Annotated in this window: 49 protein-coding genes and 1 other RNA gene (2 of these 50 only partly in view); 18 read left to right on the plus strand and 32 right to left on the minus strand. The window is 66.2% G+C overall.

The window, feature by feature from the left end:
* Positions 1–180, minus strand: the 5' portion of a protein-coding gene (locus tag DGN21_RS15460) for an SDR family oxidoreductase (protein ID WP_126966776.1). Its footprint begins 582 nt before the window's first position; the window shows 180 of its 762 coding nt (coding positions 1–180); its start codon is at positions 178–180; the stop codon falls past the left edge of the window.
* A 101-nt stretch (positions 181–281) separates the two neighbouring features.
* On the opposite strand from DGN21_RS15460, the gene DGN21_RS15465 reads away from it, so the two are divergent.
* Entirely contained in the window at positions 282–1,253 is a 972-nt protein-coding gene (locus tag DGN21_RS15465) for a LysR family transcriptional regulator (RefSeq protein WP_184551178.1), read from the plus strand.
* Positions 1,254–1,545: 292 nt separating this feature from the next.
* Here the strand turns inward: DGN21_RS15465 and fhuE are convergent, their stop codons facing one another.
* The 14 genes from fhuE to DGN21_RS15535 all read right to left on the minus strand — a co-directional run bounded on the left by fhuE (position 1,546) and on the right by DGN21_RS15535 (position 21,033).
* The gene (gene fhuE, locus DGN21_RS15470) at positions 1,546–3,729 is read right to left on the minus strand and encodes a ferric-rhodotorulic acid/ferric-coprogen receptor FhuE (protein ID WP_126966775.1); all 2,184 of its coding nucleotides are present in this window, start codon (positions 3,727–3,729) and stop codon (positions 1,546–1,548) included.
* A 460-nt stretch (positions 3,730–4,189) separates the two neighbouring features.
* Positions 4,190–6,190, minus strand: coding sequence for a transketolase (gene tkt, locus DGN21_RS15475; protein ID WP_104593883.1), 2,001 nt, complete (start codon positions 6,188–6,190; stop codon positions 4,190–4,192).
* Between the two features lie 242 nt (positions 6,191–6,432).
* Positions 6,433–7,713: a dicarboxylate/amino acid:cation symporter gene (locus tag DGN21_RS15480; RefSeq protein ID WP_102253528.1), complete on the minus strand. Its 1,281-nt coding sequence runs from the start codon at positions 7,711–7,713 to the stop codon at positions 6,433–6,435.
* A gap of 964 nt (positions 7,714–8,677) precedes the next feature.
* Positions 8,678–10,417, minus strand: a complete 1,740-nt coding sequence (locus tag DGN21_RS15485; RefSeq protein WP_126966774.1) for a BatD family protein — start codon at positions 10,415–10,417, stop codon at positions 8,678–8,680.
* Positions 10,414–12,267: a VWA domain-containing protein gene (locus DGN21_RS15490; RefSeq protein ID WP_215824983.1), complete on the minus strand. Its 1,854-nt coding sequence runs from the start codon at positions 12,265–12,267 to the stop codon at positions 10,414–10,416. Before DGN21_RS15490 ends, DGN21_RS15485 begins: the two co-directional genes overlap by 4 nt.
* The gene (locus DGN21_RS15495) at positions 12,264–13,271 is read right to left on the minus strand and encodes a VWA domain-containing protein (RefSeq protein WP_126966772.1); all 1,008 of its coding nucleotides are present in this window, start codon (positions 13,269–13,271) and stop codon (positions 12,264–12,266) included. Before DGN21_RS15495 ends, DGN21_RS15490 begins: the two co-directional genes overlap by 4 nt.
* Positions 13,268–13,729, minus strand: a complete 462-nt coding sequence (locus DGN21_RS15500; protein ID WP_126966771.1) for a DUF4381 domain-containing protein — start codon at positions 13,727–13,729, stop codon at positions 13,268–13,270. The genes DGN21_RS15495 and DGN21_RS15500 overlap by 4 nt, the downstream gene beginning before the upstream one ends.
* Positions 13,730–13,731: 2 nt before the next feature.
* Positions 13,732–14,694, minus strand: a complete 963-nt coding sequence (locus DGN21_RS15505; protein ID WP_160955207.1) for a DUF58 domain-containing protein — start codon at positions 14,692–14,694, stop codon at positions 13,732–13,734.
* Positions 14,695–14,716: 22 nt separating this feature from the next.
* A complete protein-coding gene (locus tag DGN21_RS15510; protein ID WP_065032777.1) occupies positions 14,717–15,736 on the minus strand; it encodes a MoxR family ATPase in 1,020 nt (339 codons plus the stop codon).
* Between the two features lie 307 nt (positions 15,737–16,043).
* Positions 16,044–17,990 (minus strand): type IV pilus secretin PilQ family protein, encoded by a 1,947-nt coding sequence (locus tag DGN21_RS15515; protein ID WP_102251376.1) that lies wholly within the window; start codon positions 17,988–17,990, stop codon positions 16,044–16,046.
* A gap of 19 nt (positions 17,991–18,009) precedes the next feature.
* Complete coding sequence (locus DGN21_RS15520; RefSeq protein WP_024938133.1) at positions 18,010–18,543, minus strand: pilus assembly protein PilP; 534 nt, start codon at positions 18,541–18,543, stop codon at positions 18,010–18,012.
* The gene (locus tag DGN21_RS15525) at positions 18,540–19,205 is read right to left on the minus strand and encodes a type 4a pilus biogenesis protein PilO (protein ID WP_024938132.1); all 666 of its coding nucleotides are present in this window, start codon (positions 19,203–19,205) and stop codon (positions 18,540–18,542) included. The genes DGN21_RS15520 and DGN21_RS15525 overlap by 4 nt, the downstream gene beginning before the upstream one ends.
* On the minus strand, positions 19,202–19,975 hold the full coding sequence (locus DGN21_RS15530) for a PilN domain-containing protein (RefSeq protein WP_024938131.1): 774 nt from the start codon (positions 19,973–19,975) through the stop codon (positions 19,202–19,204). Before DGN21_RS15530 ends, DGN21_RS15525 begins: the two co-directional genes overlap by 4 nt.
* Positions 19,975–21,033, minus strand: a complete 1,059-nt coding sequence (locus DGN21_RS15535; protein WP_039423791.1) for a pilus assembly protein PilM — start codon at positions 21,031–21,033, stop codon at positions 19,975–19,977. The genes DGN21_RS15530 and DGN21_RS15535 overlap by 1 nt, the downstream gene beginning before the upstream one ends.
* A 118-nt stretch (positions 21,034–21,151) precedes the next feature.
* On the opposite strand from DGN21_RS15535, the gene DGN21_RS15540 reads away from it, so the two are divergent.
* A complete protein-coding gene (locus DGN21_RS15540) occupies positions 21,152–23,665 on the plus strand; it encodes a penicillin-binding protein 1A (protein ID WP_126966796.1) in 2,514 nt (837 codons plus the stop codon).
* A 222-nt stretch (positions 23,666–23,887) separates the two neighbouring features.
* The gene (locus tag DGN21_RS15545) at positions 23,888–24,538 is read left to right on the plus strand and encodes a hypothetical protein (RefSeq protein WP_065046260.1); all 651 of its coding nucleotides are present in this window, start codon (positions 23,888–23,890) and stop codon (positions 24,536–24,538) included.
* A gap of 102 nt (positions 24,539–24,640) precedes the next feature.
* Here the strand turns inward: DGN21_RS15545 and DGN21_RS15550 are convergent, their stop codons facing one another.
* The 11 genes from DGN21_RS15550 to kdgD all read right to left on the minus strand — a co-directional run bounded on the left by DGN21_RS15550 (position 24,641) and on the right by kdgD (position 39,012).
* Positions 24,641–25,930 carry a citrate synthase gene (locus DGN21_RS15550; protein WP_024938127.1) on the minus strand — a complete coding sequence of 430 codons (1,290 nt, stop codon included), beginning with the start codon at positions 25,928–25,930 and terminating at the stop codon, positions 24,641–24,643.
* A gap of 229 nt (positions 25,931–26,159) precedes the next feature.
* The gene (locus DGN21_RS15555; protein ID WP_024938126.1) at positions 26,160–26,402 is read right to left on the minus strand and encodes a type B 50S ribosomal protein L31; all 243 of its coding nucleotides are present in this window, start codon (positions 26,400–26,402) and stop codon (positions 26,160–26,162) included.
* 71 nt (positions 26,403–26,473) lie between these two features.
* Positions 26,474–27,412: a nucleoside hydrolase gene (locus tag DGN21_RS15560; RefSeq protein WP_126966769.1), complete on the minus strand. Its 939-nt coding sequence runs from the start codon at positions 27,410–27,412 to the stop codon at positions 26,474–26,476.
* A 138-nt stretch (positions 27,413–27,550) separates the two neighbouring features.
* Positions 27,551–29,698 carry an ATP-dependent DNA helicase RecG gene (recG, locus tag DGN21_RS15565; RefSeq protein WP_126966768.1) on the minus strand — a complete coding sequence of 716 codons (2,148 nt, stop codon included), beginning with the start codon at positions 29,696–29,698 and terminating at the stop codon, positions 27,551–27,553.
* A gap of 29 nt (positions 29,699–29,727) precedes the next feature.
* Entirely contained in the window at positions 29,728–30,108 is a 381-nt protein-coding gene (locus DGN21_RS15570) for a RidA family protein (protein WP_126966767.1), read from the minus strand.
* 610 nt (positions 30,109–30,718) lie between these two features.
* On the minus strand, positions 30,719–32,260 hold the full coding sequence (gene garD / locus DGN21_RS15575; RefSeq protein ID WP_215824984.1) for a galactarate dehydratase: 1,542 nt from the start codon (positions 32,258–32,260) through the stop codon (positions 30,719–30,721).
* 35 nt (positions 32,261–32,295) lie between these two features.
* The gene (locus tag DGN21_RS15580; protein WP_104568040.1) at positions 32,296–33,567 is read right to left on the minus strand and encodes an OprD family porin; all 1,272 of its coding nucleotides are present in this window, start codon (positions 33,565–33,567) and stop codon (positions 32,296–32,298) included.
* A gap of 76 nt (positions 33,568–33,643) precedes the next feature.
* A complete protein-coding gene (gene gudD / locus DGN21_RS15585; RefSeq protein ID WP_215824985.1) occupies positions 33,644–34,999 on the minus strand; it encodes a glucarate dehydratase in 1,356 nt (451 codons plus the stop codon).
* Between the two features lie 19 nt (positions 35,000–35,018).
* Positions 35,019–36,398, minus strand: a complete 1,380-nt coding sequence (locus DGN21_RS15590) for an MFS transporter (RefSeq protein WP_046344127.1) — start codon at positions 36,396–36,398, stop codon at positions 35,019–35,021.
* Positions 36,399–36,514: 116 nt separating this feature from the next.
* The gene (locus DGN21_RS15595; RefSeq protein ID WP_046344128.1) at positions 36,515–38,095 is read right to left on the minus strand and encodes an aldehyde dehydrogenase (NADP(+)); all 1,581 of its coding nucleotides are present in this window, start codon (positions 38,093–38,095) and stop codon (positions 36,515–36,517) included.
* Positions 38,095–39,012, minus strand: coding sequence for a 5-dehydro-4-deoxyglucarate dehydratase (kdgD, locus tag DGN21_RS15600; protein ID WP_104568037.1), 918 nt, complete (start codon positions 39,010–39,012; stop codon positions 38,095–38,097). The genes DGN21_RS15595 and kdgD overlap by 1 nt, the downstream gene beginning before the upstream one ends.
* 296 nt (positions 39,013–39,308) lie before the next feature.
* Here kdgD and DGN21_RS15605 point away from each other — a divergent pair, with 296 nt between their 5' ends.
* Positions 39,309–40,178: a LysR family transcriptional regulator gene (locus tag DGN21_RS15605; RefSeq protein ID WP_046344132.1), complete on the plus strand. Its 870-nt coding sequence runs from the start codon at positions 39,309–39,311 to the stop codon at positions 40,176–40,178.
* A 198-nt stretch (positions 40,179–40,376) separates the two neighbouring features.
* On the opposite strand, the gene DGN21_RS15610 is transcribed toward DGN21_RS15605, so the two are convergent.
* From DGN21_RS15610 to DGN21_RS15625, 4 genes are all read right to left on the minus strand, one after another.
* Positions 40,377–42,548, minus strand: a complete 2,172-nt coding sequence (locus tag DGN21_RS15610; RefSeq protein WP_024938122.1) for a bifunctional (p)ppGpp synthetase/guanosine-3',5'-bis(diphosphate) 3'-pyrophosphohydrolase — start codon at positions 42,546–42,548, stop codon at positions 40,377–40,379.
* A 127-nt stretch (positions 42,549–42,675) separates the two neighbouring features.
* Positions 42,676–42,975, minus strand: coding sequence for a DNA-directed RNA polymerase subunit omega (gene rpoZ, locus DGN21_RS15615; protein WP_002812428.1), 300 nt, complete (start codon positions 42,973–42,975; stop codon positions 42,676–42,678).
* Positions 42,976–43,102: 127 nt separating this feature from the next.
* Entirely contained in the window at positions 43,103–43,714 is a 612-nt protein-coding gene (gene gmk, locus DGN21_RS15620; protein WP_016903572.1) for a guanylate kinase, read from the minus strand.
* Positions 43,715–43,865: 151 nt separating this feature from the next.
* Entirely contained in the window at positions 43,866–44,726 is an 861-nt protein-coding gene (locus DGN21_RS15625) for a YicC/YloC family endoribonuclease (protein ID WP_046344146.1), read from the minus strand.
* Between the two features lie 109 nt (positions 44,727–44,835).
* Between DGN21_RS15625 and rph the strand changes: the two genes are divergently transcribed.
* From rph to DGN21_RS15665, 8 genes are all read left to right on the plus strand, one after another.
* Positions 44,836–45,561 (plus strand): ribonuclease PH, encoded by a 726-nt coding sequence (gene rph / locus DGN21_RS15630; RefSeq protein ID WP_024938119.1) that lies wholly within the window; start codon positions 44,836–44,838, stop codon positions 45,559–45,561.
* The gene (locus DGN21_RS15635) at positions 45,558–45,950 is read left to right on the plus strand and encodes a VOC family protein (protein WP_016903569.1); all 393 of its coding nucleotides are present in this window, start codon (positions 45,558–45,560) and stop codon (positions 45,948–45,950) included. Before rph ends, DGN21_RS15635 begins: the two co-directional genes overlap by 4 nt.
* Positions 45,947–46,546 carry an RdgB/HAM1 family non-canonical purine NTP pyrophosphatase gene (gene rdgB / locus DGN21_RS15640; protein WP_016903568.1) on the plus strand — a complete coding sequence of 200 codons (600 nt, stop codon included), beginning with the start codon at positions 45,947–45,949 and terminating at the stop codon, positions 46,544–46,546. The genes DGN21_RS15635 and rdgB overlap by 4 nt, the downstream gene beginning before the upstream one ends.
* Positions 46,547–46,562: 16 nt before the next feature.
* Positions 46,563–47,720 (plus strand): radical SAM family heme chaperone HemW, encoded by a 1,158-nt coding sequence (gene hemW / locus DGN21_RS15645; protein WP_126966765.1) that lies wholly within the window; start codon positions 46,563–46,565, stop codon positions 47,718–47,720.
* 222 nt (positions 47,721–47,942) lie between these two features.
* Positions 47,943–50,369 carry a DUF1631 domain-containing protein gene (locus tag DGN21_RS15650; protein WP_184577553.1) on the plus strand — a complete coding sequence of 809 codons (2,427 nt, stop codon included), beginning with the start codon at positions 47,943–47,945 and terminating at the stop codon, positions 50,367–50,369.
* Positions 50,366–50,713, plus strand: coding sequence for a PilZ domain-containing protein (locus DGN21_RS15655; protein ID WP_046344154.1), 348 nt, complete (start codon positions 50,366–50,368; stop codon positions 50,711–50,713). The genes DGN21_RS15650 and DGN21_RS15655 overlap by 4 nt, the downstream gene beginning before the upstream one ends.
* Before the next feature lie 65 nt (positions 50,714–50,778).
* Positions 50,779–52,104: a Xaa-Pro dipeptidase gene (gene pepQ, locus DGN21_RS15660; RefSeq protein WP_184577550.1), complete on the plus strand. Its 1,326-nt coding sequence runs from the start codon at positions 50,779–50,781 to the stop codon at positions 52,102–52,104.
* 28 nt (positions 52,105–52,132) lie between these two features.
* Positions 52,133–52,531: an XVIPCD domain-containing protein gene (locus tag DGN21_RS15665; RefSeq protein WP_184577547.1), complete on the plus strand. Its 399-nt coding sequence runs from the start codon at positions 52,133–52,135 to the stop codon at positions 52,529–52,531.
* A 177-nt stretch (positions 52,532–52,708) separates the two neighbouring features.
* Here DGN21_RS15665 and DGN21_RS15670 read toward each other — a convergent pair whose 3' ends face one another.
* Together DGN21_RS15670 and DGN21_RS15675 are read right to left on the minus strand one after the other, a co-directional pair.
* Positions 52,709–54,049, minus strand: coding sequence for an aminopeptidase P N-terminal domain-containing protein (locus tag DGN21_RS15670; RefSeq protein ID WP_215824986.1), 1,341 nt, complete (start codon positions 54,047–54,049; stop codon positions 52,709–52,711).
* Between the two features lie 13 nt (positions 54,050–54,062).
* Positions 54,063–54,605, minus strand: coding sequence for a YecA family protein (locus DGN21_RS15675; protein WP_024938111.1), 543 nt, complete (start codon positions 54,603–54,605; stop codon positions 54,063–54,065).
* Positions 54,606–54,841: 236 nt separating this feature from the next.
* Here DGN21_RS15675 and DGN21_RS15680 point away from each other — a divergent pair, with 236 nt between their 5' ends.
* From DGN21_RS15680 to rpiA, 6 genes are all read left to right on the plus strand, one after another.
* Entirely contained in the window at positions 54,842–55,063 is a 222-nt protein-coding gene (locus tag DGN21_RS15680; RefSeq protein ID WP_024938110.1) for a TIGR02449 family protein, read from the plus strand.
* Positions 55,060–55,359, plus strand: coding sequence for a cell division protein ZapA (locus DGN21_RS15685; protein ID WP_016903560.1), 300 nt, complete (start codon positions 55,060–55,062; stop codon positions 55,357–55,359). The genes DGN21_RS15680 and DGN21_RS15685 overlap by 4 nt, the downstream gene beginning before the upstream one ends.
* Positions 55,360–55,455: 96 nt before the next feature.
* A non-coding RNA gene (gene ssrS, locus DGN21_RS15690) (6S RNA) lies at positions 55,456–55,640 on the plus strand.
* 273 nt (positions 55,641–55,913) lie between these two features.
* Positions 55,914–56,504 carry a 5-formyltetrahydrofolate cyclo-ligase gene (locus DGN21_RS15695; RefSeq protein ID WP_184577544.1) on the plus strand — a complete coding sequence of 197 codons (591 nt, stop codon included), beginning with the start codon at positions 55,914–55,916 and terminating at the stop codon, positions 56,502–56,504.
* Positions 56,501–56,971, plus strand: coding sequence for an EVE domain-containing protein (locus DGN21_RS15700; protein ID WP_016903558.1), 471 nt, complete (start codon positions 56,501–56,503; stop codon positions 56,969–56,971). Before DGN21_RS15695 ends, DGN21_RS15700 begins: the two co-directional genes overlap by 4 nt.
* 105 nt (positions 56,972–57,076) lie before the next feature.
* Positions 57,077–57,671: the 5' portion of a ribose-5-phosphate isomerase RpiA gene (rpiA, locus tag DGN21_RS15705; RefSeq protein ID WP_184577541.1), read on the plus strand. Its footprint extends 53 nt past the window's final position; 595 of the gene's 648 nt are visible here — the first part of the coding sequence; the start codon lies at positions 57,077–57,079; its stop codon lies off the right edge, out of view.

Genomic DNA, 57,671 nt, shown 5'->3' on the forward strand with positions numbered 1-57,671 from the left:
CAGTGCCTGCGCACGGCGACCGAGCGTGTGGATTTCGGCCACCACCGCAGCGGCCTCATCCGCCTGGCTGCGGTACGTCAGCACGATATCGCTGCCATCCGCAGCGAGCGCAAGCGCGGCATTGCGGCCCAGGCCGCGGCTGCCGCCGGTGATCAGGGTGATCGGTGTGGTGGTCGACATGATGAACTCCGTTGCGTGTTGGGATGCGATTTGGGGGCGATCACCTCAGGCGGTGCATGACCGCGGGGCGGGCGTGACATTGCCTGGCCATGCCAAGACTATTGCGCTTGCCGCGCCGTATAAATCAGTCCAACCTGATTGCACCGTTCAAGAACGTCGACCAATCGATGGATACCCTGGAGTCGCTACGCGCCTTCCTGCGCGTCGCCGAGCTCGGAAGTTTCACACGCGCCGCCGAAACGCTGGGCCTGCCCAAAGCCAGCGTCTCCACCGCCGTGCAGCGGCTCGAAGCCTCGCTTGGGACGCAGCTTTTGCATCGCACGACCCGACGCGTGCAACTCACCGGCGATGGCACCGCGTTCTACCAGCGCAGCCGCGATCTGCTCGACGACATGGACGAATTGCAGAGCATGTTTCAGCGCGAGCGCAGCCAGCTGCGCGGGCGCCTGCGGGTGGACATGTCCTCCGGCATCGCACGCAATTTCGTGATTCCCGCATTGCCCACGTTCCTGGCGCAACACCCGCAGCTGGAAGTGGAAATCAGCGGCACCGACCGCCGCGTCGATGTGGTACGCGAAGGCTTCGATTGCGTGTTGCGCGTGGGCACGCTCGAAGACACCAACCTGGTCGCACGACCGCTCGGCGTGTTTCGCATCATCAACTGCGCCAGTGCCGACTACCTCGCGCGACGGGGCATGCCGCAGCGCCTGGACGATCTGGTTCACCACGACCTGGTGCATTACGTGCCGACGCTGGGCCAGCGATCATCCGGCTTCGAGTACCGCGATGGACCGGCCTACCAGCTACTGCCGATGCGCGGCCCGGTGACGGTCAACAACGGCGATGCCTATCTTGCTGCGGCATTGGCGGGCCTGGGCATCATCCAGGCGCCGGCCAGCCCGTTGCGCCCACACCTGGACAGCGGCGCCTTGATCGAGCTGCTGTCCGCCATCGCGCCGGAACCGATGCCGGTCACCCTGCTCTACGCGCAGCGTCGCCATCTGCCGCAACGCGTAGGTGCGTTCATGGACTGGGTTGCAGAGGTGATGGCACCGTATCTGGAACCGCTGTAGCCCCGGGCCACCGTCGATGCGATTGCCGGCACGTCTTCGCGTGTACGTTTGCGTAGGCAGGAAGTGTTTCTGTAGCGCGCCGACATTGTTGGAAAGCATCAGTTGCTTGCGCGCCACTTCGATACCACCGACGCAAACCGATACCAGCAGGCAGCGTAGGCAGTGCGGCATGCGCCGCAGATCCACGATCACTCCGCTGGCGCCAGACACAAAAACAGGCACCTTCTGCAAGGTGCCTGCATCGTTGCAACAACAGGCCAGGCGCTGACATCGCGCCCGGCCCGGTCTGCGATCAGAACGTGTAGTTGAAGGTCAGCATGCCGTTGCGCGAGGCGCCCCATGCGCCATAGCCACCGTTGAACTGAGAGTAGTAGCGCTTGTCGAGCAGGTTGTCGACATTGAGCTGCACCGAGAACTGCGGCGACAACCGGTAGCGCGCAAACGCGCTGACCAGTGCGTAGGCACTCTGCTGAAAGGCGCCGTAGACCGGGTCCACATAGTACGAGCGGTTCTGCCAGTTGACGCCACCACCTACGGTCAGATCGCTCCACGCACCTTGCGGGGTGTAGCTGTTGAACAGCTTGAGGGTGGTGCGCGGCAGATGCGTATTGATCGAGGTGCCGCTGTCATCGCGGGCGGTGTAGTGCGAGGCGCCGAAGGTGGTGTTCCAGCTCTCGGTCACCCGCCCGGACACCTCGAAATCGAAGCCTTCGCTGACCACGCCGTTGGCGGCTTCATACGCCGACTCGCTGCTACCGGGGACGAAGCCGCCGGTGGCCACGCCCAGGTTGTCCTGCTCGATGCGGAACACCGCAAGCGAGGCGTTGAGCCTGTCATCGAACCACGCTGCCTTGACGCCGGCTTCGTAGCCCTTGCCGGTCAACGGATCCAGGTAGCCGCCAGTGGCATCGCGCAGGGTCTGCGGGTTGAAGATTTCGGTGTAGCTGACGTACGTGGACCACACATCGCTGATGTCGTAGACCAGACCGGCGTACGGGGTGACTTCGGTCTGGCTGTCGGAGAACGGCGCCAGTCCCTGCGTGGCATCGAAGTTGCCGCCATCGATCTGCCAGTCGGTGTAGCGCGCGCCCACCAGCAACTTCAGCGAATCGGCCAGCGAGAAGCGCGCAGCCACGTAGGCCGCCTTCTGCTTGATGGTGCCGGTGCTCTGCACCGTGCGCGGGCTCCAGTTGGGTTCCGGGTAGGCACCGGTCCAGCCGAGGTAGCTGTCCAGCGGCGCCGGGAAATCGAAGGTGCCGTTATTGACGTACTCGCGGCGGTTGTAGCTGGCGCCGGCAACCAGCTGATGCTCGCGACCGAACAGCTGGAACGGGCCTTCCGCATAGACGTCGGCACCATCGGCCTTGCGCTCGGTCAGGTAGTTGCCCGAATACGGCACCACGCCGCCACCGGTGGCACGGTCGAAGCCGAAGATCGTATAGAACGGATAGAACAGGTGATTGGCCGCTTCGGTCTTCTCATGGCTCAGATTGGCCTTGAGGGTCCAGCCGTTGTCGAAGCTCTGCTGCAGGCTGGCGAAGGTGCGCTGCAGGCGCGTGTCCCAGAACGTCCAGTCGGCCGCTGGGTTGAACGAACGGTCATAGTTAGTGCGGGTGCCATCGCTGTAGAACAGCGGGAAGCCGCCCCAGGTGACATCGTTCGATTCCTTTTTCTGGTACTCGTAGCCCACGCTCAGCAAGGTGCTGTCGGTGAGGTCGGCATCGATAATCGCCGAGCCGATCTTCTTGCGCAGGCCGTAGCGGTCCATGTCGGACTCGCCGTCCTGGTACACGCCGATCACGCGCGCACGCACGGTACCTTCGGGGCTGAGCGGCACGGTGACATCGGCCACGCTGCGGGTCTTGTTGAAATCGCCACCGCCCACCGACACGGTGCCGGTGAAGTCGCGGCTGAGCGCATGCTTGCGCACCAGGTTGATCGAGGCCGACGGATTGCCCGAGCCGGTCAGCAGGCCGGTGGCGCCACGCACCACTTCGACGCGGTCGTACAGCGCCACGTCCAGCGCCGAATCGCCGTAGCTCCAGGCCTGCTCCATGTACGCCGGGATGCCGTCGAACTGGTAGTTGTCGATGTAGAAACCGCGCGCGTAGAACTCCAGCCGCTCGCTGTCGCTCTGCGCCACCGAGATGCCGGAGACGTTGTTGAGCACATCGGTGATGCTCTGCAGGTTCTGGTCGTCCATGCGGTCGCGGGTGATCACGGTGACCGACTGCGGGATCTCCCGCAGCGACAGGTTCATGCGCGTGCCGGCGGTGGTCTTCTCCACCGTATAGCCCTTGGCCTGCTCGCCCTGCACGATGAGCCGGTCCAGGGTGGTGACCTCGGCATCGCCGGCCGGCGTTTCAGCCAGCGCCTGGCCTGCCGACAACGTGCACAGCGCGGCGAACACCGCATGCGACAGCGCGCGCGGACGCTGCGCAATGGGAAGAAGACGCATTACGGTAGGACGATTCATCACAGCTCCAGCACAGACAGTCGAGGGCACCGGTCGCGGCAAGGCTGCCCGACGGCGAGACAAGGGGGAGGACGTGCCACGCGACCGTGGCAACGCGCCATTTTAATGGGAATGATTTACATTTTAAACAGGTAATTCAGGCCGCCCTGCATCGCAATGGCGGGGAGCGAACGCCACAGCGGCCTCCGGCCGCGACCCGGCGGGCAAACGCCTGCGCACCGGCCACCCGGGCGACGCGCGCTGATGAAGTCGCCTGCATGCCACCAGGCACGTCGGCTTGCCCGACCTTCCGGACAAGTCCGGCCAGGTGATCCTCACGCAACACGCCAGGCACCTTCCCACCCCCGCGAGAACCGCGATTCCCCCGACCGAGGCGATACGTACATGCAAGGTCGCCACGTGCAGCGCAAACAAAAACGCCGGCTTTCGCCGGCGTTTCATTGGAAGCGACTCGACGCTTTTACAGCGCCTTTGCCGCCTGCACCACATGCTCGGCGGTGATCTTGAAGTATGCGTACAACTGATCGGCCGGTGCCGAGGCGCCGAAGGTGTCGATACCGACCACATCGCCATCCAGGCCCACGTACTTGCGCCAGAAGCCGGTCACGCCCGCTTCCACCGCCACGCGCTTGCGCACCGCATTGGGCAGCACCGATTCGCGATAGGCCGCATCCTGGCGATCGAACACATCGGTCGACGGCATCGACACCACGCGCGTCTTCAGCCCGGCCGCGTCCAGGGTCTGCTTGGCTTCCACCGCCAGACCGACTTCCGAACCGGTGGCGATCAGGATCACGTCGGGCGTACCGCCCTCGGCATCGGCCAGCACATAACCGCCGCGCTCGATCAGCTTGAGCTGCGCGTCGCTGCGCGGCTGGTGCTGCAGGTTCTGGCGACTGAACACCAGGCAGCTCGGGCCGTCCTTGCGGGTGATGGCGGCCTTCCAGCTCACCGCCGATTCCACCGCATCGCCCGGGCGCCACACATCGTTGTTGGGGATGTAGCGCAGCGAGGCCAGGTGTTCCACCGGCTGATGGGTCGGGCCGTCCTCGCCCAGGCCGATCGAGTCGTGCGTGTACACGTGGATGGCATGGGCCGGATTCAACGCGCTCATGCGCACGCCGTTGCGCGCGTAATCGCTGAACACCAGGAAGGTGGCGTCGAACGGAATGAAGCCGCCATGCAGCGCCAGGCCGTTGGCGATGGCGGTCATGCCGAACTCGCGCACGCCGTAATAAACGTAGTTGGCATCCGGATCATCGGTGGCCACCGACTTGCTGGCCTTCCACAAGGTCAGGTTGGAATGCGCCAGGTCGGCCGAACCGCCGATCAGTTCCGGCAACAACGGCGCGAACGCTTCGATCGCCAGCTGCGAGGCCTTGCGCGAGGCGATGGTCTGGCCGTCCTGCTGCGCCTTGGCGATGTAGGCATCGGCCTGGGCGATGAAGTCGGCCGGCAGCTCGCCGTGCGAGCGGCGGGTCAGCTCGGCAGCTTCGGCCGCGTACTGCTTGCCGTACTTGTCGAACAGCTGCTCCCACTCGGCCTGACGCAGGGTGCCGGTGCCACCTGCGCGCCAGCCGGCGTAGATCTCTTCGGGAATCTCGAAGGGGCCGTACGGCCACTCCAGCGCCTTGCGGGCGCCCTCGAGTTCTTCCTTGCCCAGCGGTGCGCCGTGCGAGGATTCCTTGCCGGCCTTGCTCGGTGCGCCGAAGCCGATCTTGGTGCGGCAGCAGATCAGCGTGGGCTTGTCGGTGTTCTCCAGCGCGGTCTCGATGGCGGCCTTGATCTTCTCGGCGTCATGTCCGTCCACATCGCGGATCACGTGCCAGCCATAGGCCTCGAAACGCTCCGGGGTGTTGTCGCTGAACCAGCCGGCGGTGTTGCCGTCGATGGAAATCTGGTTGTTATCCCAGAACGCGACCAGCTTGCCCAGGCCCCAGGTACCGGCCAATGAAGCGGCTTCATGGGAAATGCCTTCCATCATGCAGCCATCGCCCATGAACACCCAGGTACGGTGGTCGACGATTTCCAGCTCCGGGCGGTTGTAGCGCTGCGCCAGCAACTTCTCGGCCAGCGCGAACCCGACCGCATTGGCAAAACCCTGCCCGAGCGGGCCGGTAGTGGTCTCCACGCCGGGGGTTTCGCTGCGCTCGGGGTGACCGGCGGTCTTGCTATGCAGCTGACGGAACTGCTTGAGCTGCTCGATCGGCAGGTCGTAGCCGGACAGGTGCAGCAGCGCGTACTGCAGCATCGAGCCGTGGCCGTTGGACAGCACGAAACGGTCGCGGTTGAACCACTGCGGGTTGTTCGGGTTGTGCCGGAAGAAATCGTTCCACAGCACTTCGGCGATATCGGCCATGCCCATCGGCATGCCGGGATGGCCGGATTTGGCGGCTTCGACCGCATCGGCGGCGAGAAAACGGATGGCGTTGGCCAGCTGGCGGCGGGTGGGCTGGGTCATGGGCGTCTATGGAAGCGGAGGGGAACACCGCTGGAAGCGGAGACGCTTATTCTCCCACAGAGCGCGTCAGGGAGCCGGGATTGGGGATTCGGGATTCGGGATTGGTGAAGCCGGAGCCGACCTTGGCAGACTCGTCCGCTGGAAGCGATGCAATCAGTGTCAGACACCGTCGCAACATCGCAAGAACCAACCTGGCGCCTGACGATCGCAGCCCGCTGTGACGAATCCCCAATCCCGACTCCCTACTCCTCGCCCTTGGCAACCAAGGTCGTCAGCGCCAGATCGCCGGTCACGTTCAGCGCCGTCCGGCACATGTCCAGGAAATGATTGACGCCCAGGATCATGCCAATGCCGACCGGGTTGACCCCGACCATCGCGCAGATCAGCGCCACCACCGGCAGCGAGCCGGACGGCACGCCGGCGGTGCCGATGCCACCCAGGATGCAGACCAGCATCACCATGAACTGCTGGCCGATGCTCAGGTCCACGTTGAAGAACTGCGCCAGGAAGATCACCGTCACCCCTTCGAACAAGGCGGTGCCGTTCTGGTTGGCGGTGGCGCCCACGGTCAGCACGAAACGCGACACCCGCGGCGGCAGGCCCATCTCGTCGGCCACGCGCAGGGCGGTCGGCAGGGTGGCGTTACTGGAGGCGGTGGAGAACGCCATCATTGTGGCCTCCTGGGTCTGCCTGAAGAAGCCGATCGGCGAACGCCCGGCAAACTTCACCGCCAGCCCGTAACTCACCACCATGTGCAGGCCCAGCGCCAGCACCACCACGCCTACATAAGCGCCCAGGCGGATCAGCAGATCGAAGCCGAACAGCGCGGCCAGATTGAACATGAAACAGGCCACCGCATACGGCGCCAGGCGGATCACCAAGCCGATCAGGGTCATCGAGATTTCGAAGATGCCCTCGATGCCGCGCTTGAGTGTGGCCACTTTTTCGTCGGCGGTCAGCACCATGCCCACGCCGAACATCACCGCAAAGAACATCAGCGACAGGATCGCGCCGTTGCTGGACGCTGCCGCGATCACGTTGCTGGGCACGATCGACAACAGCATGTCCATGCCCTGCGGCTGGGTGCCGGAGCTGGAGATGATCTCGCGGGTACGCTCGGCGTTCTGCTGGATCAACTGGTTGGCCAGCTGCGGGTCCACGCCGGCACCAGGCTTGAGCACATTCACCAGCACCAGCCCCAGCAACACCGCCACGCCGGACAGCACGACGGTGTAGCCCAGGGTGCGCCAGCCCACGCGCCCGAGCGCACGGATGTCGCCCATTTCGGAAATGCCCATCACCAATGCCGAGAACAGCAGCGGCACGATCAGCATGAAGATCAGATTGAGGAAGATCTGCGAGAACGGCGTGGTGACGTATTTGGTGACCACGCGCACCCAGTCGGCATCGCTGCCAGCCAGGTAGTAGACAGCCAGACCCAGCAGCAGACCGACGGCGAAGCCAATGCCCATCTTCCAATGCAGGGGCAGGCCCGGGCGGCGTGCGGCGGGGGATGCAGTCATCTGGTCGGGCCTTGATCTGGACACAAGCCCCGGAGCTTAACAAACGCCATCGACGCGGCCACCTACCCGGCCTGCCGCCGTGCGCCTGCCCGAGGGTAGGTGCACCTCCCCATGTCAGCCGATACGGGCGTTGGAGCGCTCAACACATCTGGCGCGCTCGCCGTGGGCAGGCAGAGCGGATGCGTGAGCCGCCTGTACCGGGGCGCGATGCCCAACCGCTTTGGGAACACGCCATGGAATCAGTCCCTGAGCTCTTGCTTGCAACCATGCACACCAACCATCCCGACTGGCCCTTGCCCGCTCACCGTCGCGGGACCTTACGCGGCATGGATGCCGCGTAAGAGCCTACAAGGACGTACTTGCGGCGTGTCCCGCGAGGGTGGGCGGGCAAGGGCCCTGCAGCCAAGCCGTAGGGCAGCCGCTCTACAACTGATCCCTCCACACTATCCAAGCGCATCATGCTCTGCTTGCAACCGACCACACCGACCATCTCGACTGGCCCTTGCCCGCTCACCGTCGCGGGACCTTACGCAGCATGGTCGCCGCGTAAGAGCCTACAGGGACATACTTGCGGCGTGTCCCGCGAGGGTGGGCGGGCAAGGGCCTTGCAGCGAAGTCGCAGATCCGTCGCTCTGCAACTGATCTCTCCACACTGTCCAAGCGCATCATGCTCTGCTTGCAACCGACCACACCGACCATCTCGACTGGCCCTTGCCCGCCCACCGTCGCGGGACCTTACGCGGCATGGATGCCGCGTAAGAGCCTACATGGACGTACTTGCGGCGTGTCCCGCGAGGGTGGGCGGGTAAGGGCCCTGCAGCGAAGTCACAGACCCAACGCCGCGCTTCAGGCTGCACAGGTGAAGAAGTCAGAATGCAACCGGAATCAACACGTCAACGCGAGGCGCAGCATGCTGTTCATGCAGGACCTGCCCCTGTCCCCGCTGCCAATGCAGCGAAACCGATCAAGGCGCCGGCGGATACAGCGGCGCCAAGACCTCCGGCTCCGCAGCCGTGGCATGCCGCCAACGCGGGCCCTTGGCAAAGGCCTCGCGCAATGCCGAACGTGCACTGGTCACGTCGCCATCGCCGCCCCAGCGGGCGCGCTGCATCTGCGCCACCGCCGCCTGCTGCGCCGGGTCGCTCAACGCTGCCAGCACGCTGTCGATATCGGTAACGCCGGCCATGCCGCACAGCACCGCGGCCACGTCGTCCATGCCGCCGGTGTCGAGCGCGCGTCGCAGCTCGGCCACACCGTGCGTCACACGCCGGCCGGGCGCAGCTGCATCGCTGGCATTGATCACCGGCGCGCCATGCGAACCGCCGCGACGCCGTAACAAGGCCCACACCAGGGTGGCAATCCACAGCAGCCCAAAGCCGATCGCCGCAGCGATCCAGCCCCAAGGCCGTTGCGTGGCCGCAGCCTGCTGCAGACTCAGCGTGCCAGCCGCAGCGGTTGGCGCAGCGTTATCCGGTGATGGATTGGCTGCAGGCGTTGGCGCGGGCGCGGGCGCCGCAAACGCGCCGCTGCCTGCCGCCACGTCCAGTGTGAGGTCCGGCAACGCCGCGGTCTTGGCTGCCGCTGCACCCACATCCCACCACGCCACCTGCAAGCCGGGCACCACCAGCGGGCCGGCGCGGTTGGGCACGATCGAATAGCGGCGGGTCAGCCGCAGCTGCGGCGAGCCATCCACGAAGCGTTCTTCGTATTGCGGCGGCTCGGCGAACACCTGCGCGTCGGGCACGCTCGGGGTCGGCAATTCGGGGAACTGCGCCTGGGTGGCGCCGCGTGCGCTGGCCTCCACCACGAGCTGGGCCGCTTCACCGGCGGTGGCGCGCTGCGGCGTGGTCGTGTAGCGCAACTGCAGGCTGCGCAGCGGCAACCACGGCTGCGGCGCGTTGGCCGGTTGTGCGCGTACCTGCAGCGGGATGCTGGCGCTGCGTGCGCTCAGCTCGCCATTGCCACGACCGAAATAGTCGTCGAAGAAGCCGCCGACCGAGCGACCATTGAAGCGCGCCGACGGCAACACCAGCCGGCCGCTGCGCTCGGGCACCAGCAGATAGCGCCGCTCGACCACGTTGTATTGGCGGTTATTGAGTACCTTGACCGAACTGACGTCGTCGCCGATGCGCTGCAGCGATGCACCATCGGGCGCTTCCAGATCCAGCTCGCCGGACGCCAGCTGCGTGGCGAAATACAGCCGCACCACCACGCCCACACTTTGCTGCACATAAGGCTGAGGATCGTCCACCTGCGTCTGGACGAAGGCATCCTCGTTGCCTTGCGCCGCCGCTGCTGCGCCGGACGCGCTGCTGCCGGCATCGCTTGCCGACGCGCCCACCTGCAACCGCAACGGTTCGGTGCGCTCGTTACCCACGCGGATCGCCGGCACGATCAGCTCGCCGCTCTTGCGCGGCGTCAACACCACACCGAACAGCGCGCGCACCGTCACCGACCCATTGGTCACCTGCATCTGCTGGTTAGCGCTCTTGGCCCCCAGCGCGAAATCGTTGCGCAACGGCGTGTAATCCGGATCGACACCGCGTTGATCGGTTTCGATATTCAGCATCACCACGTCGCCGGCATTAGCGCTGTCGCGATCCAGCCACGCGCGCGTGACGGCACCCACGGGTGCACAGGTGAGCAGCATCACGCTGGTCAACATGCCGATCGCCGCGCGGCGCAAATGGTGTGTGCCGATCATCGTCCGTCCCGTTGCCTGCGTTCGTGTTCCAGCCTGAATTTGGTACGCAGCAGACTGCCCGGGTCGTCCGGCACCCGCCGCAACCAGGCATCCACTGCCTGGCGTTGCTCGCGTTGCTCCGGCGTTTCGTTCGCCGTTGCTGCAGCGGCCTGCTTGCCGTTTGCATCGGCACCCTTGTCGCCAGCCTGCGCCATCGCCTGCTGCATCTTTTGCCGCTGCGCGGCATCGGCCTGCTGCTGCGCCTTGGCGTCGGCCGATTGCGGCGCTGCGTCCTGCTTGCTCTGCTCGCCCTGGCCGTTTTTGGACTGCTGGTCCTGCGAGGCTGCGTCCTGCGGCGTCTGTGCAGACGGCTGATCCTTGCCGTCCTGTCTACCCTGCGAGTCCTGTTTGCCTTGCCCGTCCTGGCCGGGCTTTGGATCGTTCTGCTTGTTCTGCCCGGACTGATTCTGGCCGGAGTCATTCTGACCGGATTGTTTCTGGTCGTCGGACTGGCCCTTGCCGTCCTTGCCCTTGCCGTCCTTGTTGTTCTGCTGCTGGCGCTTACGCGCCGCCTCCACCGCCGCACGATTGGCGATGGCGTCGGGCTGATCCGGATGTTGCTTGAGCGCCCGGTCGTAAGCCGCAATCGCTTGGTCGTACTGGCCCTGCCTGGCCAGCGCATTGCCGAGGTTGTACAAACCCTCATCGGTGGGCACATTTTCGAAGGCTTTTTGTGCCGCGGCGAAATCGCCCTTGCGATACGCCTGCACGCCGGCATCCAGGCGTTGCTGCTGCACCTGATCGGCGCGTTGCCACAAGGTGCCGTCGGCAGCATGCGCGGGTTGGGCCAGCGGCAACACGCACACCAGGGCCAGAATCGCCACAACCGTACGCCGCCGGAACGCCAGCAGTGCCAACAGCATCACCGGCAGCAGCAGCCAGTAGCCCTCGTCCAGCCAGGTCTTGCCGCCGGTGGACTCGGCAGCTTCATCGGCCAGCGGCTGTTGCGCCGGGTCGAGCACGCCCAGCGCACGCAGGTCCGCATCGTCGGCGGTGATGCGCGCATAGCGACCACCGCCCTGCCCGGCAAGATCGCGCAGGCTGCCTTCATCCAGTTTTGTCTGCGCAATCTCACCGGTCGTGGTGCGATAGGCCGCGCCGCGCGTGCTCCCCACGCCGAGCGCGGACACGCTGAATCCACGCGAGCGCGCCAACCGTGCAGAACTTCCGGCCGCGCGATCGGCGCTGTCGCTGACCAGCAGGATGTCGCCCTGCTTGAAACCCGCCTGCAGCAGCAACTGCGTGGCCGCGTCGATCGCCGCATCGGCGCGCTCGCCGTCCACCGGCATCACCGATGGCGACAGCGCATCCAGAAACAACGCCACGTTGGCGGTGTCTTCGGTCAACGGCGCAACGGTGAAACTCTCGCCCGCATAGACCAGCAATGCGACTTCGCCACCGGCCCGCTTGCGCAACAACGTGGCCAACTTGGCCCGCGCCTGCAGCAGACGCGATGGTGGCAGGTCGTTGGCGGTGATGCTGGAAGACAGGTCCAGCGCCACCACCAGCGGCATGCTGGAGTGATACACCGGCCGCTCGGTCTGCCGCCAGCTCGGCCCGGTCATCGCCAGCACCGCCAGCGCATAGGTCAGCGCAGCCAGTACGAATCCCAGCCATCCACGCCGACTGCCGGACACCAGCAAGGTCGGCAACAGATGCGCATCCACGCTTTGCCGCCACACGTCCGCATCCCGTCGACGCAACTGCCACAGCACTGCCGCCGGCACGATCGCCAGTAGCGCCCATAGCAACCCCGGGCGCAGCAGATGCAGCGACTGCAGCCAGCCTGCCAGTTCGGTCAGCGCGTTCATCGCCATCTCCGCGGCAACACATAGGCCAGCAGCGCAATCACGATGGCAGCGCCCAACGGCCAGTAATAGCGTTCCACGCGCGGCTGCACCGAGGGGCCGAGCGCCTTGACCGGCTCCAGCCGATCCAGCTCGGCATAGATGCCTGCCAGTTCTTCGGTATCGCGGGCACGGAAAAAGCGCCCACCTGTTTGCGCGGCGATCTTGCGCAAGCCGTCTTCGTCGATATCGTCGTTGCCCGTGGCCGGAATCGGCACGCCGAACAACGAATAGCCGCCATTGCCGCCGAAGGCGATCGTATGCACGCGCACGCCTTCGGCCTTGGCAAGCTCGGCGGCCTTGAGCGGATTGAGCACGCCTGCGGTGTTGACGCCGTCGGTGAGCAACACCACCACGCGCTGGCCCTGCTTCTGTTCGCGCAGCCGTTTGACCGACAACGCGATCGCATCGCCGATCGCCGTCTCGCGCCCGGCCAGTCCCACCACGCTGTCGGCCAACTGGTCGCGTACCGAGGTCAGGTCGGCGGTCAACGGCGTCAACGCGTAGGCGCGCTGACCGAACACCAGCAAGCCGACCCGATCGCCGTCGCGACGATCCAGAAAGTCCGACAACACCGCCTTGGCGGCGGTCAGGCGATCCACCACATTGCCGCCGAGCACCATGTCCGGCTCGCTCATGCTGCCGGACAGATCCACCGCCAGCATCATCTGCCGTGCCTCGCGCGGCGGCTGGATCACATCGCCCAATTGTTGCGGGCGCGCAAGCGCTGCGCACAGGAAAAACCAGCCCAGCCAGGCAAGCCAGCGCGGCACCCGCAGTACCGGTGTACTGTTTGCCTGCGCAACCGCATGCAGTTGATCGGCGTAAGGCACGCGCAGCGCCGCCGTATCGGTGCGGCGCTGCGGCCAGAACCACATCAGCAACGGCAGCGGCATCAACCACCATGCCCACGGCCATGCGCAGTGCGCCAGCGCATCCTGCCACTGCGACCACTGCAGCCAGTTCATCGCCGGCCTCGCATCAGACTCAGAAAACGCTGCCGCGCCAGCGCCTGCACCGCATCCAGATCGGTCACCGCCGGCGCACGTTGAAAGCCGCCGTCCAGCAGCGCGCGCCCCGGTCCCTGCGAAAAGGCCTGCGTCTTGCTCTTGCGCCCGTCCAGAAACTGCAGCCATGCCTCGCCCTGCAGCCGGTCGGCCTGCGCATCGACGCTGCGCGCTGCGCGTCGCAGCAACACCGACAACGCGGCCAGACGCTGTGCGGGAGTCGTTGCGCGCTGCAGCTCGGCATCGAAGGCCGCCCGCCAGCGCCGCTGCTGCTGACGACGGCGACGCCACCACCACCATGCGCTGCCAAGCACGACGACCACTGCGGCGATCACCAGCCACCAGCCCGGCGCCAGCGGCCACCACGGCGGCGATGGCGGCAGATGGACATCGCGTAGCGGCAGCGATTGCGGCGACATCGTCATCGACTCCGCACGGCGGCACTGCCGCCCAACCAGGCATCGCTGGCATCGTCGGTGGACAGGCGATGCAAGCGCACACCGCGTGCCTGCAGGACCGCGGTCAATTGTTCCAGCGGCGCCACGAATTCGGACTGCCAACGCGCACGTCCGGCATGCGTGGACAGATCGATCGCGATGCGCTCGCCGCGCACATCGAAGCTGAGTGCGCGGGCCGGTGGCGCCAGCTCCAGCGGGTCGACCAGCACGATCACCACTACCTCGTGATGCAGGGCCAGGCCCGACCAGCGCGTGGCAGAAATCCTGCTGGCGCTGCGCGCATCGGCCAGCACGGTCAGCCGCGCACCCGGGCGCAGCAACCGCGCGGCATGGTCCAGTGCCACCTCCAGGCCCGCATCGCCGGACGGCGGCTGCGTGTACCAGCGCGCCAATGCGTCCAGCACCGGCAACACGCCGCGTTGACCCGAGCGCGGTGCAATCGGCGCTTCGCTGGCAGTGCCACGCAGCGCGGCGATCCGGTCGCCCTGCCGCTGCGCCAGCCACGCCGCAACGGCGCCGGCACGGGCGGCCTGCACCGATTTGTAGCGCACCCGCGTGCCGAAGAAGAGCGCTGGCGAGGTATCGGCCACAATCAGGCTCAAGCGTTCGCGCTCGGCCTGGAACAATTTGGTGTGCGCGCGCCCGGTACGCGCGGTGACGCGCCAGTCGATATGCCGCGCATCGTCGCCGGCCACGTACTCGCGCGACTCGGCGTATTCCATCCCGCGCCCACGCGTTGCCGCCGGTACCGGCCCCACCAGCCCATGGCGGCCACGCCCTGGCTGCCCGCGATGGGTCGTGGTGCCACGCAGCGCGATCAGCTCCGTCAGCGTCGGCCGCAGTCCATCACCAGCGATCGACGCCGGAGCGGTGACAGGGGAAGAAGACGGCATCGAAGACATCGGATTCTGGTCAGAGGACGGCATACCTCGGCGACACGCTACCCGATCAGGGCAGCGGAATCTTTTCCAGCAAGGCGGCGACCAGGCGCTCGCCATCCCAGCCTTCGGCAGTGGCTTCGTAGCTGGGCAGCACGCGATGGCGCAGCACGTCCGGCGCGATTGCGCGGATATCGTCCGGGGTCACGTAGTCGCGCCCGGCCAGCCATGCACGCGCCCGTGCGCAGCGCTCCAGTGCGATCGACCCACGCGGGCTCGCGCCCCAGGCAATCCGCCGCGCCAGTGCCGGGTCGTAGCGCTGCGCATCGCGCGACGCGAGCACGATCTCGATCAGGTAACGCTCCAGCTGCGGCGCCAGATGCACGTCCAGCACCACCCGACGCGCGGCAAAGACATCTTCCAGCGGGATCTTGTCGGGTACCGTCTCGTGCTTTTCCAGGGTGTCGCGCGCGGCCTCACGTGCCAGACGCAGAATCTCCGCCTCGGCATCGGCCTGTGGATAGCCGATACGCACGTGCATCAGGAAGCGATCCAGCTGCGCCTCGGGCAACGGGAAGGTGCCTTCCTGCTCGATCGGGTTCTGCGTCGCCATCACCAGGAACAGCTGCGGCAGCGCATAGGTATGCCGCCCGACGGTGACCTGACGCTCGCCCATCGCCTCCAGCAGTGCCGACTGCACCTTGGCCGGTGCACGATTGATCTCGTCGGCCAGCAGGATCGGATGGAAGATCGGCCCGGGCATGAACTCGAACCGGCTGTCCTGCGGCCGCCAGATCTCGGTGCCGGTCAGATCGGAGGGCAGCAAGTCAGGGGTGAACTGCACCCGCGCAAAATCCGCCTCCAGCCGCGAGGCCAGCGCGCGGATCGCGGTGGTCTTGGCCAGCCCGGGCGCGCCCTCGACCAGCAGATGTCCGTCGGCCAGCAGGGCGATCAGCAACCGTTCGACCAGCGCGGACTGGCCCACGATGCGCTGCGCCAGCGACTCGCGCAGCAGGGTGAATTGACGATGCAACCGGTCCTGGGCGGGCGCGGCAGCGGCTTCTGGGGGCAACAGCGGCGGTGCGTTCATAGGACCAGTGTGACCGATTCGAGCGCAATTGGTTCACTCGATCATCCCTGAGCATTCAGTCAGTGACTCCGGGCATGAAACAGGTCACACAAGCAGGGACCGCAGGCATCGCGCCTTGGCAAAGCAATCAGGCCAGCACGATCACAGCACAAGGGGAACCGGCCCAGAAGCTTTGATGGTCTTGATGCAAGACAACATATCGCTTGCTTGTGACCACCTCGGCGGCCCAAACCGCCTACCGCCCTTAACGACATGCTTCACCATGGAAAAAGCCGCTTTCGCGGCCTTTTTTCGACATGGCTGCCTCTTAAGGGGTAGCACTCGCAACACGTAACACCTTCGGGGTAACGAAGACCAGCAACTCGGCTTTTTCTTTGCTGCGTCCACGTTTCTTGAACAAATTTCCGAGGAATGGAATGTCGCCCAGGAAGGGAACCTTGGAGACGCTCTCGCGATCTGTGAATTCGTAAACACCACCGATTACCACCGTCTCGCCATCACCGACCAAAACGGCGGTGTTGACCTCACGACGATTGATTTCCGGCACGGTGCCATACCCTTCCAGAATGATAAACCGCGCGACTTCGTCTTTCTTGACATTCATGTTCAAGAAAACGCGATTGTCATTGGTAATGGTCGGAGTGACTTTCAGCTCAAGCAACACTTCCTTGAACTGTACGTTGGCTTGCGCGGCCGAACCGGCAGCACCGCCGCCGCTGATTGTCACATAACCGATTTCCCGTCCCTGCTTGATGACACCCTCACGCTGATTGGCAGTGACGATTCTGGGATTTGAAACGACCTCGCCACGCCCCTCCTCTTGCATCGCCGAAAGCTCGATATCGAGATTGAAATTGGAGCCCAGCAGCGTATATGCCAAACCTGCTGCCCTGCTGTTGGTAAACCCGCTTGCACCAAGGTCCACATTCAACCCAGTCGGGAATAGATGCGACGCTAGCGTTGTGCTTGTGCCCGTGTTGGCAAGTTCATTGGCACGCTGAGCCGAAGTATTCTGGAAATTGACATTACTATCCAATGAGCCGCTCAAAATACCGCGGCCAGTTGAACCAGTGATACCAAACCGCGCACCGAGGTCACGCGCGAACGTGTCGGTCGCGATCACAATGCGGCTTTCGATCAACACCTGATCCACCGGCCGATCGATATGCGAAATCAGCTCGCGCATCTGCGCGACCTTCTTCGGAATATCGCTGATCATCAGGGTATTGGTGCGCTCGTCGGCAACCAGGCGACCGCGAGGCGACAAAAATCCATTGTCCTGCTGGCCACCTTGTCCACCTTGACCGCCGCCCTGACCACCACCACCGCCACCAATCCCCTTGGCCTCCGTCAGCGCTTTGAAGATCACGGCCGCATTGTGGTAGTTGATCTGCACGTAATCGGTGATCAGATCCTCGCGGTTCTCGATCGCGATGCGGGCGTCTTCCTTGTCCTGCTCGAACTTGGCCAGCTCCGGCTGCGGGGCGACCCACACCACGCCGCCGTCGCGGCGCTTGTCCAGCCCCTTGGCGCGCAGCACGATGTCCAGCGCCTGGTCCCACGGCACGTTCATCAGGCGCAGCGTGACATTGCCCTGCACGGTATCGGAGGCGACGATATTGAGGTTGGATTCCTCGGCGATCAGCTGCAGCACGGTGCGTACCGGCACGTCCTGAAAGTTGAATGTCACCGGGCGGCCGCTGTAACCGCGCGCAGCGATCTGCGCGGCGGCCTGGGTGACGGCTGCGGCGCTGACGCCACCGACCGCGGGCTGGCCCTTGCGCGGAGTGATTTCGACCACGTATTCGTTGCCGGTCTGGTAGGCCAGCGAATCGAACGCGCCCTTGGTCGACAGCACCAGCTGCGACCCCGAGCCGGATGGCTTGACCTCGACGCGCTGCACCGGCGTTGCAAAGTCGGTGACGTTGAGCGGGCGCTGCAGTTCGGCGGGCAGGCGTGCGTTGCTGATGTCGACCAGCACGTTGTCGCCCTGCGTGCGCAGATCCGGGCTGGCGCCCTGGCCGTCGAACTGCAGGATCAGACGGCCAGCGCCATCCTCACCACGTTTGAAATCGATCTTGGACACCGCCAGGCTCGCCGGAGCGGTCTTGGCCGGGTCCTGCACAGGCTGCTTCAGTGCCGCCGCCGAGAACGCGCTACCGCTCGCCAGCGCCAGCGCGAACCCCATCGCGCAGGCCTGGAATACCGCGTGGCGTCGAACCGGACGCAGCCGCCGGGCATTGGAAAACGTCATCGTGCTATCCCCTATCACTTTATTGATCATCCAATGCGAGCGCGGCCGGCCGTTCAAGCCATCCGCCCGCACCGTCCGGCACAAGTTCAATCAGCTCGATGCGGTCTTCGTAGACCCCGGTGACCCGGCCATCGCTCTGTCCCAGATACACGCCCGGCCGCACCCGGTAGGTCACCTTGTCGGGTGCCATGACCAGCGCAACCAGGCCCGAGCCACCGCCAATGGTCCCCACCATGTCGAGGGCGTCGAGCGGATAGGCTTCCAGCGGCTCCTTGCGCCGGTTCGGATCCGGACGCGTGCCGTTGCCGCCTTCGGCGCTGACCCAGGCATCGCTGAACGGGTCGCGCATCGACTGCGCCGCATATTCGAACGTCTCGAACTGCTGCATCACCGGCAATGGCTCCAACGGCGGCGCCGGCCGTGCGCGCACTTCGGCGACCCAGGCTTCCAGGTTCGGCGCATCGCCCGGTGTGCTGGTCACCCCGCGCGTACACGCCGGCAATACAGCAATTAGCGCCACGCAGGACAGGATCTTGAGCAGTTTCATGGTCATTGGCCGCCCTTCTTCGCAGCGTCGGCCGCGGCCTTCTCCTGCTCTGCCATTTCCTCATCGTCAAGATAACGATAGGTCTTGACCGTGCCGGACAGTTCCAGCGCCCCGCGCGGGGTGATGCCGGCCTTGGGGTCCCTCGGCTTGAGGTTGATGTCGTGCATGGTCAGGATCACCACGCGCGGCAACGACGCCACACCGCTGACGAAGGCACCGAACTGGTGATAACTGCCCACCATGCGCAAGGCGATCGGCTTTTCGGCGTAGAACTCCTTCGGCGATTCCGGGCCCGGCTGGAACAACTCGTTGGACAGGCCGCTGGACAGCGCGGTCTGCGAGATGTCGATGATCAGATCGGGCATTTCGGTCTTGCTGGGCAGCTGCCGCAGCATCTGCTGCAGCACCTGTTCCATCTGCGCGAGCTGCTGCTTGAGCGGCTCCAGATTCACCGCGCGACCCTGCTGGGTCTCGAACTCGGTGCGCAGCTGCGTTTCGGTGCCTTCCAGGCCTTCGAGTTCATCGCGCTTGCCGCTGATCAACAGGAACCAGGCCAGCACCATGATGAACAGGCCGACCACCACGCAGAACACGATGCGTGCCTGCTGCGGCCAGCCGCCGATGTTGTTGAAATCCAGATCGCTGAGCTTGAATGCTTTCTTACTCATGACGCCGCCCCCTCCTGCGGCCGATTGGCGGACGCCGGCGCTGGCTGCACGGGTGCAGGAGCAGCGGCCGGCGACGTGGCAGGCGCAGGTGCTGCAGGTGCCGCCGCTGGCGCGCCCGCAGGGGCCGTACCGGCTGGCGTTGCACCCGGCGCTTGCGCATCGACCGGTGCGGTGCCGTTCTTGTCGGCCTCGTTCGGATTGGCCAGCTTGACCTTGAGCGTGAACACGTACGGCAGCGTCTTGGTGTCCATCGACGGTCCCGCGGGCTGCCCAGCCTTGTCCTGGCTCTTGGCCTCGATGATCGACAGGTCCGGATTGGTCATCCAGCCCGAGCCTTCCAGGTTGCGCATATAGGTACTGACGCGCGCGTTGGACTGCGAACGCCCTTCCAGGGTCAGGATGTCGCCGTCCTGCTTGATGTTGGTCAAGGCCACGCCATCGGGGATGGTGCGCACCAGCGAATCGAACAGATGCACCATCTGCGAACGATTGGCCTGCAGCTCCTCGATCACCTTCTTGCGCGCGAGCAGGCGGTCCTTCTTCTTGTCGAGCTCCTTGATCTCTTCGTTCTGCGCCTTGACCTTGTCGATCTCGGCGGTCAGGAACGCATTGCGCTCGGTCTGGCCGCTGATCTGCGCGTCGTAGTAGAACCAGATCAGGACCGACAACAGCACGCCGCCCAACGCGGCGAAGCCCAGCATCGAATAGAACTCACGCTCGCGCGCCTTCCGGCGCTCGGCGCGCCAGGGCAAAAGATTGATTCTTGCCATCAGTCAAAGCTCCTCAGGGCCAGGCCGGTGGCGATCATCAATGCAGGTGCATCCAGCGCCAGCGCATGCGCCTGGACCTTCGGGCCCAGCGTCATCTGCGCGAGCGGGTTGGCGACCACGGTGGTCACGCCGAGCTGCTCTTCCACCATTTCCGGCAGGCGCGACAGCGCAGCGCAGCCGCCGGCCAGCACGATGCAGTCGACGCGATTGAATTCGCTGCCCGCGTAGAAGAACTGCAGCAAGCGGCTGATCTGCTGCACCGTCGCCTCCTTGAACGGCTCCAGCACTTCGACCTCGTAGCTCTCCGGCAAGCCGCCCTGACGCTTGGCCAGGCCGGCCTCCTCGTAAGTCAACCCGTAACGGCGCATCACCTCGTCGGTGAGCTGCTTGCCGCCGAAGACCTGCTCGCGGCTATACAGGCTGCGACCGGAGCGCAGCACGCTCAGCGTGGTCATGGTCGCGCCGATGTCCACCAGCGCAACCACCGCATCGGCGGCCACCGGCAACTCGCTGGCGACCAGGGCGAAGGCGTTCTCGACCGCGAAGGCCTCCACGTCCATGACCTTGGCGGTCAGGCCACCGAGTTCCAGCGCGGACTGGCGCAGTTCCACATTCTCCGAACGCGAGGCGGCCAGCAGCACCTGGACCATGTCCGGGCTGTTGGGCATCGGGCCGAGCACCTCGAAGTCGAGATTGACTTCCTCGATCGGGTACGGAATGTAGTTGGTGGCTTCCAGTTCGACCTGGGCTTCCAGATCGCTGTCGTCCAGATCGGCCGGCATCGGGATCAGCTTGGTGATCACCGCCGACCCGGCCACCGCGGCTGCGGCGTTCTTGGCCTTGCTGCCGGAACGGTTGATGGCGCGACGAATCGCTTCGCCGACCGCCTCGACCTCGACGATGTTCTTTTCCACGACCGCATTCGGCGGCAACGGTTCCACCGCGTAATGCTCCACGCGGAAACGGTTCCCGCTGCGCGACAGCTGCAAGAGCTTGACCGCAGTGGAACTGATATCGACACCAATCAGTGGCGATTGACTCTTGGGTAGAAGCCCCACGGAAACTCCCCTGCCGATGGGCACTTGGACGCTTGTCTGCGCCCTCGTATTAATAATTAAATTTTAACAGGTGACAAGCCCTTCACGCGCATGGCAATGGCCCCGCGACGTGACCCCAGTGCTGTTTCCTGCGATCCCCAGAGTTCGGCCCCAGCCAAACCCGGCGTCATCTATACTCTGTGACCAAGAAATCTGCAATCGGAATCTCTCTTACATGCCCCGTATTCGCCGTTGGCTGGGCTGGATCCTGGCCGCGTTCGTGGTGCTCGCCCTGCTTGGCGCTATTGCTGCCGGCGGCCTGTATTACGCCATTTCCTCCAAGTTGCCGGACGTGCAGTCGCTCAAGCAGGTCGAGCTGCAGGAGCCGATGTACGTCTATTCCAGCGACGGCCGCCTGATGGCCGTCTATGGCGAGACCCGGCGCTACCCCATCCAGATGAAGGACGTGCCGCTGCGCCTGAAGCAGGCCTTCCTGGCGACGGAGGATGCGCGCTTCTACGAACACGGCGGCGTGGACTACAAGGGCATCGCCCGTGCGGTGTGGCTGCTGGCCAGCACCGATGCCAAGCGCGTGCCGGGTGGTTCGACCATCACCCAGCAGGTGGCCCGGCAGTTCTTCCTCAGTTCCGAATACAGCTACACCCGCAAGCTCGCCGAGATCCTGCTGGCGCGCAAGATCGAGAGTGAGCTGAGCAAGGACGAGATCTTCGAGCTGTATCTCAACAAGAGCTTCTTCGGCAATCGCGCCTACGGCGTCGGTGCTGCGGCCGAGTACTACTACGGCAAGAAGATGAGCGAGTTGAGCCTGGACGAGATGGCCTCGCTGGCCGGCATCCCCAAGTTCCCGTCCAGCGGCAACCCGATCAGCAATCCGGAACGCGCGCAGGAGCGCCGCGATTACTATGTGCTGCAACGCATGGCCGACCTGGGCTTTGTCAGCCAGGCCGAAGCCGACGCCGCCAAGGCGGTGCCGATGCACGCCAAGCCGCACGAGCCGCCGGTCGAGGTCTACGCCCCGTACGTGGCCGAGCTGGTGCGCCAGGAAATGATCGCCAAGTACGGCGGCGATGTGCTCAACAAGGGTTACCACGTCACCACCACCATCGATGCCACGCTGCAGACCGGTGCCGATGCGGCGGTTGCCGAAGGTCTGCGCCTGTACGACCACCGGCATGGCTGGCATGGGGTGGAGCAGCATTTCGATGTCGCCGCCGATGCGGATGCCGCGGCACTGGCCAAGCACCTGTCCGGCGTGTTCACCCAGGGCGGCCTGCGCGCGGTGATCGTGGCACGCACCAATGCCGACGGCGGCGTGACCGTCGTGCAGAGCGACAAGACCGAGCTGACCCTGCCGGCCAGCGCCAGTCGCTGGACCAACAAGACGCCGGCCAAGCTGCTGACGCGCGGCGACCTGACCCGCATCCGCGCCGGCGAGAAGGACGGCGAGTGGATCATCGACCAGTTGCCGCGCGGCCAGGCCGCGCTGGTGTCGCTGGATGCCAACAGCGGCGCCCTGCGCGCGCTGGTCGGCGGTTTCAGCTTCGCCGGCAACAAGTTCAATCGCGCCACCCAGGCACGCCGCCAGCCGGGCTCCAGCTTCAAGCCGTTCGTGTATGCGGCCGCGTTCGAGAAGGGCTTCAACCCGGCCTCGATCGTGCTCGATGCGCCGGTGGTGTTCCGCGACCGCCGCGGCAAGACCTGGTCGCCGCAGAACGACGGCGGCGGCTTCCGCGGCCCGATGCGCTTGCGCGAGGCGCTGGTGCAATCGCGCAACCTGGTCTCGGTCCGCTTGCTGGACGCGATCAGCGTCGATTTTGCGCGCAAGTACATCAGCCAGTTCGGCTTCCAGGAAGCCGAGCTGCCGCCCAACCTGTCGATGTCGCTGGGCACGGCTTCGCTGACGCCGTTGTCGGTCGCGCGTGGCTATGCAGTGTTCGCCAATGGCGGCTCGCGGGTGGAGACCTGGATCGTGGACGAGGTCAAGGACCGCGACGGCAATGTGGTCTTCAAGGAAGTGCCGGCGGTGGCCTGCCGTACCTGCGCATTGCAGGGCGGCAATGTCGCGCCGGTGAGCCAGGTGGTGGACGGCTTCAACTTCGGCGCCCCCGCGCTGCCCAAGTCGATCGAACCGACCCCGGCGACCCCGGCGGAGACCGCCCCGGCAGCCACTGCCGAAACCAAGATCGCGCCGCGCGCCATCGACGAGCGTACCGCCTACCAGTTGGTCTCGATGATGCGCGACGTGGTCCAGCGCGGCACCGGCACCGCGGCCAAGGTGCTGGGGCGCGAGGACGTCGGCGGCAAGACCGGCTCGACCAACGATCACCGCGACGCCTGGTTCTCCGGCTTCGGCGGCCCCTACGCCACCACGGTGTGGGTGGGTCGCGACGACTTCCGTTCGCTTGGCTATCGCGAGTACGGCGGCAAGGCGGCACTGCCGATCTGGATCGACTACATGCGCGTGGCGCTGAAGGACAAGCCGATCGCCGCCAACGATCCGCCCGACGGCATGACCCAGGCCACCATCAATGGTGCGGTGGAATGGGTGAAGAACGAGGACCTGGATCGCCTGCAGGACTACGACTACGGCCTGCAGGAACAGCAGGACGAGAAGGCCTTCGATATCTTTTGAGGGCCGGGATTGGGGAATCGGGATTCGGGATTGGGGAATCGGAACGGCTTCGTCCGCCCGATTCCCCGATCGGGTTCGTGGCATCGACTGTTTCCGGTTGCAGCAGAAGGGGCCGGGCAATCGCCATTGCGTGATTGCCCTTGCAGGGAGACACCGGGGCATTCGCCACCTCTTCATGCCGCTGTTGTAGAGTCGAACCAGGTTCATTAGGGGAGCCCGGTCATGCATCACGCGCGCGAACACGCCGATACGCGAACCCGAGAACGTCGCCATCGCCTGGCGCACGAAGCGGCCCGGCTGATGGCCGAGGGTGGCATCCGTGATTTTCATCAGGCCAAGCTCAAGGCGGCCAGCCGGCTGGGCATCCACGACGACGCATCGCTGCCGCGCAACCGCGAGATCGAAGATGCGTTGCGCGAGCACCAGCGCCTGTTCGCCGGGCCTGCGCACGGGCTGCGGCTGCGCCAACGCCGCGAAGCCGCATTGCGCGCGCTGGAGTTTCTTAGCCCGTTCCAGCCGCGCCTGGCCGGCCCGGTGCTCGATGGCACGGCCGACGCCAATGCGCCGGTGCAGCTGCAGTTGCACAGCGACGATGCCGACGCCGTGCAGCGCTTCCTGGAGGAACACCGCGTTCCGGCCGAATCGCGTACGCGCCGGCTGCGCCTGGACCGCGAGCGCACGGCCGAGTTCCCGGTGTGGCTGTTCAGTGCCGAGGAACTGACCTTCGACCTGACCGTGCTGCCGTACGATGCCTTGCGCCAGGCACCGCTGTCGCAGCTGGACGAAAAACCGATGCAGCGCGCCTCGGCCGCCCAGTTGCGTCAGTTGTTGGCAGAAGAGGATGGTGGCCACGCCCTGCCGCGCACGCGCTGAGCGCAGCGCGCCATGACGCGTGACCACTGACCACAACGCCAACCCGCAAAAGCAAACGCCCCGCAATGCGGGGCGTTCGTTCAAGCAGACAACCGCAGGCGCTTAGCGCTGGCCGGCGTCGGTGTAGTCGCGCTTGTCGTAGCCGGTGTAGATCTGGCGCGGACGGCCGATCTTCATTTCCGGGTCGACCTGCTGCTCCAGCCAATGCGACACCCAGCCGGCGGTGCGTGCGATGGCAAACATCACGGTGAACATTTCCACCGGGATGTTCAGTGCCTTGTAGATCAGGCCCGAGTAGAAGTCGACGTTCGGGTACAGCTTGCGCTGCACGAAGTAGTCGTCCTTCAGCGCGGCTTCTTCCAGCTTCAGCGCCACTTCCAGCAGCGGATCGTTGACGCCCAGTTCGCCCAGCACCTTGTGGGTCATCTCGCGGATGATCTTGGCGCGCGGGTCGAAGTTCTTGTAGACGCGGTGACCGAAGCCCATCAGGCGGAACGAGGAGTTCTTGTCCTTGGCCTTGGCCACGGCGGACTCGACGTTGTCGGCGGTGCCGATCTCTTCCAGCATCTTCAGCACGGCTTCGTTGGCGCCACCGTGTGCCGGGCCCCACAGCGCGGTGATGCCCGCTGCGACCGAGGCGTACGGGTTGGCACCGGTCGAACCGACCAGACGCACGGTCGAGGTCGAGGCGTTCTGCTCGTGATCGGCATGCAGGATGAACAGCAGATCCAGCGCCTTGGCCACCACCGGATTGATCTCCAGCGGCTCGCTCGGCACTTCGAACATCATGTGCAGGAAGCGGTCGACGTAGTTGAGGTTGTTGCGCGGGTAGCGGATCGGCCAGCCGATCGAATAGCGGTACGCGGCAGCAGCCAGGGTCGGCACCTTGGCGATCAGACGGATGGCGGCCTGGCGGCGCTGCTCCGGATCGTTGAGGTCCAGGGTGTCGTGGTAGAACGCCGACAGCGAAGCGACCGAACCGGCCAGCATGGCCATCGGGTGGGCGTCATGCCGGAAGCCACCGAGGAAGTTCTTCAGCGACTCGTGCATCATCGTGTGATGCGTGACTTCGTGGTCGAACTTCTTGAATTCGTCCGCGGTCGGCAGCTCGCCGTTCATCAGCAGGTACGAGACTTCGAGGAAGCTGGACTTCTCGGCCAACTGTTCGATCGGGTAGCCGCGATACAGCAGCACGCCGTTGTCGCCATCGATGTAGGTGATGGCCGACTTGCAGCTGGCGGTGGCGGTAAAGCCCGAGTCGTAGGTGAACAGACCGGTTTCTTTGGTCAGCTTTGAAATATCGACGCAATCATTGCCAAGCGTGGGCTTGAGAACCGGCAGAACGACCGACTTGTCGCCGGCGTTGAGCGTGACCTGATCAAGATCGGACACTGTGTACGCTCCTTCAGTGGAAGGCGCCTGTCACCAAATGGGCAGGCACGTGATGGAAGTCCAGGGCATCGCCCCGGATCACGTCATTATCGCACAGCAACATTTTGGCCGTCGCTTGGACAGAAGTCGTAGACGCCCCGTCGACGGCGTGAAAACGAAGTTGCCGCCGCCCCAAAAAACAACGGCCGCGCAATGCGCGGCCGCTGCCGGTACAGCCCGTCCTGCAAGCTCAGCGCGCGTAGCGCTTCTGGAACTTGTCGATCCGGCCGCCGGTGTCGATCACCTTGTGCTTGCCGGTATAGAACGGGTGCGAGGCCGAGGAGATATCCACCTTGATCAGCGGGTATTCCTGGCCATCTTCCCACTTCACGGTCTCTTTCGAGCTCATGGTGGAACGGGTCAGAATCTTGAAATCGGACGTCACGTCGTGGAAGACGACGTCGTTGTAGCTGGGATGAACGTTATCTTTCATGGACTTGGCGCCGGGCTGCCTGGATAAGCCGGGCATTATAGCGGCCTCCAGACGCCCGGCGCAAGATCGCCTTACCCCGCCGCCAGCGCCGCGGCGACCAGGCCGAAGAATTGCGGGCGATCGTAGTCCAGCAGCAGGTTGGCATTGTCGGGGGTGCCATCCCGGCGCTCCCAGTCCACCAGGGTCATGCCGCGGGTGTGCGTACCGGTCAGCTCGATATGCACCGGCCGCTGCTCCAGCCGCTGCGCGCCCTCCGGATGCAGCGCGAACGCCATCGCCAGCGCGTCGGCGGCGTACCAGTGCTCGCCACGGCTGTCTTCGGACCACAGCCGGGTCTTGCGCGAAATCTCTTCGTAGAACCGCGCCTGCGCGGAGTCGGCCGCCAGCCATTGCTCGACATCGCGATGCAGCAGCCCGTGCGCGATGGTGGCTTCCCAGTCGGCCACGTCGAACTGCGGAAAACCGCGGAATACGATATGTGCCGCTTCCGGGTCGAAGCCGATATTGAATTCGGCCGCGGCGGTGATGTTGCCGTGCCCGGTCAGCGCCCCGCCCATCACCACCAGCCGCGCCACGCGCTGCGGCAGGGTCGGATCCAGCGTCAGGGCCAGGGCCAGATTGGTCAGCGGACCGAGCGCGACCAGCAGCAGCTCGCCGGCGTATTCGTGCGACAGGCGCAGGATGGCCAGCGCGGCGTGCTCGGTCTCGGCAGTGCGCTTGGCCGGCGCCAGGCCGACATCGCCGAAGCCGTCGATGCCATGCACATGCGCCGCGTCCACCGAGGGATGTAGCAGCGGCTGCGGGCAGCCCGCATAGACCGGCACATCGTCGCGCCCGGCAATCTCGCACACCTTCAAGGCGTTGCGCACGGTGTGCTCCAGGCCCACGTTGCCGGCGGCGATGGTCAGCCCAACGACCTCATGCCGGGTGTCGTTGAAGGCCATCAGCAAGGCCAGCGCGTCGTCCACGCCCGGGTCGGTGTCGATCAGCAGCGGTATCTTTTTGGTCATAGGATCGGAGATTGGTCATTCGGGATTCGTTGCCGCATCTTCGCAAGGATCGGCGAGGCACGCGAATCGGTTACCCATCCAGATCGCAGCGACCTAGCTCTGACGAATCCCCAATCCCGAATCCCCAATCCCCGCCACTCAAGCCGCGGCATAACGCACCGCGCTGCCGATCCAGCGCGCGACCACGCGGTCGGCAATGTCCGGCGCTTCGGCCAGCAGCCGTTCGGCGAGTACCTGCACGCGCGGCAGCAGCCCGGCATCGCGGGTGAGATCGGCGATGCGGAAAGTGGCCAGGCCGGTCTGCCGCGTGCCCAGCAATTCGCCGGGACCACGCAGCTCCAGATCCTTTTCTGCGATCACGAAGCCGTCGTTGGTCTGGCGCATGGTTTCCAGGCGTTGCCGCGCCATCATCGACAACGGGGCCTGATACAGCAGCACGCAGCTGGACGCGGCCGCGCCGCGACCGACCCGGCCGCGCAACTGGTGCAACTGCGCCAGACCCAGGCGCTCGGCATTCTCGATGATCATCAGCGAGGCGTTGGGCACGTCCACGCCGACCTCGATCACCGTGGTGGCGACCAGCAGATCGGTAAGGCCCTGCTTGAAATCCAGCATCGCCTTCTGTTTTTCCGCCGCTTTCATGCGCCCGTGCACCAGCGCCACGCGCACGCCGGGCAATTGCGCGGACAGCGCTTCGAAGGTGGCCTCCGCCGCCTGGGCCTCGATCCTCGGCGGGCCACCGGGGGGCGCGCCCTTACCGGGCTCTTCGCTTTCTTCGATCAAGGTGCAGACCCAGTACGCCTGACGCCCTTCGGCGCAGGCGGCGCGGATGCGCTCGACCAGGTCCGGCCGGCGCTCGGCACTGAGCACGATGGTCTGCACCGGCGTGCGCCCGGGCGGCAGCTCGTCGATGGCCGAGACATCCAGATCCGCATAGGTGGACATCGCCAGGGTGCGCGGGATCGGCGTGGCGGTCATCACCAACTGATGCGGCACGCTGCCGGCGGCCGCACCCTTGTCGCGCAAGGCCAGGCGCTGATGCACGCCGAAGCGGTGCTGCTCGTCGATGATGGCCAAAGCCAGATCGTGGAAGACCACCGCGTCCTGCATCAGGGCGTGGGTGCCGACCACCACCTGCGCCTGGCCGGAGGCCACCTCGGCCATTGCCGCAGCGCGTGCCTTGCCGGTGACCTTGCCGGCCAGCCAGACGATGCGCACGCCCAGCGGTTCCAACCAGCCACGCAGATTGGTCAGGTGCTGCTCGGCCAGCAGCTCGGTCGGCGCTGCCAGTGCGACCTGCTTGCCCTGCTCCACCGCCAGCATCGCCGCCAATGCGGCGACCACGGTCTTGCCGCTGCCGACATCGCCCTGCACCAACCTAAGCATCGGCGACGGTTTTGCCAGATCGCGGGCAATCTGCGCGAACACGCGCTGCTGCGCACCGGTAAGCTGGAACGGCAACGCCGCGCGCAGTTGCCGCACCAGGGTGCCGTTGCCAGGCAGCAGCGGTGCGCGGAAGCGCTGCAAGGCGATGCGCTGGCGACGCAGGCTGAGCTGATGCGCCAGCAGTTCTTCGATCGCCAAACGCTGCTGGGCCGGATGCCCGCCTGCGAGCAGTTGCTGCGGGTCGGTGTTCACCGGCGGGCGATGCATGGTCAGCAGCGCGCTGCGCAGCGAGGGCAGTTGTTCGTCCTGCAGCCAGTGCGGCGGCAGCAGTTCCAGCGCGGCCTCGGCCGGCAAGCGCTCCAGCGCCTGGCCGATGAGTTTGCGCAACGTGGCCGGGCCCACGCCTTCCAGCATCGGATAGACCGGATCCAGGCTGTCGCCCAGCCCGGCATCCTCGCCCGGTGCCAGCACGCGGTAACTGGGGTGCACGATTTCCCAGCCGTTCTGTCCCGGCTTGGGCGTGCCGAACACCCGCAGCCGCGTGCCCGGTGCGAACTGCGCGACCTGCGCCGCGCGGAAATGGAAGAAGCGCAGCACCACGCTGCCGTGCGACTCGTCCGAGACCGCCACCCGCAACACGGGCCGGTAACGGAAGCCACGCTCCACCGCATCCACACGCCCTTCGATCTGCGCCGGCACGCCGCTCTGCAACTGCGCGATCGTGGTCAGCCGCGTGCGGTCTTCGTAGCGCAACGGCAGATGCAGCCACAGATCCTGTAGCGTCGAGATGCCGCGCGCAGCGAATTTCTCGGCCACCTTGGGGCCGACGCCGGGCAGGCTGGCAAGCGAGGCCTGGCCTGCGACGGCCAGGCGCGGGGTGACGGTCGCTGCGCGCGGCACGGCAGGGCGCTCGGGTCAGCCGAGCTGGATCAGTCGAGCACCATCACCGCGTCGACCTCGAAGCCGGCACCCTTGGGCAGGCCGGAGACCTCGATGGTCGAACGCGCCGGGAACGGCGCCTGGAAATACTCCTGCATCACTACGTTGACGGCGGCGAACTGGCCGAGATCGGTGAGGTACAGGCCCAGCCGCACGATCTTGTCGAGCGAGCCACCGGCGGCTTCGGCCACCGCCTTGAGGTTGTCGAACGCGCGGCGTGCCTGCACGCCGACATCGCCCGGCACGATCTCGCCGGTGGCCGGATCCAGCGGGATCTGCCCGGAGAAATACACCGTGTTGCCGGCACGCACGGCCTGCGAATAGGGGCCAATGGCGGCAGGCGCCTGGTCGGTATGGATGATCTGGGACATGGCGACTCCATCAACACTGAAAACGAACGCGCATTGTATCGGCGCCTGCCATTGACGGGCGAATGGGGCGTAGCGGTGACGGTGCGCAGGCGTTGGCCGTCGGCGTAGCGGCGTGTTGCCCGATGGGCTGAGCATCTTGCAATGGGCTGGTGTCTGCCTGCGCGCGCGCGATGGCGTGGTGAGGCTGTGCGCGTGCGCCGCTAGAGGCCGCGCGACGGAGCACGGGGCTGCGCACGTCCCCTCATCCGCCCCGACGGGGCACCTTCTTCCGAAGGAGAAGGGAACGGCGCGCCCCTCTTTTGCTGGACGCTAGCCCCTCTTCCGCTGGAAACGCTGGCCACTGTCCTGCGAAACAGGGCTTGGGTGAAGGCCCGGGCGAAGCCACGCCAAATGCGTTGCACTGTGGTGCGGCAGCGCTGCGGCGCGCGATGCTCCGGGTGCGACCTGTGGCGCGGGGTCGTCACGACGCACGGGAGCGGTCACGACACCAAGAGACGTGCAACGCCGCATCATTGCTACCGACTCGGGAACATCGCCCCCTGCGCGGCGGCGCAACAGTCGGCCTGCGCTGCGCCACCTAGCGGCCCGCCACTGCGGAAAACCGGCAGGGCTAGGTGATCGGCGCCGGATTGAACAAGGCCAGATCGTTGTGCAGGCGGTGTTGCTCGGTCCAGGTGCGCTGGCCGCTGGCCACGTCCAGATAGCGCCGGAACAACTCCCAGCCCAATTGCTCCAGCGTCTTGGCGCCGGTCGCCACGCCGCCGGCATCGATGTCCATCAGGTCGGACCAGCGCTGCGCCAATTCGCTGCGGGTAGCCACCTTGATCACCGGCACCATGCCCAGGCCGTAGGGCGTTCCGCGCCCGGTGGTGAAGACGTGCAGGTTCATGCCCGCCGCAACCTGCAAGGTGCCGCAGACGAAATCGCTGGCCGGGGTGGCGCAATACTGCAGCCCGCGCCCCTTGACCCGCTCGCCGGGCGGCACCACGCCGTTGATCGCCGAGGAGCCGGACTTGGCGATCGAGCCCATCGCCTTCTCCACGATGTTGGCCAGCCCGCCCTTCTTGTTACCCGGGGTGGTGTTGGCGCTGCGGTCGGCCTGGCCGCGCGCCAGGTAGGCGTCGTACCAGGCCATTTCGCGTACCAGCGCCCTGGCGACATCGGCATTGGCCGCGCGCGGCACCAGCAGATGGATGCCATCGCGCACTTCGGTGTTTTCCGAAAACATCACCGTGGCACCGGCGCGTACCAGCAGGTCCGCCGCCACGCCCAGGCCCGGGTTGGCGGTCACGCCGGAAAACGCATCGCTGCCGCCGCATTGCATGCCTACCACCAGTTCGCTGGCCGGCACGGTTTCGCGCCGACGCAGGTCCAGATGGCGCAGGCGTTCTTCGGCCATGGCCATGATCGAACCGACCATGTCGGCAAAGCCCAGGCTGGCTTCCTGCAGACGGTAGACGCCGCTGTCGTCGGCGCTGGCATCGTCCGGCAGCAGGCGCTCGGGCGCGAGTTTCTCGCAGCCCAGGCCCACGATCAGCGCCTGCCCGCCGAAGTTGGGGCTGCGCGCGATATTGCGCAGCGTGCGGATGGGGATGATGGCCTCCGGCGCGGTGATTGCCACGCCGCAACCATAGACGTGATTGATCGCCACCACATCGTCGACATTGGGATACTTGGGCAGCAGCTCGGTGCGGATGCGCTCCACCGCGTGGCCGAGCACGCCCACCACGCACTGCACGCTGGTCATGATGCCCAGGATGTTGCGCGTGCCGACACTGCCATCCCGGTTGCGATACCCCTGGAAGGTGTAGCCATCCAAGGGCGCGGGTGCGGGTGCCGGCTGCAGGGACAGATCCAGCGCGGCCAGATCGGGCGCTTCGGGCATCGCCAGCAATTGCTCGCTCACCCAGGCCCCGCGTGCGATGTCGGCATTGGCAGTGCCGATCACCGCGCCCAGGCGGATCACCGGCGCGCCGGCGGCCAGGTCGCGTAGCGCCATCTTGTGCCCCTGCGGAATGTGTTCGACGGCGGTGAGCCCATCCGGAAAGGTGGCGCCGGCCGGTGCGCCGTCATCGTTGACGACGATGGCGACGTTGTCGCGCGCGTGGGCGCGGATGCTAATCCAACGGGTGGGTTGCTGGGTTGCGGACATCGTGGGGCTACCTTGCAGGCGTGGGGTGGAGTGCATTACCGGTCGGGGCTGTCGAACTGACGGCGGTACTGCAGGATCAAGCGGTTTTCATCGACATTGCGCTGGTAATTGGAGCGAAAGGTGCCGTTGAACCAGATGACGCTCAAGTGCTTGAAGCGCTCGCTCTGGAATTGATAGGTGGTCAAGACATCCCGGGCCCACTCGCGGCCTTGGCCGGCATAGGTGGCCGGCTGCGCATGGTCGCCATTGATGTAGCGCGCCATGACGCTGAGACCGGGGATGCCGATGCTCTTGCCATCGATGCTGTAACGCAGCTGCCAGCTGCGCTCGCCGCGTTCGAGAAAGTCGTTGATGAAGGTCCAGTTGAAGACATTGCCGTCGGTGCCGCCCGGCCAGGGCATGGCGCTGGGGCCGGACAGGCGTTGATAGCCGGCGCCGAATTCGTGCCCGCCCGTGCGCCAGGACAGCATGCTGCTGAACATGCGGTTGTCGATCGGCCCGGCCAGCGACTGGCCGATGTCATCGGTACGGAAATACCGCAGATCCACACGCAGCTGGTCCTTGCCGAAGGTGTGCGTCTGGATGAGGTTATAGAGCTGCTGCCGGTAGATGTCTTCCATCACCGCGCCCTGATAGCGCAGTTGCGTGCCGGGCACGACGCTGTAGGTTGCCGAGAGCAGATTCAACGCATCCGAATCCGGCGTGCCCAGAAAACGGCGATTTTTGTTGGTCAAGGTGATGGGGACGCGCGAATCGCCATCGCGATACCAGGCGCTGGTGAAGCGCGCGAGCAGCAGATCGAGCTTTGGCACGTCCTTGGATTCCAGCGTCACGCCCTGGAATGTTTCCGGCATGATGCGGGTGATGCTGGCGCGCACCAGCGGCTCGTTGGGAATGAAGCTGCCCCACTTCACTTCGGTTTGCGAGGCGCGCAGTTTGAGCGTGGGTGCCACCCGCGTCAGCGCATGTTGCGCAGTACCGTCGTCGTTGCTGGGCAGCAGGCCGGTGCCGCCTTCGGCGCGCACGCCATCGAGCTTGAAATCGCCGATACCCAGCAGATCCAGGCCCGCGCCGACCGGCCCGCGGGTATAGCCGCTACGGGCATCGACCACAAACCCCTGCGCCCACTCGGCACGCTTGCCCTGCCCTTCGCCGCTGCGGAAATCGCGGTTGTAGTAGAAGTTGAGTGCGGTGACTTCGGCCGTTGCGCCATTCCAGAACCCCTCATCGGGTTGTTGCGCACGCGCACGCCCGGCCGCGCCGACCGCCAGCAGCGCAGCGCCGCTGATCGCCATCATGCTTTTCATTACTCGGTTCTCCACCTGCGGTGAACTGGCGGCCGTACGCTGCTGCCGGCGCTCCGGCGGCAGGCATCGGGGCGCTTCAGCGCACCAGACAGGGCCGCTTGTTGTCGAAGGTCCAATTGGGGATCAGCGCCTGCATGGCGGCGGCATCGTCGCGCGCGCCCAGGCTCAGGCTTTGATAGGTGCGATGCGCGGCCTCCAGCGCGTCCATGTCCAGCTCCACACCCAGGCCCGGCTTTGCCGGCACCTGGATCTGGCCGCCGACGATCTGCAATGGGTCGTGGGTCAGGCGTTGGCCGTCCTGCCAGATCCAGTGCGTATCGATCGCGGTCACCCGCCCAGGCGCTGCGGCGGCGACATGGGTGAACATCGCCAGCGAAATATCGAAATGGTTGTTGGAATGCGAGCCCCAGGTCAGGCCCCAGTCGCGGCACAGTTGCGCCACTCGTACCGAGCCCTGCAACGTCCAGAAATGCGGGTCGGCCAGCGGGATATCCACCGACTGCAACTGGATGGCGTGGCCCATCTGCCGCCAGTCGGTGGCGATCATGTTGGTGGCGGTCGGCAAGCCGGTGGCGCGACGGAATTCGGCCATGATCTCGCGCCCGGAATACCCATCCTGCGCACCGCACGGATCTTCGGCGTAGGCCATCACGCCGTGCATGCCGCGGCACAGGGCGATGGCCTGATCCAGCGACCACGCGCCATTGGGATCGAGGGTGATGCGCGCCTGCGGAAACCGCGCGTGCAACGCGACAATGGCGTCGATTTCGTCTTCGCCGCGCAGCACGCCGCCCTTGAGCTTGAAATCGCGGAAGCCGTATTTCTCGTAGGCCGCTTCGGCCAGGCGCACCACCGATGCCGGCGTCAAGGCCTCCTGGTCCCGCACAGCCTCCCAGTCATCGCGGGCACCGCTGCCGTCGCGATAGTCGAACGCAGTCTTCCGCCGGTCGCCGATGAAAAACAGATAGCCCAGCACATCCACGGCGCTGCGTTGCTGGCCTTCACCGAGCAAGGCAGCGACAGGCTGGTCGAGGAATTGCCCGAGCAGATCCAGCAACGCCGACTCGATGGCCGTCACCGCATGGATGGTGATACGCAGATCGAAGGTCTGCAGGCCACGGCCGGCGCTGTCGCGGTCGGCAAAGGCGGTGCGCACCTGATTGAGGATGCGCTGATACTCGGCGATGGAGCGGTCGCGAATGAGCGGCGCTGCTTCCTGCAGCAAGCCGGCGATGGCCGCGCCACCAGGCACTTCGCCCACGCCGGTGCGTCCGGACGAATCGCGCAGCACCAGCACATTGCAGGTGAAGTACGGCGCGTGTGCGCCACTGAGGTTGAGCAGCATGCTGTCCTGCCCGGCGACGGGCACCACGCGGATGTCGGTGATGCGCGGCGTGGCGCCGATGCTTGCAGGTGCGGTGTGGATAGTCATCGAAAGTCTCCCAGGACGGTCACAGCGTTGCGGGCACGGGCATGGACGGGCCGCCGGGCGGCGCCTTGAGTTCCACGCGCTTGATTTCGCCCACCACCACCAGATAGGACACCACCGCCAGCAAGGCATTGAGCCCGACGAAGACCAGCGCCCACTCGAAGGTGCCGGTGGTGGAGACGATGTAGCCGATGACGATCGGCGTGGTGATGCCGGCGATATTGCCGAAGGTATTGAACAGGCCACCGGATAGGCCGGCGATTTCCTTGGGCGAGGTGTCGGCCACCACCGCCCAGCCGAGTGCGCCGATGCCCTTGCCGAAGAAGGCCAGCGCCATCAGCCCGACCACCATCCATTCGGCCTGCACATAGTTGCAGCCGATCATCGTCACCGACATCAACATGCCGACAACGATCGGCGTCTTGCGCGCGACGGTGAGCGAGTAGCCGCGCCGCACCATACGGTCGGACACATAGCCACCCAGCACGCCACCGATGAAACCGCACACCGCCGGCAACGAGGCCACAAATCCGGCTTCCAGGATCGACATGCCGCGCTCCTTGACCAGATACACCGGAAACCAGGTCAGGAAGAAATACGTCAGCGTGGTGATGCAGTACTGGCCGATGTACACGCCCAGCAACATGCGGTTGCACAACAACTGCTTGGCGTAATGCCATTGCGTGCCCTTGGGCTGGCGGCCGGGCTTGTTGCCCTGCTCCATGTCCACCAGCGCGCCGTTGCGCTGGATGTAGTCCAGTTCCTGCGCGCTCAGGCGCGGATGTTCGCGCGGGGCATAGATGGTCTTGCGCCACACCAGCGCCAGCAACACGCCAGCCGCGCCCATCACCAGAAACACATGCTCCCAGCCCCAGGCATGCACCAGCCAGCCCATCAACGGCGCGAACGCCACCGTGGCGAAGTACTGCGCGGAATTGAAGATCGACGCAGCCAGACCGCGCTCTGCAGTGGGAAACCAGGCCGCCACGATGCGGCTATTGCCCGGGAACGACGGCGCTTCGGCGATGCCGACCAGAAAGCGCAGCACGAACAGCGTGGTGACCGCCCAGGTCACCGGCACCCAGTCGATAAAGCCCTGCAAGGCGGTGAACAGCGACCAGATCAGCAGCGACAGGCCGTACACGCGCCGCGAGCCAAAGCGATCGAGCAACCAGCCGCCGGGAATCTGCCCGGCCACATATGCCCAACCGAACGCAGAAAAAATGAAGCCCATCTGCAGCGCGTCGATGCCCAGCGCATCCTGGACCGCGGAACCGGCGATGGACAAGGTGGCGCGATCGGCATAGTTGATCGTGGTGACCACGAACAGCATCAGCAAGATCAGGTAGCGCCTGCGCGGAACCGTCGTTGAACCGACCGTTTTTGAATCGATAGCCATCATCGTTCCTCACCTATGACGATGGAAGCGCACTGCGCTTCGGTACTCCACGTTGCGCCTGCGGATGGCGTACCGGACCCTCCTCCGGCACGCCTCAGGCATCGTTGCTGCGGCAGCCGTCAGTCGTGTCCCAGCGCGCCATCGACGCGTCGCCATAGCCCGAGCGGGTTGTCGTGCGCGACGGCGGCAGGCAACAGCGCAGCCGGCAGATCCTGGTAGCAGACCGGGCGCAGGAAGCGATCGATCGCCAGCGTGCCGACCGAGGTGCTGCGGCTGTCGGAGGTGGCCGGGAACGGGCCGCCGTGCACCATCGCGTGGCAGACCTCCACACCGGTGGGCCAGTCGTTGACCAGGATGCGTCCGGCCTTGCGCTCCAGCACCGGCAGCAATGCGGCGGCCAGTTCGGTATCGCCCACCTCCATGTGCAAGGTGGCGGTGAGCTGGCCTTCCAGGTGCTCGCTCAGCGCACGCAGCTGTTCGATGTCCCTGCAACGCACCAGCAGCGACGAGGCGCCGAAGACTTCGGCCTGCAGCGCTTCATCGGCCAGGAAGGCATCGGCGTCGGTGCCGAACAACGCCGCCGGACAGCGCCCGGCGTCCGCCGCAGCGCCGCGTGCCAGCGTGCTGACCTGCGGGTGCGCGGCCAGACGCTGCACGCCTTGCGCGTAGGCCTGGCCAATGCCTGCGGTGAGCATCGCTGCCGGCGACACGGCCTGCAGCGTTTGCGTTGCGGATGCGACAAATGCATCCAGCGCCGGCGAATCGATCGCCAGCAGCAAGCCGGGATTGGTGCAGAACTGCCCGCTGCCCAGGGTCAGCGAGCCGACGAACGCTTTGCCCAGATCCGATGCGCGCGCCTGAAGCGCCTGCGGCAACAGATACACCGGATTGATCGCGCTCATCTCCGCATACACCGGAATCGGCTCGCGGCGTGCGGCGGCAATCTTGACCAGCGCCATGCCGCCGGCCCGCGAGCCGGTGAAACCCACCGCCTTGATGCGCGCGTCGGCGACCAGTCGTGCACCGATCTCGATGCCGGCGTCGAACAGCAGTGAGAACACGCCCTCGGGCAGGCCGCATTGCGCCACCGCCGCCTGGATCGCACGGCCCACCAATTCCGAAGTCCCCGGATGCGCGCTGTGCGCCTTGACCACCACCGGGCAGCCGGCCGCCAGTGCCGAGGCGGTATCGCCACCGGCCACCGAGAATGCCAGCGGGAAATTACTGGCACCGAACACCGCCACCGGCCCCAGCGCGATATGCCGCTGCCGCAGATCCGCACGCGGCAATGGCGTGCGTTGCGGCAGCGCCGGGTCGATCCGCGCCTGCAGCCAGCTTCCTTCGCGCACCACGTTGGCGAACAGGCGCAGCTGCCCCACCGTGCGCCCCCGCTCGCCTTCCAGGCGCGGGCGCGGCAGGCCGCTTTCGTGCATGGCGCGTTCGATCAAGGCATCGCCCAATGCCAGGATCTGCTCGGCGATGGTTTCCAGGAAGACTGCGCGCGCGTCCAGCGTCGTTTCGCGGTAACGATCGAACGCCGCCCGCGCCAACGCACAGGCCTGTTCCAGATCCTGTGCGCTCACCGAGCCGAATGCCGGCTGCAATGCCGCACCGCTGGCCGCATCCAGCGCATGAAATTCCTCCCCTGCGCCGCGCACGTCGCGCTGCCCGATCAGCGATTGGCCCGTGATGCTGTGCATCAGCGGCGTCCTCCAATCAGTTGCTTGAGCTGGGCGAATTCGTCCTCGTTGAGGTCGGCCAGCGGCGTGCGGACCGGACCGGCCGGGCGGCCGACCGCGCGCATGCCGGCCTTGACGATCGACACCGCATAACCGGCGCGGCGATTGCGCAGCACGGTGTACGGCAACACGAAGTCATTGAGCTCGCGGTAGATGGTGACGTGGTCGCGCGCACGCACCGCTGCATAAAACGTCAGCGCCCACTCGGGCAGGAAATTGAAGATGGCCGACGAATACGTGGTCACGCCCATTTCCAGATACGGCAGCGCGAAGGTTTCGGCGGTGGGCAGTCCGCCCACGTAGAGCAATCGGTCGCCAAGGCGTGCGTAGATGCGGGTCATGCGATCCACATCGCCGATGCCGTCCTTGTAGCCCACCAGGTTGGGGCAACGCTCGGCCACCCGCGCCAGCGTCACGTCGTCGAGCTTGGCGTTGGCGCGGCCGTAGACGATCACGCCCAGCCTGGTCGCCTTGCAGACGCGCTCGACATGGTCGGCCACGCCATCGGCATCGCACTCGGTGAGGTACGGCGGAAACAGCAGGATGCCGTCGGCAGCATTGCGCTCGGCAGCCTGCGCCATCTCCATGGCGATCGCGGTGCCGTAACCGGCCGGTGCGATGACCGGCATGCGGCCGGCGGTCTGGGTCACCGCTGCTCGCACGGCGCGATTCACTTCATCCAGCGTCAGCGAAAACAGCTCGCCGGTGCCGCCGGCGGCAAACAGCCCGGCGGCCGGGTGCGAGGACAGCCAGTCCAGATTGCTGCGGTAGGCGGATTCATCAAAGGCCAGGTCGGCGTCGAAATGGGTCACCGGAAACGACAACAGCCCGGCGCCAAGCGCTTGGGCCATTTCAGAAGGGGTGTATCTGCTGCTCATCGGACAAACGCTCCTGGGCGGGGGATGCGGTTGATCCTAGAAACGCAGATCGTTGCCGGTCCAAACCAAAGGACGTATTGTTTGATACACAAGTTGAATCAATCGCGTCATCGATCGATGTAGTGCGCCGCAAATGGCTGCTTTGCAACGCTTTTTCGACAGTGCGTAATTATGGCCGGCTGCGCCCGCCAACGTGGTCGTTGGCGTGGCAGCGCCTATTCATCGGCGCTGGCGGCGGAAGGATGTTGCGGGTGCAGCATCAATTCACCTCTTTTGCCATGCGAGGCCCGTCCCCCATGTTCGATCTGCAGCAACTGCGTTGCTTTGTCGCCGTCGCCGACGAACTGCACTTCCGTCGCGCGGCCGAGCGCCTGAACATGACCCAGCCGCCGCTCAGCCGGCAGATTCAGCTGCTGGAGCACAGCGTCGGCACCGCGCTGCTAGAGCGCAACAGCCGGCATGTGCGGCTGACCCAGGCCGGGCGCAGCTTGCTTGCCGAAGCGCGCGCGATCCTGCGCATGGCCGAAAACGCCGGCCTGCGCGCGCGCCGGATCGGCACCGGCGATGCCGGTAACGTGTCGGTGGGTTTCACCGCAGGTGCCAGTTACCGCTTCCTGCCCGAGGCCATCGCGCGGTGGCGCAGGCAAGCGCCGGATGTGGATCTGCAACTCAAGGAGATGGTCAGCCTGGCGCAACTGGACGCACTGGATGCAGGCCGGCTGGATATCGGCCTGTTGCGCCCGCCGATCCAACGCCAGGGCCTGCACAGCCGCTGCGTGGCACGCGAACCGCTGATCGCCGCGCTGCCGGAGGACTCGCCGCTGGCGCACCGCGACAGCCTGCGTCTGCAGGATTTCCACGGCCAGCCGCTGGTCAATTACGCACCGGACGAGGCGCGTTATTTCTACGATCTGCTGGCGCAATTGTTCGGTGCGCGCGGCATCGCGCCGCGCTCGGTGCAATACGTCAGCCAGATTCATTCGGTGCTGGCGCTGGTACGCGGCGGCATGGGCATGGCGCTGGTGCCCGAAGGCGCCAGCGGCCTGCGTTACGCCGGCATCGTGTACCTGCCGCTGCGCGAGGAAACCCCTGCCACGCCGGTGGAGCTGCACCTGGTGTGGAAACAGGATAACGACAACCCTGCGCTGGGTCGTTTGATCGCCTGAGCCGGGCAAGGCGCGTGCGCTGTCACAGACGCACGGCAGCGCAGCCACTGTCCAACGCGGGGACCGGATTCGAAGCAACTGGCAACACGACTGCGCACCGCCGGGCGGGTGCGACCGGTGCCCGGTGCGGCATGGACCACGCGTACACGCCTGCTTTGAGCGCGACGCCGACAGCCACCTGACGACTGCTCGCCGCTTCTACTGCCGCCCCACGCTCTGCACCACATGCAGGCGCCGCAGCCGGCGCATCACTTCGGCCAGATGGCGGCGGTCGCGGACCTGGATGTTGAAGCGCAGCACCGCGGCGTTGAAATCGCGGTCCAGGTAATCCACGCGCTCGATATTGGACTGGCTCTGCGCAATCGCCGCAGCCAGCTGGGCCAGCACGCCGGTGCGGTTTTCCACCTCGACGATCAAGGCGGTGTCGTAGTCGCCACTGACGCTGGAATCCCAGTCGATCGGCACCCAGCGTTCGGGCGATTTGCGCAGCTCGGCCAGGTTGGGGCAGTCCAGGCGGTGCACCACGATGCCCTTGCCGGCGGTGTGGTAACCCATGATTTCGTCGCCGGGAATCGGCTGGCAACAGTTGGCGAAGCTGATCACGCCGCGCTCGCTGCCGTCGATCAGGATCTTTTCGTGCGAATGCTTGGAGTGGCCGCCACCGCGCAATTCGGCGTAGGCCATCAGCGCCTGCGCTGCCTGGGTCGGCATCCAGTTGCCCAGCGCCACGTCGGCCAGCAAGGCTTCCAGGCGTGGATAGCGGTGCTCGGTGAGGAAGGCGTCCAGGCGGCCCTTGGGCAGCCGCTCCAGCGAGCTGTCCATCGCTTCCAGCGCGCGATCGAGCATGCGGTGGCCGAGCTGCACGGCGTCTTCGTGTTCGAGCTGCTTGAGCTGGTGGCGGATCGCGGTACGCGCCTTGCTGCTGACCACAAACTCCAGCCACTGCGGCTTGGGCGTGGCCGAGCGCGCGGTGATGATTTCCACCGCCTGCCCGCTGACCAGCTTGGTGCGCAGCGGCACCAGCTTCTTGTCCACCCGCGAGGCGACTGCGCGGTTGCCCACGTCGGTGTGCACCGCATAGGCGAAATCCAGCGCGGTGGAGTTGCGCGGCAGCGCCAGGATCTTGCCCTTGGGCGTGAACAGATAGACCTCGTCCGGGAACAGGTCGACCTTGACGTTGTCCAGGAACTCCAGCGACGAGCCCGCCGCGCGCTGCGAATCGATCAGCTCCACGATCCAGTCGTGCGCGCGGCTCTGCGCGCTGTTGGGCGAGGCCGAGCCGACCTTGTAGGTCCAGTGCGCAGCCACCCCGCGTTCGGCGATCAGGTCCATCTCCTCGGTGCGGATCTGCACTTCGATCGGCGAGCCATACGGGCCAAACAACACGGTGTGCAGCGACTGATAGCCGTTGGCCTTGGGGATGGCGATGAAATCGCGGAAGCGCCCGTCCAGCGGCTTGAAGGTGGCATGCACCGCGCCCAGCGCGTGGTAGCAATCGGCCACCGAACGCACCACCAGGCGGAAGCCGAACACATCCATCACCTGGTCGAAGGACTTGTTCTCTTCGTGCATCTTGGAATAGATGCTCCAGGGCGTCTTGATGCGGCTGACCAGGCGATGCTCCAGCCCTTCCTTGGCCAGCCGCTGCGACAGCTGCACTTCCACCTGCGCCATCGATTCGCGCCGCACCACCGGCTGGCTGCGGATATGTTTTTCGATGATGGCGTGACGCCACGGATACAGCGCGCGGAAGCCCAGGTTCTGCAGCTCGGACTTGATCAGGCTCATGCCCAGGCGCTGGGCGATCGGCGCGTAGATTTCCAGCGTTTCGCGCGCGATGCGGCTGCGCGCCTCGCTGCTCTGCGCACCCAGCGTGCGCATGTTGTGCAGGCGGTCGGCCAGCTTGATCATGATCACGCGCAGGTCGCGCGACATCGCCAGCAGCATCTTGCGGAAGCTCTCCGCCGCCGCTTCCTGGCGGTCGCGGAACTTGAGCTTGTCCAGCTTGGTGACGCCATCGACCAGCTCGGCCACCGCTTCGCCGAATTCCGACGCCAGCTCTTCGCGGGTCAGCGGGGTGTCTTCGATGGTGTCGTGCAGGATCGCGGCGATCAGCGATTCCATGTCCAGGCCGAGCTCGGCGAGTACGCCGGCCACGGCCACCGGATGGGTGATGTACGGCTCGCCCGACTTGCGGGTCTGGCCGGCATGCGCGCTGGCGCCCACTTCCCAGGCACGGCGCAGGATCGGCAGCTGCTCCTTGGGAAGGTAGCTGGCTGCGCGTTCGAAGTGCAGGACGTAGTCGGGGATGGCCTGGTCGGAAGACGGAGACGTCACGACGGTCGCCTGGGCAGTGGGGCCTGGGTTCATGCCGGAAGACTATGCCAGCAGCGCAGTCACGGCAAACGTTTGCACACCGCGGGCGACAACGCGGGCCTGAAACGAAAACAGCCCGCGCGTGGCGGGCTGTTCAGATCGATCGCAGCGATGCGAACAATCAATCGTCGTTCTTGGACATGTCTTCGTCGGCAACCACTTCGGCAGCGGCCCATTCCAGCGCCTCGCGTTCGGCGCGCTCGCGCTCGGCCTTCTCGACTTCGTCGATCAGCGCATTGTCGATCCGGCGTGCGGCGATCTCGCGCAGTGCCATGACGGTGGGCTTGTCGCTGGCGTCGGCATTTTCGATCAACGGCTGCACGCCGTTGGCAAGCTGACGGGCGCGCTTGGACGCCATCATGACCAGCTCGAAACGGTTGTTCACGACTTCCAGGCAATCTTCTACGGTAATGCGGGCCATGCGGGCTCCCGGCGACCAGCAACGGCCGCGCATCGAATGAGGGAAAGGGGGCGGAGTGTACGCCCGGGCCGCCGTCACGGCAACCTGGGCCCATTCAGTTTCCTTTGGAATCAGGGATTTGAGCCGCTCAGTCCAGCAAGGCCCGGATCAACGCCGCATGCCGCTGCTGTTGCGCCTGCCGGCGCAGCCGGCTGGCGGTGAAGATCGCGCACATCTCCGAGACCGCGGTGTCGAAGGTCTCGTTGATGATGACGTAATCGAACTCCTCGAAATGCAGCATCTCTTCGCGGGCAGCGGCCAGACGCTGCGCCATCACGTCCTCGCTGTCCTGGCCGCGCTTGCGCATGCGCTCGTCCAGCGCCTGGCGCGACGGCGGCAGGATGAACACGCTGACCGCGTCGGGCACCTTCTGGCGCACCTGGCGCGCGCCCTGCCAGTCGATCTCCAGCAGCACGTCGTGACCGGCGGCCAGCTGCGGCTCCACCGACTGCCGCGCGGTGCCCTTCCAGTCGCCATGCACCAGCGCGTATTCGAAGAAGTCGCCGGCTTCGATCATGCCCTGGAACTCGTCGGCGGAGACGAAATGGTAGTGCTCGGCATGCCGTTCGCCCGGCCGCGGCGCGCGCGAGGTGAACGAGATCGACAAGGCGATCTTGGGATCACGCGCCAGGGTGGCGTTGACGATGCTGCTCTTGCCGGCGCCGGAAGGGGCCGCAACGATATAGAGGGTGCCGCGCATAGGGTCAGGGATTCGGGCTTGGGGAGTCGGGATTCGCGAACGGGCTGCGGACCGGTACCACCGGGGTCGATATGCTACCGGTATTGGCCGCGCCCCGCTGAAACCCGGGATGGCCGTCGACCAATCCCGAATCCCCAATCACCACTCCCGGCTACTCGATGTTCTGCACCTGCTCGCGGATCTGGTCGATCAGCACCTTCAGATCCACCGCAGCGTTGGAGGTGCGGCTGTCCACCGACTTGGAGCCGAGCGTATTGGCTTCGCGGTTGAATTCCTGCAGCAGGAAGTCCAGGCGGCGGCCGACCGGCTCGCGCTGCCTGAGCACGCGGCGGATCTCGGCGATGTGGCTGGACAGGCGGTCGAGCTCTTCGTCCACGTCCAGTTTCTGCAGCCACAGCACCAGTTCCTGCTCGGCGCGCCCCGGGTCCACCGGATGCGGCAGATCGGCCAGCCGGGCGGCCAGCTTGGCACGCTGCCCTTCGCGGATGACGGGAATCAGCGTACGCACCTCGGCGGCGATACGTTCGATCGCATCGACCCGCTCGCTGATCGCATCGGCCAGCTTGGCGCCTTCGCGCTCGCGCGCGGCGACGAAACTGTCCACCACCTCGTCCAGCAATGCCAGGGCCTGCGCCTGCAATGCCGGTGCGTCCACGTCCTGCACCTGCAGCACGCCGGGCAGCTGCAGCAGATCGGTGAAGCCGACCTGCAGCTTGGGGAACATGCCGTCAAGGCGCGTGGCCAGTGCGCCCAGTTCCTGCAGCAGCGATTCGTTCACGGCCAGGGTCTGCGCGTTGTCCGGCGCGCGCAGGCGCAGCGCCAGATCCAGCTTGCCGCGGCTGTTTTTCGCCGCCACGCGCTCGCGCAGCAGCGGCTCCAGCGCACGCAGTTCTTCGGGCAGGCGCACGCCCACTTCCAGAAACCGATGGTTGACCGAGCGCAGCTCGCAACCGAGCGTGCCCCAGGGCGTGATGCGTTCGCCACCAGCAAACGCGGTCATGCTTCGAATCATCGTCAGTCCCGTGCCTTCAAAGCGCGAATGGTACCCTAGCGGCCCGCGCTGGCTGACCGCCCCGCCACGCGCCGACCCAGACCCACCTCCCGACTTCCGGACTCATCGCATGACCTTTTCCCGTCCCAGCGGCCGCACGGCCGACCAGCTGCGCCCGGTGCGCATCGAACGCGCCTTCACCCGTCACGCCGAAGGCTCGGTGCTGGTCAGCTTCGGCGACACCCGCGTGCTGTGCACCGCCAGCGTGGAAAACCGCGTCCCCGGATTCCTGCGCGGCAAGGGCGAAGGCTGGGTGACCGCCGAATACGGCATGCTGCCGCGCTCCACCCACACCCGTTCCGATCGCGAGGCCGCACGTGGCAAGCAGGGCGGACGCACGCTGGAGATCCAGCGCCTGATCGGCCGCGCACTGCGCGCCTGCGTGGATCGCAATGCCCTGGGCGAGCGCACCATCACCCTGGACTGCGATGTGCTGCAGGCCGATGGCGGCACCCGCACCGCCGCAATCACCGGCGCCTACGTGGCGCTGGCCGATGCGGTGAACCTGCTGCTCAAGCGCGGCGACATCAAGAAGCACCCGCTGATCGGCGCCGTGGCCGCAGTGTCGGTGGGCATCTATCGCGGCGAGCCGGTGCTGGATCTGGACTACCCCGAAGACAGCGACTGCGACACCGACATGAATGTGGTGATGAATGACGGCGGCGGCTTCATCGAGCTGCAAGGCACTGCCGAAGGCCACGCCTTCCGCCGCGACGAACTCAATGCACTGCTCGCACTCGCCGAACAAGGCATGAGCGAACTGTTCGCCCTGCAACGCGCTGCACTGGCCGGATGAGCAGGCGCATCGCCCTGACCACCCTGTTGGTCGCCGATTACGACGCGGCGATCGCCTGGTACACCGGCGCGCTGGGCTTCCAGGTGCTGGAGGATCGCGCACTTGGCGACGGCAAGCGCTGGGTGGTGATCGGCCCGGGCAGCGCGCAGGACGCCGGCTTGCTGCTCGCGCAGCCGGCCGACGCCGCCCAGCGCGCGCGCATCGGCGACCAGACCGGGGGGCGGGTGGATCATTTTCTCTACACCGACGACTTCTGGCGCGACCACGCGGCGATGCAGGCGTTCGGGGTGGAATTCCTGGAAACCCCGCGCGAGGAACCGTACGGCACGGTCGTGGTGTTCCGCGATCTGTACGGCACCAAGTGGGACCTGCTGGAGCCCAAGCAATGAAACAACTGGTCCTGGCCAGCGGCAACGCCGGCAAGCTGGAAGAACTGCGCGCCATGCTCGCCGACCTGCCGCTGCGCATCGTGGCGCAAGGCGAGCTCGGCGTGGACGATGTGCCGGAAACCGGCCTGACCTTCGTCGAGAACGCCTTAATCAAGGCACGCCATGCCAGCGCGGTCACCGGCCTGCCGGCACTGGCCGACGACTCCGGCCTGATCGTCGATGCGCTCGGCGGCGCACCCGGCCTGTACAGCGCCCGCTATGCCGGCAGCCCGACCGATGCGCAGGCCAACAACGCCAAGCTGCTCGACGCCATGCGCGCCGTGCCGGCCGAGCGCCGCAGCGCGCGGTTTTACGCGGTGATCGTGCTGCTGCGTCACCCGGAAGATCCGCAGCCGCTGATTGCCGAAGGCAGCTGGGAAGGGGTGATCACCACCGAACCGCGCGGCACCGGCGGCTTTGGCTACAACCCGGTGTTCCTGGATCCGGTGCATGGCCTGACCGCTGCGGAGATGGATACCGCGCTGAAGAACCGGCTGAGTCACCGTGCGGTGGCGCTGGCCACGCTGCAGCACAAGCTGCACGCCCTGTCGCTGTGAACCATGGCCTGACGCAGTGCCCGACCTGATTCCACCGCCGCTGTCGCTTTACGTGCACCTGCCCTGGTGCGTGCGCAAATGCCCGTACTGCGATTTCAACTCGCATGCGGCCAAGGGCGTGCTGCCGTTCGAGGACTACGTGGATGCGTTGATCCGCGACCTGGATGCGGATCTGCCGCTGGTGTGGGGGCGCGTGGTGCATTCGGTGTTTTTCGGCGGCGGCACGCCGAGCCTGTTTCCGCCCGAAGCCATCGACAGATTCCTGCAAGCCGCCGCCGCGCGGCTGCGCTTTGCACCGAATCTGGAGATCACCCTGGAAACCAATCCAGGCACCGCCGAGCATGGCCGCTTCGACGGCTATCGCGCCGCCGGCGTGAACCGCTTGAGCTTCGGTGTGCAGACCTTCGACGATGTGGCGCTGCAGCGGCTGGGTCGCATCCACGACAGTGCCGAGGCCGAGCGTGCGATCAAGCTGGCGCAGGATGCCGGCTACGACAATTTCAATATCGACCTGATGTACGCGCTGCCCGAGCAGACCCTGGCACAGGCCGAGCGCGATCTCGAACGCGCTTTCGCGCTGCAGCCCACCCACATGTCGCATTACCAGCTCACGCTGGAGCCGAACACGGTGTTCTTCGCGCGGCCGCCCAAGGGCATTCCCGACGACGATGCGGCCTGGGACATGCAGGAGCATTGCCAGCGCCTGCTGGCCGAGGCCGGCTACGCGCAGTACGAAGTGAGCGCCTACGCCAGGCCCGGGCGGCAATGCGCGCACAACCTCAATTACTGGCGCTTCGGCGATTACCTGGGCATCGGCGCCGGGGCGCACGGCAAGATCAGTTCCGGCGCCGAACAGCATGTGCTGCGACGCTGGAAGCACAAGCACCCGCAGAGTTACCTGGCCAGCGCCGGCAGTGCGGCGTCGATCGGCGGCGACGAGATCGTGCCGCGCGAGCGGCTGCCGTTCGAATACATGCTCAACCTGCTGCGCCTGCACGAGGGCTTCGCCCTGCGCGACTTCGAAGTCTCCACCGGCCTGGACGCCTCGGTCATCGAGTTGCCTGTGGCGCGCGCGATTGCGCAAGGCTGGATGACCGCGCAGGACGGACGCGTGGTGCCGACCGAGCTGGGCCGCCGCTTCACCAATGACGTGGTCGAGCTGTTTCTGGCCTGATCGCGGCGATCGCGGCGCGGCACCGCAGCCAGCACGCCGCGCCATGATCGATAGCGCACACGACAGCATTGGCGCGCGGATCCAGCGAGCCGCGCCACGCGCGCCGTCCGCGTCCGGGTGGCGACCGAATCTGGCCAGGCACGTCTTGCGCCCGCGCGGTCGCTGCCCGGCGGAAAAACATGCTACATAGCTCACGCCTCGCACCGAGCCTGCCTCCCCCGGATGTCCACTCCCGCTTCCTCCCTGCAGCACACGCTCAGCGGCCCGATCGCCGATGCACCGGTTTCCGCGCGCGGGCGGCGCCTGCTCGCCGCGCTGCATGCGCATTGCGTACAGGCGCTCAGCGGGCCGCTGCGGCTGACCATCGTCGAGCTGGAACGCGAGCTGCTGCATCAGGCCGAGCATGCCCGCAACAGCCAGATCCAGGCCGAAACCTATGCGCAGACACGTGACCTGCGCGACCACATCGATCGGTTTCCGCAGGCGTTCCTGCAGCAGCTGGCGCAGGACCTGGCCACGCTGCGCGATCGCCCGTCGCTGATGCCAGCAGCCGATGCCTCAGCGCATCCGCAGATGCTCACCCTGGTGGAGGACACCGATATCGATCGCGATATCGTGCTCAGCGAGATTGCGCGCCGCGAAACCTCCCGCCGCGCCGATGCGCTGCAATTGCTGGCGCAGCGGGTGGCGGTGATCGGCGCGGTGGCCGAGTTCGAACTGGAAGCAGTGCCGCTGGGCCCGTACGCCTTGTGCCGCGTGCTGCGCCAGTGCGGCGAAACGCTGGGACTGAGCCTGGATGGGCAGCTGACGCTGTACCGCGTGTTCGAGCGTCAGGTCATCGAGCGTCTGAACGATCTGTACGAGCGCGCCAACGGCACGCTCGCGCAGGAGGGCATCCTGCCGGGGCTGATCTATCACCCGTACCTGGTCAAGCCCACCCAGGTGCAGACGCGGCGCGCACCGCCTGCAGCAGCCACCGCACCGAAAGACGCTGCGGCTGCCAGCGCGCGCGCGCTGCCGCCGCGCAACGGGCGGCCTGCAACCGGCTGGAGCGGGCAATCGGCACCGACACCGTGGCAGAGCGCCCTGCTGGATCCGCCCGCCATGCCGATGACACTGGCAGCGGCGACCGACGGTGAGCAGGCAGCACCTGCCCTGAGCGATGCAGTGCAGGCGCTCGGCGGCCTGATGTCGTCGGCGCGCCGGTCGCAGGCGGCGGGCAACGTAGGCGCAGCGGCGAATCAAAGCTCTGCAGATCACGGCGCAGCGCCTGCAAGCAGCGCCCAGGCAACACTCGAGAAACCATCTCCCCGGCTCGCCTCCTCGGCCGTGCCCAAGGCCGCCGTCAGCGACGCACTGGCCAGCCTGCAGGGTACGCTGGCGGCACAAGCAGCAGCGGCGGCGCAGCCCAGCGGCATCGATGCGGTGCAGCGCCAGTTGCTGGCCTTGCTGCGGGCGCAACACGGCCCCGACGCCGCGCTGTCGCTGCAGGACACCGACACCTTCGATCTGCTCGGCCTGCTCTACGCGCAGATGCAACGCGAAGTGCGCGGGCAGACCCCCGCGCAGGCCCTGCTCGCCAAGTTGCAGGTGCCGGTGGTGCGCGCGGCCTTGGCCGATACGCATTTCTTCGTGCGCGACCAGCACCCGGTGCGCGAATTGCTCAACACCGTGGCCGAGTCCGGCGCGGTCTGGCTGGGCGACGACGATGTCGACCCGCAGTTGCTGCACAAGCTGGGCAGCGCGGTGGACCGGATCGTCAACGACTACCAGGGCGACGAGGCCGTGTTCGCCGCGGCCAACGCCGATATCCAGGCGCATCTGCGCGCCTTGGCGCGCAAGGCCGACCTCGCCGAGCGCCGCCATGTGGATGCGGCGCGTGGCAAGGAGCGGCTGGAGTCGGCCAAGCAGCAGGCCGAGGCGCGCATCGAGCAGCTGTGCGAGCAGAGCGTCCCGCCGCGCTTCGTGCAGGCGCTGCTGCGTCAGGCATGGTCGGACGTGCTGACGCTGACGCTGCTGCGCCAGGGCGAGCAATCGCCCGAATGGGACGAGCGCCAGGCCCTGACCGCGCGCATTGCCGAAGTCACCTGCCGCAGCAAGGGGCAACCTGCCGACATCGCGCTCGGCAGCGAGATCGAAACCGCGCTGCTGCAGGTCGGCTATCACCACGATGAAGCGGCGGCGATTGCGCGGCGCCTGTCCACGCCCGGCGGCGAGGACGAGACGACCTCGCGCACCGAGCTCGCCACCAGGCTCAAGGCGCGCACGCGGCTGGGCGACCAGGGCGACAGCACACCGCGCAAGGACATCGCCGGCCCGCGTTCGCCGGCCGAAGAGGCCTGCTACACGCAGCTGCGCAGCCTGCCGTTCGGCAGCTGGTTCGAGTTCGTGATCAACCAGCAGGGCGACCTGCGTCGGCAACGGCTGTCCTGGTACAGCCCGATGACCGGCAACGCGCTGTTCGTCAATCAACGTGGGCAAAAGGTCGCCGAGCACTCGCTGGATGGCCTGTCGCGGCTGATGGCCGGCGGCCAGGCGCGCCTGCTGGTCGAAGAGAAATCGCGGCTGATCGACCGCGCCTGGCATGCCACCGTGCGCACGCTGCGCAGCCTGGCCGGTCAGGCGCCCATTGCAGAGGTCAACCCATGATCCAGGACACCCGCCGCGCACCGCGCCGCCAGCCGTCCGACCTGATACCGGTGACCGACATGCTCAGCGAGGCGCAGATCGGCCGGGTCGGCAATGTCTCGGAAACCGGCATGCTGCTGCTGGCCTCGGTTCCGCTGCACGACGACGCCCTGTACCAGCTGCGCTTCAGCCTGCCCGAGCGCATCGGCCGCGCCACCGAGATCGATGTCGGCGTGCATCTGTTGTGGAGCGAAGCCGCGCACGCACCCGGGCAGGCCTGGGCCGGCTTCCGCTTCCTGACCATGTCCGAGCCGCATCGCCAACGCCTGCGCGCCTGGATCGCCGAAGAACACATGCTGGGCTGAAGGACAGCATCACCACGATTACGGCAAAATCGCGACCTGTCCTTGCATCGCCGATCGAGCCCCGCATGCCCCAGCCGTCCTTGAGCCACCTGTATTCCGACCACCTGCGCACGCTGACCGCGCGCGCCGACGAGGCGCTGCAGCGCGGCGGCTTCGACCACCTGGTGGTGCCCAGCGGCAGCCTGCATTACCAGGTGTTCGACGACCGCGACTATCCCTATGCGGTCAATCCGCAGTTCAAGGCGTGGGTGCCGCTGACGCGGGTGCCCAACAGCTGGCTGGTCTACACCCCGGGCAAGCGCCCGACGCTGATCTTCTGCCAGCCGTTGGACTATTGGCATGTGGTGCCCGAGGCGCCCAGCGGCTGGTGGGTGGAGCACTGCGACATCCACATCATCCGCACCCCGGACCAGGCCCTGGCGCTGCTGCCCAGGCAGACCGACCGTTGCGCCATCCTGGGCGAGGCGCAGAGCGCGCTAGGTGCGTATGTGCCCAACAATCCGCAGCCGGTGCTCGATTACCTGGACTACCAGCGGGCGTTCAAGACGCCGTACGAACTGGCCTTGCTGCGCATCGCCCAGCAGCTGGCAGTGCGCGGCCATCGCGCCGCCGAAGCGGCCTTCCGCGCCGGCCAGAGCGAGTTCGGCATCCATATGGCTTACTGCGCCGCCGTCGGTCAGGACGCCAACGAACTGCCCTACGGCAACATCATCGCGCTCAACGAGCACGGCGCGGTGCTGCACTACACCGAACTCGGCCAGCAGCCGCCGCAGCCGCTGCGCAGCTTCCTGATCGATGCCGGTGCTTCGGCCTACGGCTATGCCAGCGACATCACCCGCACCTATGCCGCCGACCCCGGCAGCGAATTCCAGGCCCTGATCGATGCGGTGGATGCCGCGCAGATCCGCATGGGCCAGGGCGTGCGCAGCGGCGTGGATTACAAGCAGTTGCACGTGGATGCGCATCTGGCCCTGATGGGCATCCTCAAGGACTTCGGCATCCTCACCGTGTCGCCGGAAGCCGCGCTCGCCACCGGCGTCAGCGCCGCATTCTTCCCGCACGGGCTGGGCCATCTGATCGGCCTGCAGGTGCACGACGTGGCAGGCTTTGCGGCCAGCGACCGCGGCGGCCGCATCGAGCGCCCCGCCGGCCACCCGTATCTGCGCCTGACCCGCGTGCTGGAACCGGGCATGGTGGTCACCATCGAACCGGGCGTGTACTTCATCGACATGCTGCTGGACGAAGTGAAGAAGAACGGCCACGCCGCCAGCGTCGACTGGGCGCGCGTTGCACAGTTCAAACCCTACGGCGGCATCCGTATCGAAGACGAGGTGGTGTGCACCGATGGCGCGCCCGAAAATCTGACCCGCCCGGTGTTTGCCGCCCCTTGAATCATTCCGCACCGCACGGAGCATTGCCATGAACGATCCACGCCAGTCCTCGCACCCCGACCATCCGATGTATCAACAGATCCAGCGCGGCGTGCATGCAATCGATGCGGCACATGGACGCACACCCGACCAGACCAGCGACCGGCTCAGCGCCGCCCTGTTGCCCGTGGCCAAGGAAGGCGGCCTGTCGCGCGTGGATCATGTGCTGATGAGCGAGGCCAACAATCGCGGCGTACACGGTGGCGAAAACGTGTTTGTGGTGCAGGGCGACCCGGCCAATCCGGCGCATCTGCGCGCGCACATGAAGACCGAGCAGGCATTGAGCACGCCGGAAGCGCAGTCGTTCGCACGCGCACAGCAACTGGCGACGCCAGGCGAACAGGTCCAGCAGCCCGAACGCACCCAGACGCCCCAGCTGGGCCAGTAGAACGGCCCGCAGCACAACGGCCGGGCGCCTCATGCCTGCAAGGCGCCCGGCGCGGCCCGAGCGCCGCCGCCCTCAGCCGGATACGCCGCGCAATCTCAACCAAGCCGGCAATGCGCGGGTCGCGTGCAGGGCAATGCACCGATCCAGACCAGGACGGCTCATCGCGGCATGACCGCGCTATGCGCGCAACGCGTCGCGGTCCGCCATCTCCGCCTCGATCTCGTCGGCGCTGCGCGCCAGCGCATCGGTCAGCACCCGATGGCCGTCGGCGGTGATCAGCACATTGTCTTCGGTGCGGATGCCGATGCCGCGCCATCTGGCCTCCACCGTGGTGTCGTCGGCGGAGATGTAGAGCCCCGGCTCGATGGTGAACACCATGCCGGGCTCGAGCAGACGCGAGTCTCCAGCCAACCGGTAGTCGCCCACATCGTGCACATCCAGCCCCAGCCAGTGGCCGGTCTTGTGCCGATAGAAGCGCTTGTAATGGCCGTCGGCGATGTTGCGCTCCAGCTTGCCCTTGAGCAGGCCCAACTGCAGCAGCCCCTCGGTCAGGGTCTGCACCGCGGCCAGATGCCCGGCTTCGTAGGGCACGCCGGGGCGCGCCTGCGCCAGCGCGGCAGCCTGCGCAGCGCCGACCAGATCGTGCAGCGCACGCTGCGCGGGGGTGAAACGGCCGTTGACCGGAAAGGTGCGGGTGATATCGGCCGCGTAGCCACGGTACTCGGCGCCGGCATCAATCAGCACCAGCTCGCCATCGCGGCTGCGCGCATTGTTGGCACGGTAGTGCAGCACGCAGGCACTGCTGCCGGTGCCGACGATGCTGCCGTATGCCGGCCACGCATCGGCGGCGCGGAATGCGCACTCCACCTCGGCCTGCAGTTCGTACTCGTGCACACCCGGCCGCGCCAGCCGCATGGCGGCGCGATGCGCGCGCACGCTGATGTCGGCGGCGTGCTGCATCAAGGCGATTTCGTCGCGCGACTTGAACAGCCGCTGCTCGTGCAGCAGATGCCCGAGCTCGAGGAATTCGTGCGGCGGCTGCGCGCCGTGGCGCACCTGCTCGCGCACGCGCTTGAGCCAGCCGATCAGCTTGAGGTCGAAGTCGACATCGCGCCCGAAGTGGTAATAGACGCGGCTGCGCCCTTCCAGCAGGCCCGGCAGGATCTCGTCGACATCGTCGATGGGGTACGCATCGTCCATGCCGTAGCGCTCCACCGCGCCTTCCTGGCCCTCGCGCGGGCCATCCCAGGCCTCGCGCTCGGCATCGCGCTCGCGGCAGAACAGGATCGCCTCGCCATGCTTGCGGCCCGGCACCAGCACCAGCACCGCTTCCGGCTCGGGGAAACCGCTCAGATACCAGAAATCCGAATCCTGCCGATACGGGTAGTGGGTGTCGTGGCTGCGCACCCGCTCGGGCGCCGCCGGCAGGATCAGGATGGCCTGATCGCCGGCCATCTGCATCAGCTGCTTGCGCCGACGCGCGTACTCGGCCGCGCCGATCCCGGTGAGTTTTTTCATGGCGGTCGTGCGGTCAGTTCAGACGTTGGCGGAAGCGCGGCCCCATCACGCAGTCGCCATGCAGCAACAGCACCGCCACGCGCACGAACTCCTCGATCTCCGCCAGGGCGGTGTCGTCTTCGTCGGCCGCATCGAAATCGTCGCTGGACGCCTGCGCCAGCCGCGCCAGGTCCTGTAGCGCCTCTTCGCCCTCTTCGGTCAGTGCCGGGCGCTGCTGCGCCGCCAGGCCGAAGCCACCCAGAAAGGCACGACACCAGTCGAACAAGGCATCGGTGCGCGCCGCCAGCGGTGCGCCGTCGTCGATCAGCAACAATTCGAAAGCGAAATCGCGGTCTTCCAGCTGCGCCACCGTGGCCTGCCGCATCTGGTCCAGCGCCCCGCCCTGCCTGGGTGCCACCTGCGCGGTGTCGGCCAGGATGCGCGCCAGCCAGTCGCCGCTGTCGGCACCGCCACCGGAGAGCCACCCGCACAGCCCGCCATGCAACTCCGCTGCGGAGGAAGCCAACTCCAGCTGGCGACTTTCGTTTTGCACAGCGGTTACATCGGGCAGATCCATCGGGTCATCCAGGCTGGGAACAGGAGGTGCCGGCACATGGGCCGGCGATTTGACTTCCCAGTGTATCAAGGCACCCCGCGTCGGCCGCCAGCGGCGTGTTCCCTACGGGATCCACGCGCGTGACGCCGGCCGCGCCGGGCGCGGTGCAAGCCCTTGTCGGGATTGGCCTGACGGCGGGCAAGCGGGCTGCGATCGGGCGCTTGACCGCCGCGCGCACGCGCCCCTATCGTGAGCGTATGGACAACGCCGCTGCCCTCGCCCAGATCCGCGCACTTGCCGCCCGTGTGGAGGCCCTGGTCGAGCGCAGCCAGCGGTTGACCGACGAGAACCGCAGCCTGCGTCACCAGCAGGAACAGTTGATCGGCGAGCGCGCGCAATTGCTGACCAAGAACGAACAGGCGCGCTCGCGCGTGGAAGCGATGATCGTGCGCTTGAAATCCCTGGAGCAGCACACGTGAGCAACAACGAGCCGGTCAGCGTGCGTATTCTGGATCGTGAATACACCGTTGGTGTCACCGCCGACGAACGCGAGAGCCTCACCGCTGCGGCGCGCCTGCTGGATCTGCGTATGCGCGAGATTCGCGGCAGCAATCGCATGGCAGCGGTGGACCGCGTTGCGGTGCTGGCCGCACTCAACCTGGCGCACGAATTGCAGCAGCTGCGCGATCAGCAAGCGCTGTACGACCGTGAATTGGCCAATACGCTGGACAGCTTGAATCGCCGCCTGGACAGCGTGTCCGACACGCCGCGTTGAGGTGCAGTTCGCACTGTCGTCGCAAATATGAACTTTCAATTGCGCCGGCCGACGAATGGGCTAGCCATCGCGCAGCAGAGGTCTATACTTCACCTGCGTTCTCTGCTGTAAACGACAGCGTGCAAAACATTCGCCTTGTCCCTTAATTACGACCACGGGGGCGCGACGAAGCCGGGAGTGCAAGTCCGCCTTGTAGCGGGAAGCCCGATGGCCTCACAACGTCCCCACTTGAACCCCGGGTTCAAGGTCGTTTCGCCCGCATCGTTCACGGCGGAGAATGCAAATCTGAAACGGCGCCTTCGGGCGCCGTTTCTTTTTGCGTGTCTGAAACGCACGGCACGCGCAGTTCGGCTGCGCCGCTGTGCAATGGCTGCGCCAAGACAGGCATGCATGCGTGCGTGGTGCGTGCGGCGCAATGTTGCAAGTACTGCACGCACATGCGCTCATCGACAGACGGGAGACTTGCGGGCACCGGCGATCGGTGGGACACGCGCAGCTAGGCAGGCGCGTCCACGCCATCGACAATATCCCTCCGCCTATCGCTGCGAGACGCCATGACCGACGACCGAGACGCCTTGCGCCAGCAGTTGCGCGCGCTGCGGCGCAGCCTGCCCGCAGCGCAGCGCCTGGCAGCCGCCGATGCGCTGGCCGAGCGCCTGCTGGCGCTGCCGTTCGCGCCGCAGACCGGCGCGGTGGCCGGGTACTGGGCGATGGATGGCGAAATCGCGCTGCACCGCTGGCAACTGAGCCTGCCGGCCGGCGTGCGCTATTGCCTGCCGGTGCTGGACGGGCGCGTCCTGCGCTTTGCGCCGTGGCGGCCGGGCCAGGGGCTGGTCAGCAACCGCTACGGCATTCCCGAACCGGACGTGGCAAGCACCGAGTTGCTCGCACCCGAGGAGATGGCGCTGGTGGTGACGCCGTTGACCGGCTTCGACGCGCAGTGCCGGCGGCTGGGCATGGGAGGCGGCTGGTATGATCGCAGCTTCGCGTTCCGGCACCGCCAGACGCCGCCGCCCTGGCTGGTCGGCGTCGGCTTCGCCGCGCAGCAGCTACCCGCCCTGCCCACCGAATCCTGGGACGTGGCGGTGGATGCGATCTGCACCGAACACGCCACCTTCCTGAAAGACGACGCCGTTTCCGTATGACTGCCCGCAAGCGCTACTGGTTGATGAAGTCCGAGCCGGACACGTTTTCCATCGATGATCTGGAACGCGTCGGCACCGAACCGTGGAACGGCGTGCGCAACTACCAGGCACGCAACTTCATGCGCGACGGCATGCATGTCGGCGATGGGGTGTTGTTCTACCACTCCAACTGCAAGGTGCCGGGCATTGTCGGCATCGCCAAGGTCGCCAGCGCCGCATATCCGGACGACACCCAGTTCGATCCCAAATCCGATTACCACGACCCCAAGGCCACCCGCGAAGATCCGCGCTGGATGCTGGTGGACGTGGCCTTCGAGCGCAAACTCACGCGCACGATCGCACTGGACGAAATCAAGCAGCAGGCCGACGCCCTGGGCGAAGGCTTCCCGCTGATCGCCCGCGGCAACCGCCTATCGATCCTGCCGGTGACCGCCGCGCAGTGGAAATTGTTGCTGGCGATGGAGTAGCCGGGAGTAGAGATTCGGGATTTGCGATTTGCAAATCCCGCTCAGCCCAGCCGCTCTTGCGATTCCCCAATCCCGATTCCCGATTCCCCAATCCCGAGCCCCAAAATGTCCGAAGCAAAACGCCTGGCCGCCGAAAAAGCGATCGATTACGTGGAAGACGGCATGATCGTCGGGGTCGGTACCGGTTCGACGGTGGCCTACTTCATCGATGCCTTGGGCCGCATCAGCCACCGCATCAAGGGGGCGGTGTCCAGCTCCGAGCAGAGCAGCGCGCAGCTCAGGCGCCACGGGATCGAGGTGCTGGATCTCAACCACACCGGCAATCTGTCGCTGTATGTGGATGGCGCCGACGAGTGCGACCCGAATCGTTGCCTGATCAAGGGCGGCGGCGCAGCGTTGACGCGCGAGAAGATCATTGCAGAGGCCAGCGAGCGCTTCATCTGCATCGTCGACCCGAGCAAGCAGGTGCCGGTGCTGGGCAAGTTCCCGCTGCCGGTGGAAGTGATTCCGATGGCGCGCAGCCTGGTGGCCCGCCAGATCCTGGCGCTCACCGGCGGTCAGCCGGTGTGGCGCGATGGCGTGATCACCGACAACGGCAACGTGGTGCTGGACGTGCACAACCTGCAGATCACCGACCCGGTGGCGCTGGAGCGCAGCCTGAACCAGATTCCCGGCGTGGTCTGCGTGGGCCTGTTCGCGC

The organism is Xanthomonas sp. MLO165 (genome assembly GCF_018831305.1).
GTDB lineage: Bacteria > Pseudomonadota > Gammaproteobacteria > Xanthomonadales > Xanthomonadaceae > Xanthomonas > Xanthomonas arboricola.

Coding starts and splice junctions, on each gene's coding strand:
- DGN21_RS15670 (WP_215824986.1), bottom strand. CDS start 54,049: ATGAAAAAACTCACCGGGATCGGCGCGGCCGAGTACGCGCGTCGGCGC.
- tkt (WP_104593883.1), bottom strand. CDS start 6,190: ATGACCCAGCCCACCCGCCGCCAGCTGGCCAACGCCATCCGTTTTCTC.
- DGN21_RS15495 (WP_126966772.1), bottom strand. CDS start 13,271: ATGAACTGGCTGCAGTGGTCGCAGTGGCAGGATGCGCTGGCGCACTGC.
- DGN21_RS15525 (WP_024938132.1), bottom strand. CDS start 19,205: ATGAGTAAGAAAGCATTCAAGCTCAGCGATCTGGATTTCAACAACATC.
- DGN21_RS15490 (WP_215824983.1), bottom strand. CDS start 12,267: ATGAACGCGCTGACCGAACTGGCAGGCTGGCTGCAGTCGCTGCATCTG.
- DGN21_RS15560 (WP_126966769.1), bottom strand. CDS start 27,412: ATGACCAAAAAGATACCGCTGCTGATCGACACCGACCCGGGCGTGGAC.
- DGN21_RS15595 (WP_046344128.1), bottom strand. CDS start 38,095: ATGCACAGCATCACGGGCCAATCGCTGATCGGGCAGCGCGACGTGCGC.
- DGN21_RS15680 (WP_024938110.1), top strand. CDS start 54,842: ATGGACAACGCCGCTGCCCTCGCCCAGATCCGCGCACTTGCCGCCCGT.
- garD (WP_215824984.1), bottom strand. CDS start 32,260: ATGTCCGCAACCCAGCAACCCACCCGTTGGATTAGCATCCGCGCCCAC.
- DGN21_RS15530 (WP_024938131.1), bottom strand. CDS start 19,975: ATGGCAAGAATCAATCTTTTGCCCTGGCGCGCCGAGCGCCGGAAGGCG.
- DGN21_RS15635 (WP_016903569.1), top strand. CDS start 45,558: ATGAGCAGGCGCATCGCCCTGACCACCCTGTTGGTCGCCGATTACGAC.
- DGN21_RS15700 (WP_016903558.1), top strand. CDS start 56,501: ATGACTGCCCGCAAGCGCTACTGGTTGATGAAGTCCGAGCCGGACACG.
- DGN21_RS15605 (WP_046344132.1), top strand. CDS start 39,309: ATGTTCGATCTGCAGCAACTGCGTTGCTTTGTCGCCGTCGCCGACGAA.
- gmk (WP_016903572.1), bottom strand. CDS start 43,714: ATGCGCGGCACCCTCTATATCGTTGCGGCCCCTTCCGGCGCCGGCAAG.
- DGN21_RS15500 (WP_126966771.1), bottom strand. CDS start 13,729: ATGTCGCCGCAATCGCTGCCGCTACGCGATGTCCATCTGCCGCCATCG.
- DGN21_RS15650 (WP_184577553.1), top strand. CDS start 47,943: ATGTCCACTCCCGCTTCCTCCCTGCAGCACACGCTCAGCGGCCCGATC.
- gudD (WP_215824985.1), bottom strand. CDS start 34,999: ATGACTATCCACACCGCACCTGCAAGCATCGGCGCCACGCCGCGCATC.
- DGN21_RS15515 (WP_102251376.1), bottom strand. CDS start 17,990: ATGACGTTTTCCAATGCCCGGCGGCTGCGTCCGGTTCGACGCCACGCG.
- DGN21_RS15695 (WP_184577544.1), top strand. CDS start 55,914: ATGACCGACGACCGAGACGCCTTGCGCCAGCAGTTGCGCGCGCTGCGG.
- DGN21_RS15480 (WP_102253528.1), bottom strand. CDS start 7,713: ATGACTGCATCCCCCGCCGCACGCCGCCCGGGCCTGCCCCTGCATTGG.
- DGN21_RS15590 (WP_046344127.1), bottom strand. CDS start 36,398: ATGATGGCTATCGATTCAAAAACGGTCGGTTCAACGACGGTTCCGCGC.
- rdgB (WP_016903568.1), top strand. CDS start 45,947: ATGAAACAACTGGTCCTGGCCAGCGGCAACGCCGGCAAGCTGGAAGAA.
- DGN21_RS15520 (WP_024938133.1), bottom strand. CDS start 18,543: ATGACCATGAAACTGCTCAAGATCCTGTCCTGCGTGGCGCTAATTGCT.
- DGN21_RS15505 (WP_160955207.1), bottom strand. CDS start 14,694: ATGCCGTCCTCTGACCAGAATCCGATGTCTTCGATGCCGTCTTCTTCC.
- DGN21_RS15580 (WP_104568040.1), bottom strand. CDS start 33,567: ATGAAAAGCATGATGGCGATCAGCGGCGCTGCGCTGCTGGCGGTCGGC.
- DGN21_RS15570 (WP_126966767.1), bottom strand. CDS start 30,108: ATGTCCCAGATCATCCATACCGACCAGGCGCCTGCCGCCATTGGCCCC.
- DGN21_RS15485 (WP_126966774.1), bottom strand. CDS start 10,417: ATGATCGGCACACACCATTTGCGCCGCGCGGCGATCGGCATGTTGACC.
- DGN21_RS15610 (WP_024938122.1), bottom strand. CDS start 42,548: ATGAACCCAGGCCCCACTGCCCAGGCGACCGTCGTGACGTCTCCGTCT.
- DGN21_RS15555 (WP_024938126.1), bottom strand. CDS start 26,402: ATGAAAGATAACGTTCATCCCAGCTACAACGACGTCGTCTTCCACGAC.
- DGN21_RS15625 (WP_046344146.1), bottom strand. CDS start 44,726: ATGATTCGAAGCATGACCGCGTTTGCTGGTGGCGAACGCATCACGCCC.
- DGN21_RS15655 (WP_046344154.1), top strand. CDS start 50,366: ATGATCCAGGACACCCGCCGCGCACCGCGCCGCCAGCCGTCCGACCTG.
- kdgD (WP_104568037.1), bottom strand. CDS start 39,012: ATGAGCAGCAGATACACCCCTTCTGAAATGGCCCAAGCGCTTGGCGCC.
- DGN21_RS15665 (WP_184577547.1), top strand. CDS start 52,133: ATGAACGATCCACGCCAGTCCTCGCACCCCGACCATCCGATGTATCAA.
- rph (WP_024938119.1), top strand. CDS start 44,836: ATGACCTTTTCCCGTCCCAGCGGCCGCACGGCCGACCAGCTGCGCCCG.
- fhuE (WP_126966775.1), bottom strand. CDS start 3,729: ATGAATCGTCCTACCGTAATGCGTCTTCTTCCCATTGCGCAGCGTCCG.
- rpoZ (WP_002812428.1), bottom strand. CDS start 42,975: ATGGCCCGCATTACCGTAGAAGATTGCCTGGAAGTCGTGAACAACCGT.
- DGN21_RS15510 (WP_065032777.1), bottom strand. CDS start 15,736: ATGAACGCACCGCCGCTGTTGCCCCCAGAAGCCGCTGCCGCGCCCGCC.
- DGN21_RS15675 (WP_024938111.1), bottom strand. CDS start 54,605: ATGGATCTGCCCGATGTAACCGCTGTGCAAAACGAAAGTCGCCAGCTG.
- DGN21_RS15545 (WP_065046260.1), top strand. CDS start 23,888: ATGCATCACGCGCGCGAACACGCCGATACGCGAACCCGAGAACGTCGC.
- pepQ (WP_184577550.1), top strand. CDS start 50,779: ATGCCCCAGCCGTCCTTGAGCCACCTGTATTCCGACCACCTGCGCACG.